This window comes from Chryseobacterium sp. CCNWLW53 (assembly GCF_037083525.1).
Lineage (GTDB): Bacteria > Bacteroidota > Bacteroidia > Flavobacteriales > Weeksellaceae > Chryseobacterium > Chryseobacterium lathyri.
Genome location: NZ_JBAOJR010000002.1, coordinates 519,041 through 575,935, shown reverse-complemented (window position 1 = coordinate 575,935; position 56,895 = coordinate 519,041). Strand labels below are relative to the sequence as shown.

61 protein-coding genes and 1 tRNA gene (1 of these 62 running past the window's edge) are annotated in these 56,895 nt (G+C 37.4%); 23 read left to right on the top strand and 39 right to left on the bottom strand.

Going from position 1 to position 56,895, the window contains the following annotated elements; translation table 11 throughout:
• Positions 1–226, top strand: the 3' portion of a protein-coding gene (locus V6R96_RS07605) for a helix-turn-helix domain-containing protein (protein ID WP_336378552.1). Its footprint begins 596 nt before the window's first position; only the last 226 of its 822 coding nucleotides appear in the window; its start codon lies off the left edge, out of view; its stop codon occupies positions 224–226.
• A gap of 208 nt (positions 227–434) precedes the next feature.
• Here the strand turns inward: V6R96_RS07605 and V6R96_RS07600 are convergent, their stop codons facing one another.
• Complete coding sequence (locus tag V6R96_RS07600) at positions 435–884, bottom strand: Hsp20/alpha crystallin family protein (RefSeq protein WP_111955041.1); 450 nt, start codon at positions 882–884, stop codon at positions 435–437.
• Between the two features lie 286 nt (positions 885–1,170).
• Between V6R96_RS07600 and V6R96_RS07595 the strand changes: the two genes are divergently transcribed.
• Both V6R96_RS07595 and V6R96_RS07590 read left to right on the top strand, forming a co-directional pair.
• The gene (locus V6R96_RS07595) at positions 1,171–1,458 is read left to right on the top strand and encodes a hypothetical protein (RefSeq protein WP_111955039.1); all 288 of its coding nucleotides are present in this window, start codon (positions 1,171–1,173) and stop codon (positions 1,456–1,458) included.
• Positions 1,459–1,800: 342 nt separating this feature from the next.
• Positions 1,801–1,872, top strand: a tRNA-Arg gene (locus tag V6R96_RS07590).
• A 172-nt stretch (positions 1,873–2,044) separates the two neighbouring features.
• Here the strand turns inward: V6R96_RS07590 and V6R96_RS07585 are convergent.
• Both V6R96_RS07585 and V6R96_RS07580 read right to left on the bottom strand, forming a co-directional pair.
• The gene (locus tag V6R96_RS07585; RefSeq protein ID WP_336378551.1) at positions 2,045–3,814 is read right to left on the bottom strand and encodes a TonB-dependent receptor; all 1,770 of its coding nucleotides are present in this window, start codon (positions 3,812–3,814) and stop codon (positions 2,045–2,047) included.
• A gap of 86 nt (positions 3,815–3,900) precedes the next feature.
• On the bottom strand, positions 3,901–6,864 hold the full coding sequence (locus V6R96_RS07580; protein WP_336378550.1) for a tetratricopeptide repeat protein: 2,964 nt from the start codon (positions 6,862–6,864) through the stop codon (positions 3,901–3,903).
• 237 nt (positions 6,865–7,101) lie between these two features.
• Here V6R96_RS07580 and V6R96_RS07575 point away from each other — a divergent pair, with 237 nt between their 5' ends.
• The 3 genes from V6R96_RS07575 to V6R96_RS07565 all read left to right on the top strand — a co-directional run bounded on the left by V6R96_RS07575 (position 7,102) and on the right by V6R96_RS07565 (position 11,610).
• The gene (locus V6R96_RS07575) at positions 7,102–9,342 is read left to right on the top strand and encodes a CocE/NonD family hydrolase (RefSeq protein WP_336378549.1); all 2,241 of its coding nucleotides are present in this window, start codon (positions 7,102–7,104) and stop codon (positions 9,340–9,342) included.
• A 112-nt stretch (positions 9,343–9,454) separates the two neighbouring features.
• Positions 9,455–11,131 carry an APC family permease gene (locus V6R96_RS07570; protein WP_111955029.1) on the top strand — a complete coding sequence of 559 codons (1,677 nt, stop codon included), beginning with the start codon at positions 9,455–9,457 and terminating at the stop codon, positions 11,129–11,131.
• Between the two features lie 125 nt (positions 11,132–11,256).
• Positions 11,257–11,610, top strand: coding sequence for a DUF962 domain-containing protein (locus tag V6R96_RS07565; protein WP_111955027.1), 354 nt, complete (start codon positions 11,257–11,259; stop codon positions 11,608–11,610).
• Between the two features lie 103 nt (positions 11,611–11,713).
• On the opposite strand, the gene V6R96_RS07560 is transcribed toward V6R96_RS07565, so the two are convergent.
• Together V6R96_RS07560 and V6R96_RS07555 are read right to left on the bottom strand one after the other, a co-directional pair.
• The gene (locus V6R96_RS07560; protein ID WP_336378548.1) at positions 11,714–12,169 is read right to left on the bottom strand and encodes a lipocalin family protein; all 456 of its coding nucleotides are present in this window, start codon (positions 12,167–12,169) and stop codon (positions 11,714–11,716) included.
• 143 nt (positions 12,170–12,312) lie between these two features.
• Positions 12,313–14,334, bottom strand: a complete 2,022-nt coding sequence (locus V6R96_RS07555) for a hypothetical protein (protein WP_336378547.1) — start codon at positions 14,332–14,334, stop codon at positions 12,313–12,315.
• Between the two features lie 136 nt (positions 14,335–14,470).
• On the opposite strand from V6R96_RS07555, the gene V6R96_RS07550 reads away from it, so the two are divergent.
• Positions 14,471–14,818: a DUF4377 domain-containing protein gene (locus V6R96_RS07550; RefSeq protein WP_223559234.1), complete on the top strand. Its 348-nt coding sequence runs from the start codon at positions 14,471–14,473 to the stop codon at positions 14,816–14,818.
• A 60-nt stretch (positions 14,819–14,878) separates the two neighbouring features.
• Here the strand turns inward: V6R96_RS07550 and V6R96_RS07545 are convergent, their stop codons facing one another.
• On the bottom strand, positions 14,879–16,234 hold the full coding sequence (locus V6R96_RS07545; RefSeq protein ID WP_111955093.1) for a deoxyguanosinetriphosphate triphosphohydrolase: 1,356 nt from the start codon (positions 16,232–16,234) through the stop codon (positions 14,879–14,881).
• Positions 16,235–16,304: 70 nt separating this feature from the next.
• Here V6R96_RS07545 and V6R96_RS07540 point away from each other — a divergent pair, with 70 nt between their 5' ends.
• Both V6R96_RS07540 and V6R96_RS07535 read left to right on the top strand, forming a co-directional pair.
• Complete coding sequence (locus V6R96_RS07540; RefSeq protein WP_336378546.1) at positions 16,305–17,039, top strand: DNA-formamidopyrimidine glycosylase family protein; 735 nt, start codon at positions 16,305–16,307, stop codon at positions 17,037–17,039.
• A 175-nt stretch (positions 17,040–17,214) separates the two neighbouring features.
• A complete protein-coding gene (locus tag V6R96_RS07535) occupies positions 17,215–17,841 on the top strand; it encodes a class I SAM-dependent methyltransferase (RefSeq protein WP_336378545.1) in 627 nt (208 codons plus the stop codon).
• 1 nt (position 17,842) lies between these two features.
• On the opposite strand, the gene V6R96_RS07530 is transcribed toward V6R96_RS07535, so the two are convergent.
• Positions 17,843–18,568, bottom strand: coding sequence for a LytTR family DNA-binding domain-containing protein (locus V6R96_RS07530; RefSeq protein ID WP_111955017.1), 726 nt, complete (start codon positions 18,566–18,568; stop codon positions 17,843–17,845).
• Positions 18,565–19,641 carry a histidine kinase gene (locus tag V6R96_RS07525; protein WP_336378544.1) on the bottom strand — a complete coding sequence of 359 codons (1,077 nt, stop codon included), beginning with the start codon at positions 19,639–19,641 and terminating at the stop codon, positions 18,565–18,567. Before V6R96_RS07525 ends, V6R96_RS07530 begins: the two co-directional genes overlap by 4 nt.
• A gap of 192 nt (positions 19,642–19,833) precedes the next feature.
• On the opposite strand from V6R96_RS07525, the gene V6R96_RS07520 reads away from it, so the two are divergent.
• Both V6R96_RS07520 and V6R96_RS07515 read left to right on the top strand, forming a co-directional pair.
• The gene (locus V6R96_RS07520; RefSeq protein ID WP_336378543.1) at positions 19,834–20,262 is read left to right on the top strand and encodes a hypothetical protein; all 429 of its coding nucleotides are present in this window, start codon (positions 19,834–19,836) and stop codon (positions 20,260–20,262) included.
• A gap of 3 nt (positions 20,263–20,265) precedes the next feature.
• Positions 20,266–21,237, top strand: coding sequence for a DUF6268 family outer membrane beta-barrel protein (locus tag V6R96_RS07515; protein WP_336378542.1), 972 nt, complete (start codon positions 20,266–20,268; stop codon positions 21,235–21,237).
• 179 nt (positions 21,238–21,416) lie between these two features.
• Here the strand turns inward: V6R96_RS07515 and V6R96_RS07510 are convergent, their stop codons facing one another.
• Positions 21,417–21,752, bottom strand: a complete 336-nt coding sequence (locus V6R96_RS07510; protein ID WP_223559227.1) for a multidrug efflux SMR transporter — start codon at positions 21,750–21,752, stop codon at positions 21,417–21,419.
• Between the two features lie 1,159 nt (positions 21,753–22,911).
• On the opposite strand from V6R96_RS07510, the gene V6R96_RS07505 reads away from it, so the two are divergent.
• The gene (locus V6R96_RS07505) at positions 22,912–23,631 is read left to right on the top strand and encodes an AAA family ATPase (protein ID WP_111955007.1); all 720 of its coding nucleotides are present in this window, start codon (positions 22,912–22,914) and stop codon (positions 23,629–23,631) included.
• Positions 23,632–23,779: 148 nt separating this feature from the next.
• Here the strand turns inward: V6R96_RS07505 and V6R96_RS07500 are convergent, their stop codons facing one another.
• Positions 23,780–24,130, bottom strand: coding sequence for a helix-turn-helix domain-containing protein (locus V6R96_RS07500; protein ID WP_336378541.1), 351 nt, complete (start codon positions 24,128–24,130; stop codon positions 23,780–23,782).
• A gap of 53 nt (positions 24,131–24,183) precedes the next feature.
• Between V6R96_RS07500 and V6R96_RS07495 the strand changes: the two genes are divergently transcribed.
• From V6R96_RS07495 to V6R96_RS07485, 3 genes are all read left to right on the top strand, one after another.
• The gene (locus V6R96_RS07495; protein WP_336378540.1) at positions 24,184–24,480 is read left to right on the top strand and encodes an SDR family oxidoreductase; all 297 of its coding nucleotides are present in this window, start codon (positions 24,184–24,186) and stop codon (positions 24,478–24,480) included.
• Between the two features lie 8 nt (positions 24,481–24,488).
• A complete protein-coding gene (locus V6R96_RS07490) occupies positions 24,489–24,572 on the top strand; it encodes a hypothetical protein (RefSeq protein ID WP_336378703.1) in 84 nt (27 codons plus the stop codon).
• Positions 24,573–24,758: 186 nt separating this feature from the next.
• Positions 24,759–24,908: a hypothetical protein gene (locus tag V6R96_RS07485; RefSeq protein ID WP_223559225.1), complete on the top strand. Its 150-nt coding sequence runs from the start codon at positions 24,759–24,761 to the stop codon at positions 24,906–24,908.
• Positions 24,909–24,978: 70 nt separating this feature from the next.
• Here V6R96_RS07485 and gcvP read toward each other — a convergent pair whose 3' ends face one another.
• The 25 genes from gcvP to tpx form a co-directional block, all read right to left on the bottom strand.
• Positions 24,979–27,837, bottom strand: coding sequence for an aminomethyl-transferring glycine dehydrogenase (gene gcvP, locus V6R96_RS07480; protein ID WP_336378539.1), 2,859 nt, complete (start codon positions 27,835–27,837; stop codon positions 24,979–24,981).
• Positions 27,838–28,420: 583 nt separating this feature from the next.
• On the bottom strand, positions 28,421–29,068 hold the full coding sequence (locus V6R96_RS07475; protein WP_111954999.1) for a J domain-containing protein: 648 nt from the start codon (positions 29,066–29,068) through the stop codon (positions 28,421–28,423).
• A gap of 377 nt (positions 29,069–29,445) precedes the next feature.
• Positions 29,446–29,712 (bottom strand): hypothetical protein, encoded by a 267-nt coding sequence (locus V6R96_RS07470; protein ID WP_223559223.1) that lies wholly within the window; start codon positions 29,710–29,712, stop codon positions 29,446–29,448.
• Positions 29,713–29,800: 88 nt separating this feature from the next.
• The gene (locus V6R96_RS07465; protein WP_111954995.1) at positions 29,801–30,133 is read right to left on the bottom strand and encodes a hypothetical protein; all 333 of its coding nucleotides are present in this window, start codon (positions 30,131–30,133) and stop codon (positions 29,801–29,803) included.
• Positions 30,134–30,147: 14 nt separating this feature from the next.
• Positions 30,148–30,726 carry an RNA polymerase sigma factor gene (locus tag V6R96_RS07460; RefSeq protein ID WP_040994467.1) on the bottom strand — a complete coding sequence of 193 codons (579 nt, stop codon included), beginning with the start codon at positions 30,724–30,726 and terminating at the stop codon, positions 30,148–30,150.
• A 356-nt stretch (positions 30,727–31,082) separates the two neighbouring features.
• Positions 31,083–33,089 (bottom strand): S9 family peptidase, encoded by a 2,007-nt coding sequence (locus V6R96_RS07455; protein WP_336378538.1) that lies wholly within the window; start codon positions 33,087–33,089, stop codon positions 31,083–31,085.
• A gap of 144 nt (positions 33,090–33,233) precedes the next feature.
• Positions 33,234–33,692 (bottom strand): DoxX family protein, encoded by a 459-nt coding sequence (locus V6R96_RS07450; protein WP_336378537.1) that lies wholly within the window; start codon positions 33,690–33,692, stop codon positions 33,234–33,236.
• Positions 33,693–33,814: 122 nt separating this feature from the next.
• Positions 33,815–34,258, bottom strand: coding sequence for an SRPBCC domain-containing protein (locus V6R96_RS07445; RefSeq protein WP_223559221.1), 444 nt, complete (start codon positions 34,256–34,258; stop codon positions 33,815–33,817).
• Positions 34,259–34,281: 23 nt separating this feature from the next.
• Positions 34,282–34,710 carry an SRPBCC domain-containing protein gene (locus V6R96_RS07440; RefSeq protein ID WP_336378536.1) on the bottom strand — a complete coding sequence of 143 codons (429 nt, stop codon included), beginning with the start codon at positions 34,708–34,710 and terminating at the stop codon, positions 34,282–34,284.
• Positions 34,711–34,840: 130 nt separating this feature from the next.
• Positions 34,841–35,674, bottom strand: coding sequence for an SDR family oxidoreductase (locus V6R96_RS07435; RefSeq protein WP_336378535.1), 834 nt, complete (start codon positions 35,672–35,674; stop codon positions 34,841–34,843).
• 85 nt (positions 35,675–35,759) lie between these two features.
• Positions 35,760–36,626 (bottom strand): VOC family protein, encoded by an 867-nt coding sequence (locus V6R96_RS07430; protein WP_336378534.1) that lies wholly within the window; start codon positions 36,624–36,626, stop codon positions 35,760–35,762.
• 85 nt (positions 36,627–36,711) lie between these two features.
• Positions 36,712–36,951 (bottom strand): hypothetical protein, encoded by a 240-nt coding sequence (locus tag V6R96_RS07425; protein ID WP_223559217.1) that lies wholly within the window; start codon positions 36,949–36,951, stop codon positions 36,712–36,714.
• Between the two features lie 35 nt (positions 36,952–36,986).
• Entirely contained in the window at positions 36,987–37,400 is a 414-nt protein-coding gene (locus tag V6R96_RS07420) for an SRPBCC family protein (protein ID WP_111954981.1), read from the bottom strand.
• A 76-nt stretch (positions 37,401–37,476) separates the two neighbouring features.
• Positions 37,477–37,908, bottom strand: a complete 432-nt coding sequence (locus V6R96_RS07415) for a VOC family protein (RefSeq protein WP_111954979.1) — start codon at positions 37,906–37,908, stop codon at positions 37,477–37,479.
• A gap of 103 nt (positions 37,909–38,011) precedes the next feature.
• On the bottom strand, positions 38,012–38,788 hold the full coding sequence (locus V6R96_RS07410; RefSeq protein WP_336378533.1) for an alpha/beta hydrolase: 777 nt from the start codon (positions 38,786–38,788) through the stop codon (positions 38,012–38,014).
• A gap of 4 nt (positions 38,789–38,792) precedes the next feature.
• The gene (locus V6R96_RS07405) at positions 38,793–39,317 is read right to left on the bottom strand and encodes a DinB family protein (protein ID WP_336378532.1); all 525 of its coding nucleotides are present in this window, start codon (positions 39,315–39,317) and stop codon (positions 38,793–38,795) included.
• A gap of 77 nt (positions 39,318–39,394) precedes the next feature.
• Positions 39,395–39,856: a DinB family protein gene (locus tag V6R96_RS07400; protein WP_111954973.1), complete on the bottom strand. Its 462-nt coding sequence runs from the start codon at positions 39,854–39,856 to the stop codon at positions 39,395–39,397.
• Between the two features lie 35 nt (positions 39,857–39,891).
• The gene (locus tag V6R96_RS07395; RefSeq protein ID WP_336378531.1) at positions 39,892–40,302 is read right to left on the bottom strand and encodes a VOC family protein; all 411 of its coding nucleotides are present in this window, start codon (positions 40,300–40,302) and stop codon (positions 39,892–39,894) included.
• A gap of 76 nt (positions 40,303–40,378) precedes the next feature.
• A complete protein-coding gene (locus V6R96_RS07390; RefSeq protein WP_111954969.1) occupies positions 40,379–40,969 on the bottom strand; it encodes a Crp/Fnr family transcriptional regulator in 591 nt (196 codons plus the stop codon).
• Positions 40,970–41,149: 180 nt separating this feature from the next.
• Complete coding sequence (locus V6R96_RS07385) at positions 41,150–42,361, bottom strand: DUF763 domain-containing protein (RefSeq protein WP_336378530.1); 1,212 nt, start codon at positions 42,359–42,361, stop codon at positions 41,150–41,152.
• Between the two features lie 141 nt (positions 42,362–42,502).
• A complete protein-coding gene (locus V6R96_RS07380) occupies positions 42,503–42,778 on the bottom strand; it encodes a glyoxalase superfamily protein (RefSeq protein ID WP_336378529.1) in 276 nt (91 codons plus the stop codon).
• Between the two features lie 38 nt (positions 42,779–42,816).
• On the bottom strand, positions 42,817–42,906 hold the full coding sequence (locus V6R96_RS07375) for a glyoxalase superfamily protein (protein WP_336378528.1): 90 nt from the start codon (positions 42,904–42,906) through the stop codon (positions 42,817–42,819).
• A 46-nt stretch (positions 42,907–42,952) separates the two neighbouring features.
• Positions 42,953–43,300: a VOC family protein gene (locus V6R96_RS07370; protein WP_336378527.1), complete on the bottom strand. Its 348-nt coding sequence runs from the start codon at positions 43,298–43,300 to the stop codon at positions 42,953–42,955.
• A 36-nt stretch (positions 43,301–43,336) separates the two neighbouring features.
• Positions 43,337–44,044, bottom strand: coding sequence for a hypothetical protein (locus V6R96_RS07365; protein ID WP_223559210.1), 708 nt, complete (start codon positions 44,042–44,044; stop codon positions 43,337–43,339).
• Between the two features lie 153 nt (positions 44,045–44,197).
• Positions 44,198–44,695, bottom strand: a complete 498-nt coding sequence (gene tpx, locus V6R96_RS07360; protein ID WP_111954959.1) for a thiol peroxidase — start codon at positions 44,693–44,695, stop codon at positions 44,198–44,200.
• 332 nt (positions 44,696–45,027) lie between these two features.
• Here tpx and V6R96_RS07355 point away from each other — a divergent pair, with 332 nt between their 5' ends.
• Positions 45,028–47,247 (top strand): NADP-dependent isocitrate dehydrogenase, encoded by a 2,220-nt coding sequence (locus tag V6R96_RS07355; protein WP_336378526.1) that lies wholly within the window; start codon positions 45,028–45,030, stop codon positions 47,245–47,247.
• 107 nt (positions 47,248–47,354) lie between these two features.
• Here the strand turns inward: V6R96_RS07355 and V6R96_RS07350 are convergent, their stop codons facing one another.
• Positions 47,355–47,693: a helix-turn-helix domain-containing protein gene (locus V6R96_RS07350; protein ID WP_040994435.1), complete on the bottom strand. Its 339-nt coding sequence runs from the start codon at positions 47,691–47,693 to the stop codon at positions 47,355–47,357.
• A 101-nt stretch (positions 47,694–47,794) separates the two neighbouring features.
• Here V6R96_RS07350 and V6R96_RS07345 point away from each other — a divergent pair, with 101 nt between their 5' ends.
• The 7 genes from V6R96_RS07345 to V6R96_RS07315 all read left to right on the top strand — a co-directional run bounded on the left by V6R96_RS07345 (position 47,795) and on the right by V6R96_RS07315 (position 53,450).
• Positions 47,795–48,541, top strand: a complete 747-nt coding sequence (locus V6R96_RS07345; protein WP_336378525.1) for an SDR family oxidoreductase — start codon at positions 47,795–47,797, stop codon at positions 48,539–48,541.
• 180 nt (positions 48,542–48,721) lie between these two features.
• A complete protein-coding gene (locus V6R96_RS07340; protein ID WP_336378524.1) occupies positions 48,722–49,702 on the top strand; it encodes a heme-binding domain-containing protein in 981 nt (326 codons plus the stop codon).
• Positions 49,702–50,148, top strand: a complete 447-nt coding sequence (locus tag V6R96_RS07335; protein ID WP_336378523.1) for a hypothetical protein — start codon at positions 49,702–49,704, stop codon at positions 50,146–50,148. Before V6R96_RS07340 ends, V6R96_RS07335 begins: the two co-directional genes overlap by 1 nt.
• A gap of 206 nt (positions 50,149–50,354) precedes the next feature.
• The gene (locus tag V6R96_RS07330; RefSeq protein WP_111954951.1) at positions 50,355–51,371 is read left to right on the top strand and encodes a sensor histidine kinase; all 1,017 of its coding nucleotides are present in this window, start codon (positions 50,355–50,357) and stop codon (positions 51,369–51,371) included.
• Entirely contained in the window at positions 51,352–52,113 is a 762-nt protein-coding gene (locus V6R96_RS07325; protein ID WP_336378522.1) for a LytTR family DNA-binding domain-containing protein, read from the top strand. The genes V6R96_RS07330 and V6R96_RS07325 overlap by 20 nt, the downstream gene beginning before the upstream one ends.
• 116 nt (positions 52,114–52,229) lie before the next feature.
• Complete coding sequence (locus V6R96_RS07320; RefSeq protein WP_336378521.1) at positions 52,230–53,003, top strand: DUF1223 domain-containing protein; 774 nt, start codon at positions 52,230–52,232, stop codon at positions 53,001–53,003.
• Positions 53,004–53,057: 54 nt separating this feature from the next.
• Complete coding sequence (locus V6R96_RS07315; RefSeq protein WP_223559200.1) at positions 53,058–53,450, top strand: DoxX family protein; 393 nt, start codon at positions 53,058–53,060, stop codon at positions 53,448–53,450.
• A 306-nt stretch (positions 53,451–53,756) separates the two neighbouring features.
• Here V6R96_RS07315 and V6R96_RS07310 read toward each other — a convergent pair whose 3' ends face one another.
• From V6R96_RS07310 to V6R96_RS07300, 3 genes are all read right to left on the bottom strand, one after another.
• On the bottom strand, positions 53,757–54,749 hold the full coding sequence (locus V6R96_RS07310) for an MBL fold metallo-hydrolase (RefSeq protein WP_336378520.1): 993 nt from the start codon (positions 54,747–54,749) through the stop codon (positions 53,757–53,759).
• Between the two features lie 64 nt (positions 54,750–54,813).
• Positions 54,814–55,815: an aldo/keto reductase gene (locus V6R96_RS07305; RefSeq protein ID WP_111954941.1), complete on the bottom strand. Its 1,002-nt coding sequence runs from the start codon at positions 55,813–55,815 to the stop codon at positions 54,814–54,816.
• 87 nt (positions 55,816–55,902) lie between these two features.
• Positions 55,903–56,808, bottom strand: coding sequence for a helix-turn-helix transcriptional regulator (locus V6R96_RS07300; RefSeq protein ID WP_336378519.1), 906 nt, complete (start codon positions 56,806–56,808; stop codon positions 55,903–55,905).
• Between the last annotated feature and the right edge of the window lie 87 nt (positions 56,809–56,895).

Here is a 56,895-nt window from a genome sequence, read left to right as displayed (position 1 = left end):
AACCCCAAAATATCTAAACCAGATTTGCAAAACCAATACCGGCATCACTACATCGGAGTGGATACAACGTTATACGAAAGACCGACTTATTTTCCTACTGGGTAACAAAACCCTGAATATTTCTGAAATTGCTGACCAAATGGGATTTTCCAGCCATTCATTTTTTACGAGATATGTGAAAAATATGTTGGGAATCAGCCCTAGCGAATTTAGAAACCGGCTATAATATGTATGTTATTTGAGCACTCACCGCAATCTCTTTTCCGTGAAATTAATTTCTAAGATACGAAGAAGACTGGTACTGCTTTTAGAGACATCTACCTATTATCTGCCGGGCAGAAAAAGGATTAGAAGCAACCGGAAAACTGTTAAATAAACAAAAGAAGGCCTGTTTCAGACCTTCTTTCTTAGTTTCATGACAATTGGAATTTATCTTAAGATATTTCAATCAATCGCGGTGGCTTCTGTTTGGCATCTTCTTTCTTCGGAATGGTCAGCAAAAGCAATCCATTTTCATATTTTGCATTGATATTATCCTGATCGACAACATCTTTTGGAAGTTCCAGGCTTCTTTGGAACGATTGATAGCTGAACTCCCTTCGGGTAAAATTGTCCTGCTCCCTTTCGCTGCTATCCTGTTTAGAGGACGAAATAGTCAGAAGGTTTCCGTCAAGTTTCACTTCAAAATCTTTCTTGTTCATACCCGGCGCAGCAATCTGCACCTCATAAGCATCTTCATTTTCTCTGATATTAACCGAAGGAACCGTTGTACTGGTCGATGAATAATTGTTGTTTCCCCAGTTAAAAAGTTCACGATTAAAAAAATCATCGAAAAGACCTGGAAAGGCTAAATAGCCATTCGGGTTTCTTTTAATAAGACTCATAATAATCTTTTTAAATTAAGTTAAACAATCATTTTATACATAAATCAGCTGGCCAGCTGTACGTTATGAAAACATCAAAAAAAATACCATGTTGAAAAGTGTGTTTTTTTTGCAGAAAAACTGACAAAATTTCACTTTTTACTTCAAAAATTATTTCTGCAGGGAACCATAGTAATCCACTCCGAATAATGTATTATGATCTCACTCATAGACGTATTGATGAGTAATATATAATTTTGAATAATTAAAGCATTTAATAACACTAACCATCATTATAATATAACTTATGAAAAATTTATTCTTATCAATCATGGCCATAAGCTTCCTTGTAGCTTGTAAAAAAAATAACGAAAAAAATACCGTTTCTACTGATTCAGCCAATACCCAAAATGTTTATTCCGAGACTGATACAGGTGCCTCATCGCCCCGCATCTCCGCAGATAGCACGTCAGGTCGGGACAGTATCAATACAAAGACTCATATAGGCGGCAGAAAAACAAGCAATAATAATACAGGCAACGCCACTGGTAATATTAATGCAGCAGTATCAGACAGCGCACGTCCCAGCAGGTAAATTAAACAACTTTTATCGGGTTCCTACGGCCTAATTCCATATAAGATTTACGTATTAGTTTTAGACAAGACCTAATGATTTAATCGAACTATCCCTTGACGCAAAATATTGCTTCAATAGTTTATTTTATGGTTCTAAATTGAAGATCTTATTTTAAATAACTGAGCTTTAATCACTTGTCTCTACATCAATTGGTACCTGTTGTCAAAAGATAATTTTATCTTACAATGATTTTGGAATTAAACTTTTGCAGGCTTCATAAATTGTAAAAAAATCAGTATTTTCGCAGTCGGAAATCATACGTGATAAGTCTTTTTGAATTTATTCACTGCTGATGAACATGGCTGCATAGTTTAATGGATAGAACTTCGGATTTCGGCTCCGACAGTGAGGGTTCGAATCCTTCTGCGGTCACTTGATAAAAGAGAATTTGTATATTATTAAAAATTAAATAATTACACTTTCTCTTTTTTTTGTTTTGAACTTCCAACGGTTACGGACAAAAAATAAAGCATTATAGCCATAAAAACAAACCCCTTACATTTGGAATGTAAAGGGTTTTATTGTCTTGAAAATTTCTTTAGGCTTAAAAGGTAATCTTCACTCCTCCCAGAATCTGTGCACCTAAGACTTTATAGCCTTTGTAGGTCTGGTAATTGGAGTTTAGAAGATTGTTTCCGATGGCAAAAACACTGAAGTTTTTATGAAATTTGTACTCTGCAGAAAGGTTTAAATCTGCATAGCCTCCTACTTTATCATCTCTGTTTTCCGTAGACTGGTAAACCATATCCGGGTTTGCCACTCCTTCAAGAGCAAAAGAATTAGTTGTTCTGTCGCTGGCAAAGATTCCTTTGAATCCTAACAGTAACTTTTTATCCAACATGGTATATTTTGCTCCGATGCTGGCGTTCACTAAAGGAACGTTGTAAATATCCTCGTAATTCTTCAGATCATATTTGGTAAATCTTACTTCCCCATCTAAAATCAGGTTCTCAAGCGGGAAATACTGTACACTTCCTTTGATATCACTTACATTTCCGTCGTCATAAACTGCAGAGAACGTATTGGCAAAATTATAAGCAGAACGATTCAAAGTATAGACATTGTCGAAAAGGTTGTTTCCCTGGAAAAACATAATATCTTTCATCTTTCCATAACCGGCAGAGAAGTCATATTTGAATGTTTCATCGATGTCTCCTCTCAGTCCTACATAAAAATGATATTTCGTCTCTGTTGGCTTTAAAAACTGGTCAGAAACAATAAATGGATTTGCCTGTAAAAGATCTCCAAAAGTATTAAGCTTTAAGCCTCCGTCTACCCCGCCATAAAATTTGAATTCTTTAGCGGCAGCAACCTGAAACTCGGCCTGTGGAAACCAGTATGTTTTATTATTTTTGACTTCACCACCAAGCACATCGTTTGAGTTCTTGGAATTTAAGAAAGAAAATGTAGATCCCAGCATTAAATAAGAGTCTCCTTTTCTGAATGTCACTTTAGGATCTAAAGTTGTATTAAAGAAATTGGATGAATTTTTGTCTACGATGGCAAATTCTGTTTTCACAGCCTCCAGTCCTACTCCTAAGTCCGCATTTAAATTGATTCCTGATTTTCCGATCTCAACAGCATGCTTGGAAAGATTTGCCAAAATGGAAACCTGGTTTTCCTGTGCATCAAAATGATCTTTCAGGAAAGATGATTTTACCCTTACATCATTTAGAATTTCGTTGGAATAAAAATCGTAATATCCGTTCACTTTAAACTGGCTTACTCTCTGCTTCAAATCAACATCTGCAGCCGGCTCCAAAGCATAGATCCCGTAATATCTGTTATTATCCAATCCATACTGGGCATTCAGGTTGAATTTTCCTTTTTCGCCATATGAATTCAGGTAAGCTCCGATCGCTGTAGAACTCTGTTTGGAGTCCCAGGCATATTCTTTTTTCAGACCTAAAGTAGAAAGGAAATGGAAATCTGCCCCTACTTCCAGCTTATTATCAAGCGTCTTGGAAATATTGGCATCTGCAAGAATCTTCCCGAAGTTACCCATTCCGAACTGTACATAATTATTCTGAGCCGTCCCTTCGAATTTCGGAGTCACATCCTGTCCCTGAATGGTAGAAGTTTTGAAATCTGAAACCGCAGGCACATCTGTAATGGTATATTTTACAGGGTTCTGAGATTTCTCTTCCGGCGGATAATTCTTGATCGTTTCCACAGAGGTCTTCTTCTTCTCGATCTTTTTCACCTCCGGTTCCCGCTTCTTATTAAGAATCAGTTTCTCCTCCTTGATCTGGGAAAACGCAAACTGCGAAAACCCTAAAAATAATATGGATAATAATTGAATTTTTCTGTTCATTGTTCAATATTTGTATTAATGTATAATGTCGGATGTATAATGTATTTACTGGACTTTGTACATTTTTACATTATACTTTATACACTTTACTTTTTAATCTGCTTTTTAACCTCTTTTGCTTCTGCCACGACCTCCGGGAAATCTTTATAGTTCTCAATGATCTGATCGCATGTATAGCTCGCCTGATAATTATCTTTCAGCCCAACGTAGTTCTTAGCCATCAGTACCAAAGCTTTTGCTCCCCAATAGTCTTCGGATGCATAATTATTGGCCAGCTTAAAGATGGTCTCGTTTGAAGATTTGAATGCTTTTCCTTTATTCTGATAGTACGCTTTTGCATACAATGCTTCAGCCGCTACCGAGGTATTGGATGATTTTTCAAGAGTACTATAAGCTGACTGTGCATCTTTATCTTTTCCTGAATTCATTAAGCTTCTCGCTTTGATTACTTTCGCAGTTTCAATAACTGCAGCAGAGTTTTTCGTATTGGCAATCACTGCATCTGCCAGTTTTTCAGCCTGAGAGAAGTTTTTCTCATCCGCGTACATCTTCATGAGCTCTACATTCGCATAGTTCTTAATGCTGATATCTGAAGAGTTTTTGAGATTCTCAAGGTATTTTTTGGCTTCTGCCGTGTTCCCCTGAGCGATGGAGATCTGTGCCAGACGGGTCTGTGCATCATCCTGGTAATCATTCTGAACCGATGCCACTTCCTGAAGAACAAGAAGCGCTTTAGTAGAATTATTGGTTTGATAATAGCTTTCACCCAGCTCGTATTTAGCCTGGTAAAGGCCTTCCCCGGTAGGATTCTGCGTTAAATATTTTTCGTAGTAAGAAATAGCATTTTTGTAATCCTTCTTAGTGAAATACTGTTTTCCGGTAGACAAATTAATTTCATCTATCTCAGAAGCATCTACATTCACGCCGATACTTTTTGCAAAGCTTTCATATCCTGAAACGTCTCCGTTTTTCGTGAAAACAGGTTTTGCTGTCTGAACAATCTTCTCGGCATACGCTGTATTTTTGTACTGCTCTCCTAAAGATTTAAGCTCAGAAAGCGCTTTATCATTTTGGTTCTGGTCAATATAGTTCTGCGCTCTGTAAATAGAGGCGTTTGCAATAAGGTCTTTATCCGAAGATGTTTTGATCACTTTGGCAAAAGCATCATTGGAGTTGGCAAAATCATCCTGGGCAGCATAAGCCGTTCCCATTTCATACTGAGCATCATCATAATATTCAGAATCCGGATATTTGGATAAAAGATTCTTTAAATTGGTGATTTTTGCCTGTGTGTCCCCTTTAAATCCTAAAGCCATTGCTTTTTGATATAAAGTATAGTCCGTAGCATCTTCATTCTTATCGTAAATCGCAATTGCCTCGTTCAGGTCATTGTTCGCATAATGAATATCTGCCAGGCGGAGCTCCGCATCATTTTTAAATTCAGGTTTCGGATTGCTCAGATACTGCTTGAAATAAGTCTGCGCCTGGTCGAATTTTTTAGCTTTGAAATAGGCATAGCCTAAATCATAAGGCAGCTGCTGCTTTTCAGGGAAGTTTTCGGTCAGGAGTTTCTCATAGCGGGTAATGGCGGACGGATAATTCCCTTTCTGGTAATACACCTGTCCTAACCAATATAATGCTCTGTTGTAAAATTCTTTATTGATATTAAACCCTAAGCTCCTCAGGAAATATTTTTCGGCATCATCATAATTTCCTTTGTTGAATTCTTCCGTCCCCAACAAATAGGAAACCTCCTGATCTACTTTATTGATTTCCGGAGTAGAATCCTGAAGTCTGTCAATTGCATTCAGGGTTTCTTTATAGTTTCCGGAATATAAATAGGATTTCACAAGAAGCGATCTCATTTCAGGAGCATTCGCATCATTCTGATTGTTGTTGATATAATTTTGGATTACAGCAGAAGGACTTTCAAACGGGTTCCCGATATCGTAGCTTAGTTTTGCGTACTGTTCGTGAGCTAATTTCTTCACCTTGGCATCGTAATCCATCTGGTAAGAAGAACGGAAGGCCGAAAGGGCTTCCTGCTTTTTATCAACTGCCAGATAAGCATTTCCTAACTGATAGTAAGCATTCTGTGCAAGCGCCGAATTGCTGTTGATAAGCTGGTTGTAATACGAAACCGCTTCATCATATTTTTTAAGCTGAGCGGCTACAAATCCCATTTCGTAAAGGTCATTTTCAGAAGGATTCTGCTGTACGCTCAAATAATCTTTAAGATGCGGATATGCCGAAGTGTAGTCATTTTTCATGAAATAACTTTCCCCGATGATCTTATGAACCTCAGCTTTGTAAGATTCAGAAATGTCCTCGTTCAGGAGGGCGGTTCCTTCGGTAATTGCCTGGTCATAATTCTTATCATTATAATACATCTGTACATAATAAGGACGCACCAGTTTAGAAAACTTAGGCTGGTCTTTTACAGAATCAAAGTATTGAAACGCTTTATCGCTCTGTCTGTTGGAATAATACAGGTGACCCAGCATATAAGCAATATCTCCTTTTTGGGATTCATCAGCTGTTTTATAGGCTTCCTCCAGAGCATCTGTAGCCCCTTTGGTATCGCCCATCATGAATTTAGCATAGCCCAGCTTCAGAATATACTGTGTATTCTCTTCTTTTGAAAGTTGGTACTGATTTACTTTTTTCAGGGTCTCTAACGCTTTTTCAAAATCTTTTTTAGCCAGATAATAATCGGCCAGCGGTAAATTAGCCTGAGCAAAATAGGCTGAATTAGGATATTCTTTCATGAAGGCCGTTAACCCTTCCTCCGCATGGTTTTTCTGCAGAATCACCCCGATCACGTTATCAAAAAACTGCGCTGCTTCCTTTCTCGATTTGGACAAATTCTGATTATAGAAGTATTGTCTGGCATATTCGAACTGGGAAGCATTGTATATTTTGGTCTGATAAAGATTTTCTGCGAGGTTGAATCTGTAATTGTCTTTCTGTGTAAAGTACTGTGACTGTTGCGCTTCGGAAGTTCCGAAATAAAGCACGGCAGCTGAGAGAAGGATTTTTTTTGAATTCATTCTTTTTCTGAATAAAAAGATTAGTCTATATAAGTTAACGAAAATATTAAAAACTTATTGTTTAAGCAAGTTTTAAAAGGTTTAATAATCCAAAATATCTATTGAATGCATTTCACTATTTGATGATAAAAAATGATTACTTTAGTATCATAAAAGTTAAATAGATATCAATATAGAATTATCATAAAATATTTTGATTTAATCCTCATTCTACAGCAGCTAAAAACATACCATATTATGAAAATTAAGATACTTTTAGCATTAATATTTGTCAATCTGATGCATGCTCAGAAGTTTTACTTCCCCAAAACGGCAGTTACAGACTCCGTGGTTCTGGAAAAACAAATGCCCCAGCTAGCATCAAAACTGATCACTCAGGCTCCAATGCTGAAGCTAAAAAAAACCAATAGACTTGCTTATTTGGATAACCTGCTACGCCTGCAGATGGTCGCCAAAGACTATAAAACATCTGTCACAACATTAGCAGATTACCGTAAGGAATTTGCAGATCATAATATGGCAGGAAATAAATTCATTGCCTACGAATTTTACAGCCTGGCAAAACTGATTGAGGAGAAGAAAAAAATAAGTTTTCCTGATGCGCTTCAAAAAGCGTTCAATAAAAAGTATGAAGGCCTTCCTGATCAACTGATCACTAAAGTGGGTATTGCTGTTGATGGAGATGTTCCTGCTTCCAGGAAATTATTAAAAGAAGCGTTGAACAAGCAGAAAGATAAGGATAGCATAGATTATACCTCGGCTCTGGCGTTATGTAAAAGCTATTTAAACTATAAGACTTTTTCCAGCACCAAGCCTCAGATTGTACAGTTAGTGAAGTTAAAAGACCAGGAAAAATTCATTACCGAAACAAAGGATCTGAAAACCAAAAACGGAAATACCCTGACGATCACTATTGTCAGAAAAAAGGAAAACCCGGCTCCACTTCCTGTTATTCTTACCAATAATATCTATGCCGGACCTTTTGATTCATATTTTGGAAAAAGAGCTGCCGTTTACAATTATGTAGGAGCTGTTATAAATACCCGTGGCAAAAGAAACAGCAATGATGAAAACAATCCTTTTGAGCATGAATCACAGGACATTTATGAAGTTATAGATTGGGTAAGCAAACAACCCTGGAGCAATGGTAAAGTCGGAATGATCGGCGGAAGTTACTTAGGTTTCAGCCAGTGGGCAGCGGTGAAGAAATTGCACCCTGCCTTAAAAACAATTGTCCCACAGGTCGCTGTAGGAATTGGAATAGACTACCCTGCCCAAAACAATATATTCATGAGCTATATGCTACAGTGGATTAATTATGTGACCAACAATAAACTTACTGACGAAGCGGATTTTAATAATTTTACAAAATGGGATTCTATCAATACGGCATGGTACAAAAGCGGAAGATCGTTCAGAGCTTTGGATACTATCAGTGGTAAGCCTAACAGGATATTTCAAAGATGGCTGGATCACCCGGGTTACGATCAATATTGGCAGAAAATGGTTCCTTATAAGGAAGATTTTGCAAATATCAATATTCCTATCTTAACGACTACAGGATATTATGATGATGATCAAATTGGTGCAATGTCCTACTTTAAGGCCCATCATCAATATAATAAGAATGCCAATCATTATCTGGTTATGGGCCCATATGATCATGGCGGTGCACAAAGTTTTGGATTTACTTTCGTTAATGGCAGACCAATAGATCCTGCAGCCAGAATAAGCATTGACGACCTGGCTTTTTCATGGTTTGATTATATTCTGAAAAACGGCAAAAAACCAGCTCTTCTAAAAGACAGAATCAACTTTCAGGTAATGAATACCAATACATGGAAACATACTCCTACTCTTGAAAAAATGCACACTTCAACACTTAAGTTTTATCTTCAGGACCGTAAAGGCAGTTCATCTGTTTTTAATCCGCCGGCAGAGAAAAGCTTCACTAAACAGACCGTTGATTTTAAAAACCGGGATCAAAAAGATACTTATCATCCAGTAAGTAAAACAGACAGTATAAAAACCACAAATTCGATGTATTTTGAAAGCGAAGTGTTGGACAAAGATCTTATTATCAGTGGAAACCCGGCCGGATTCTTTAATGTTTCCATTAACAAAAAAGACTTTGATACGGATACATATCTGTACCAGATACAGCCGGATGGCAAAGCTTTCCTGTTATCAACCCATATTGTAAGAGCGAGCTATGCAAAAAACAATGCTTTACGCCAGCTACTTGAACCCGGTAGAATAGAACAGATCCCTATAAAAAATTCAATATTCATCAGCAAAAAAATAGAAAAAGGAAGCAGACTTGCCCTATTGGTTGGCGTCAATAAAAGCCCAAGCTGGCAGATCAATTATGGAACGGGCAAAGATGTAAGCGATGAAACGATAAAAGATTCCGGTGAGCCACTGGAAATAAAATGGTACAACGACAGCTATGTGGAAATACCTATTTATCAAGAATAAAGGCCATTAACGCTTATAGTCTCAGTCTTTTTAACGAAATATTATGATTACAGCCAGCACCAAAATAAAAAATCATTACATTTGCTTTTTTTCAAACTCAAATAAATATTGAATGAATCAACTTTTTAGAAGGAAAAACTATTCAGAAACAGATACTTCTACAAGCCTTTTAAGGGTTTTAGGTGTTTGGGATATTGTTTTTTTTGGTATTGCGGCCATTATTGGAGCAGGAAGTTTCAGCAGTTTAGGTGAAGCGGTTTTCAGAGGCGGCCCCGGAGTGATTCTATTGTATTTGATTTGTGGTTTTGCCTGTGGTTTTACGGCATTATGCTACGCTGAATTTGCGAGCAGAATTCCTACGGCCGGTTCTGCCTATACGTATGCTTATGCCAGTTTCGGAGAACTGATCGCATGGGTGATAGGATGGGCCCTGATCATGGAGTATTCTTTTGGTAATATTTATGTGGCTTTTTCATGGTCCGACTATTTCACCAGCTTCCTGGAACGTCTGGGAATGCATATTCCCGATTATCTTACCTGCAGCTATACGGAAGCAAGAAAAGCTTTTCAGAACGGTTCTGAGAATAAAGAGCTTTTAAGCGCATGGAAATCTGCCCCATTGATCGGCAGTTTGAAATTCATCGTTGATGTGCCTGCATTAGTGATCAACGGTCTCATTACGTGGCTTTGTTATGTTGGGGTGAAAGAAAGTAAAAACTTCAATAATTCTTTAGTCATTTTAAAACTGGCGGTCATTGTTTTAGTGATCCTGGTAGGTTTTGCTTATATCAATACGGATAACTGGACGCCGGTAAATCCGGAAACACAGGTCGCTTCTTTCATGCCAAATGGTTTTGCGGGGGTGATGAGTGCTGTATCAGGAGTTTTCTTTGCCTACATAGGTTTTGATGCATTAAGTGTGCTTTCCGAAGAAACCAAAGATCCTCAGAAGACCCTTCCGAAAGGAATGATCATCTCTCTTGTACTTTGTACGGTAATTTATATTGCTCTAACACTGGTTTTAACAGGAATGGTGGATTACAGGAAATTTGACGGTATTGGAGATCCGCTTTCATTCATATTCGAAAAATCGAACGCCAATGTGGCTTGGATGGAACTTGTGGTTTCCTTCGTAGCTATTGTTGCCATTACCACTGTATTATTGGTGTTCCAGATGGGGCAGCCGAGGATCTGGTATGCGATGAGCCGCGACGGGCTGATGCCTGAAAAATTCAAAACTGTACACCCAAAGTATAAAACACCTTCATTTGCAACTATTGTTACGGGTATTGCGGTAGGGGTTCCTATTCTTTTTACAGATAAAACATTCATCCTCGATTTCACAAGTATCGGAACGATCTTCGCTTTCGTACTGGTATGCGCCGGAGTTTTAATGCTTCCTGCAAAACAGAAGATCAAAGGCAGATTCCACCTTCCTTATATTAACGGTAAATTCATATTCCCGGTTATTTTTATCGGTGGGTTAATAGGTTTCTATTTCTGGCAACCGGAATTCTTTAGCAACCTGATGGACTGGAGCAATCCTAAAGAAGGTGAATTCAAAGCTTCTATCTTTGTTTTCATTCTGATCAACCTGGTACTGTGTATCTTTACCTTTATCAAGAACTTCTCTTTAATTCCGTTAATTGGTTTAAGCTCCTGTTTATACCTCCTTACCGGAATGAGCCATGAGAACTGGTTTTGGTTTGGACTCTGGTTCGCTTTAGGTCTGGTGATCTATTTCTGCTACGGTTATAAAAACAGTAAGCTCAGAAAAGAAGCAGCGTAAAAAAACAATATAAAAGACATATAATAAAAGGCAAATTCGCAGATCAGCAAATTTGCCTTTTATTTTTTCATCAAATCGGCAGAATTATTGCATAGATTTTATCTGAAACTATAACTAATATTGCCATGTCAGGAAGAATAAAAACTTACGGGGAATTTTATCAGTTCTATCTTACCGAGCACAGTAAAACAGGAACAAGGATCTTTCATTTCATTGGAACACTTCTGGTATTTCTTGTGATCTGGTATGTCATCAGTTCAGGAAAGGAGCGGTTTCTATGGTATATTCCGATCTTTGGTTATGGCTTTGCCTGGTTCAGTCACGCAGTCATAGAAAAAAATAAACCTGCTACTTTCAAATATCCGCTCTGGTCATTGATCTCTGATTTCAGGTTGTTTTTCGAGCTATTAATAGGTAAACAGAAATTCAGAGGGATAGCTCCTGTACCAAAGGAAACAGAGGATTCCGGGAATTTGTAGGGGTCTTTATTTTTAATAACAAAAGTCACCGCCTGAATCTAATACTTAGGGTTAGTTAAATTACCTTTAAGTTTTAAAAAATGTCCTGTTTTTTAGCGTTGAGTTAATATTGTTTTTCCAGAATATCATAATGAACGGTATTCATTATTTTCTCTGCTAAAGCATCTCCATCCACCTTGATATGTTCCGGTCTGTATGTTGAAAATGTAACCGTTTCGTCTTTATTAAATGTAACAGTTACTTCTTCAAGAATCTGACCTTCAACATAGAATTGAAGCCTGTCATCCACTATCTTCCAAAACGAAAGCCTGGGTTCAGAAGGCATACAATCTCCCGAGCTTCCTTCTACATAATTATAAATGGCAAAACCGTCTTCTCTTATGGAATAGTTTCTCATCAGGCGGCAATTGTCAAAATCCTTAATTACTTTTTCCTTATTTTCATAAAAGCCGGATTCTTTCAGTTTCCAGAATCCTGTGATATCCTCTTTCTTTAATTGTTGGGCGCTGAGAAAGGAACTGACCGTTAAAAACAGTATTCCTATGTATATTTTATTCATTATTAATACAATTGTACTTCTTTTATTTGAGACATTTTGAGAGAGAAAGTTTTTTATTTTCGGCGGCCTCCGGCCGCCGAAAATAAAAAATCAATCTTAAATATAAACTTTAAGTATAAAAATTTAAAATACTAAATATCAATCTATTTAAACTTTTTCTTAAAGTTAAACTTGATCATATTCATCAGGCCAGGTTCGATAATGTCAATTCCTAATCCAAAATTACTGTCTGCTATTGTATGATGATCTTCACGGAATTTTTCAAACTGATCCTGCGGAATTTCAAGATTCACCAGAGGATTGTATTCTATAAAAACCGTAGCCCCATTTTTAGTAATTTTCTTTCGGCTTTTGTATTCAAAATAAGGATTGCTTATCGTACTTTCCTGGACGGTATATTTTTCCTGGGTATCAATCTTTTGATCTGTATTCAGACTTATCTCATACTTTTCACTATCAAAGTTATGCCAGAAAGGAAGATCTTTATGTATAAAATCCCTTGCGCTTGTTTTAATGACATTACGATCAAAATACATTAAGAACCGGTTTTTCTGGGGATCTGTGTAATATGGATTTTCTACTGTCGCGGTATACTGGATCTTGAATTCATTCAGTTTTTTATCATCGCTCACAATATCAATGGTGGCATCTTTAAAAATATCTCTAATATCTGTTCCGTTTCTGTCGCCAGAGTAATTAAGACCATAAAACAGAAAACTGTTCCAGCTGTCTACGATTTCCCTTTTGTTGGTAGTCTTGAAATACCTTCTCATCGCATTGGCTCGGTTTCCTTTATATGTTGTGGTCAATTTCAGACGACCCGTTGTATTCTGAGCGTTAAACTCAACTTTTTCATCAATACAGTAATACGGAAATTTATATGATTTTCTTTCCTGAAGTACCTGATCCGGTTTCACTTCGAGATAATGCATAAAGTAGATAAAGCCACGGTTTTCTATCAGTCCGAATTCATCACGAACCGTAGCATCCACAAAATATTCCTGGCCTTTATAGTCAATCTTTACCACCACATGATTAAAGCTAAGCAGTGAAGGCAGATAATATTTAATATAATAGTCGGTATGAAAATTCACAAGGACTACCGAAGAATCAACGCCGATATAATTTAAAATAACCTTCAGTAAAACACATTTCGCTTTACAGTCGCCCTGCTTATTCTCGTACGTGACAGAGGGTTCCTGAGGCTTATGCCCATTCATCTCATCGGCATTGAAAATATAATAAATATGATTCTGGACGTATTCTATGGCAAACTGCAGCTTTTCATCCAGGCTAGCAATCGCATCCAGCTTCTCAGCAAGATGGGGCGCAAAATCCTTTAAGGAATAGGTGCTGAACATTTCTTCATAAATCGGAGCAATATAATTGGACAACTCTTTCCAGCTGTTTTCGGTTGCAAAATCTATAAACGGAAAAATTTCACGACTCGCATCTACTGAATTAGTGTAATTATCCTCTTCTATAACGAACCTCTCCCCTTTTTTCAGATAATGGATTTCCGGCTGCAAAACATTGCCTTGTTCATCTCTGAAAAAAGTCTTTTTATAAGCAATATTCTCTTCCCGGTCATTGATAAATGTAAACTTAAAGTTTCCGTATGCCCAGTAATTATCCGGACTTACCCAGACATATTTTGAAAATTCTTTTCTCAGAAAATCTCGTTCTGTAAATGCTTTAAACCGCGAATCTTCGAGAATCAGTACATCGTAAAGCCTCAGATCCTTAATGGTAATATTGATCTTTTTATTACTGCTTAAAACTCCGCCGCTGCTCTGGTTCTCGCTGTCCAATACTTTTATTTTGGTATCCGGAATCTTATCGATCAGTACGCCGTCTCTCAAAACACTGATCCTGTGAATACTGTAGACTTCATTTTCTTCCACAATAACCTCCGAAACAGAAGCCCGCTCCAGATTCACCGGCTCATTAAGGGTATAGGCCATACAGACATATTCGCTGTTTTCAGTATTGCTTGTATAATATTTTTTATCAAGAAAATAACAGTAATCTCTTCCTTCATCAATCTGTTTTCTGGAAAATTCAGAGTCTTTTATTTTATCAATCAGTTCATGATCTTCTATATTTCCAGCCCATGCTTCAGGTTTCTGAATTTTGTAGTTTTCAATGTGAATTGGATTATTCATAGTATATTCTGGTAATTGTCTTTGGTTAAATTTTTAGAAGTGCTCAAATTAAATAATTAAAAAATAAAAAACAATAGAAGAACTGCGTCAAAAACTTCGGCACAGTAATTGGAACCAAGATGTAAAATAAAGTTTTATGAAAATTATCGCAAACATTCTAAAAAGCGCTGTTCCTGCAGTAGCACTATTCGCAATGACACAATGTACCACGACAGCCAACACTGCCGGAGCAGATGAAAAAACTTTCATCGTAGGACCTGAAACTGCAGACTGTACAGGAGTAGCCCCAATGAAATGCCTGCAGGTAAAAGAAAAAGCATCGGAAAGCTGGACGAATTTCTATACAAATATTGAAGGATTTACTTATGAGCCGGGATACGAATACGTTTTGAGAGTAAAGACCGAGAAAATCGCCAATCCTCCAGCCGACGGATCTTCTATAAAATACACCCTGATCAAAGAGGTTTCCAAAACCAAGAAATAATACACAAAACTCCCGGAAAATTCCGGGAGTTTTTATTTTGAATGTTTATTGTTGCTCAGATTAAACTGTCATTCCTATATCAATCCCTTTGATCTTTCTGTAAAGATCGGTTGCAAAGTTATCGGTCATTCCTGAAACGAAATCTACCACACCAAGTACTTTCTGATAATCCGTTCCTTCTTCGTAAACGAATTGTCTCGGAAGCAGTTTCAATGCTTTTTTATCGTAAGATTTTCTTTCATCCTCAGGTTTCAGAATAGAGGGAATAAAATGATCCAGAAGTTCATACATTACATTGTAACCGGCATTTTCAATTTCTACTACGGCTTTATGATTGTAAATCTTTTCAATGGAGAACGCCTCGATGTCCTGCAGGGCGCGGTTCTCTGATTTATAAATATCCAGGAGCCCGTTATCCAGATTTCCCTGAAGGATGTTCTCGAAATTATGTTTGTAAATTTCAAGGGATTTATTGATCAGGGCATTAATCGTTTTTGCTCTCAGGTAAGAGATCTTTTCATTTTCATTGGAAATGGAAGCCAGCTTATTTTTCACCCTGTCCGTATCATTGCTTTCAGATTTGATCAGTTCAAAAAACAGATTCTCACAGTCTGCAGTGGATACAATTCCCAATCGGTGTGCATCTTCCATATCAATAATATTGTAACAGATATCATCTGCTGCTTCTACAAGCCATACGAAAGGATGTCTTTTGAATATATAAGGTTCTTCATTCTCCAAAATCAGATTCGTTGCTTTTGCTATTTCAAGGAAAATATCTTTCTCATTCTGGAAAAATCCGAATTTCTTTCTGTGAATGATCCCTTTTTTCCTGGCAACGGCTTCACACGGATATTTTGCAATACTCGCTAAAGTAGAAAAAGTAAGCTGGATTCCTCCATCATCTTTTCCCTGCTGACGTTGGGCCAGAACTCTTATAGCATTGGCATTTCCTTCAAAATTAACAAGATCTGCCCATTCTTTTTCATTAAATTTCAGCTTCAGATCCTTTTCATTCCTCTCAAAATAGCTCGCAATTGCATCTTCCCCGGAATGTCCGAAAGCCGGATTTCCGACATCATGACACAGACATGCCGCAGCAATTACATTTCCTAAATTATGAAGATAAAAATTTTTAGAATCTTCCGTAAGGTCATTTTTATAGGTTTCAAAGATAAATTCCCCGATAATGCTTCCTAAACTTCTGCCTACTGACGAAACTTCCAGTGAGTGTGTCAGCCTGTTATGCACAAAAACACTCCCGGGAAGAGGAAAAACCTGAGTCTTATTCTGCAGCCTTCTGAAAGCAGAAGAAAAGATAATTCTATCAAAATCTCTCTGAAAATCAGTTCTTGAAGCTTTAGTATGCGGATTGTTTCCTGTACGCTGATTCGTGAAAATCTGGTTTAAATTCATCATTTTTCAAAATTACTCCAAATTTTATTTTTACGGAATAGTATTTGAACTTTTGTTGAAAAGTAAAGCCATGCCTGAAGGACCATCCATTATTTTAATGAAAGAAAGCCTGCAGCCGTTTACCGGACATCAAGTAACGGAAGCTTCAGGCAATGCCAAATTCGAGAAAGAACCATTGATTGGCCAAACACTTCGCGAAATCCGCACATTCGGAAAACAGACATATCTTGTTTTAAACAATACAGCTATTCGAATTCATTTGCTGATGTTCGGATCATACAGTATGGATGAACAGACCAAACCGGATAAAAGCCTGCGCCTGTCAATTCATTTCAAAACCGGAAGCATCTATTTCTACACTTGTTCCGTCAAATCTGTAGAGTTAGAATTTTTATCCGGGATAGACTGGGAAGCCGACGTCATGAGTGATATATGGAACCCTGAAAAAGCAGAAAAGAAACTGAAATCCAAACCGGAAATGATGGTCTGTGATGCTCTGATGGATCAGGATATTTTTTCAGGTGTGGGAAATATTATCAAAAACGAGGTTCTGTTCATAATTGGCGTTCAGCCGGAAAGCAAAATAGGGAATCTGCCTGCAAAAAAACTTAAGGAACTTATCGCTGAAGCCCGAAATTACAGTTTTGAATTCCTGGAATGGAAGCGGGAATTTGTTTTAAAGAAACACTGGCTCGTCCATACCAAAACAACATGTCCGAAATGCGGGCAGAAACTCGTGAAGAAACAGACGGGACTGGGAAAAAGGCGAAGCTTCTACTGCGAAAAGGATCAGAAGCTCTATTAAAAAATTTACGGCAGCCTTCATTTCAAAAACCTATTTACAAAATCTATTTTCACCAGTGCTTTTTCCATTCACGGAAACGGCTGGAAACATCCTATATTTGGGTCTTCAATGAAAACTATGATTCATCAGTGACTGATGAGCAACAAATAACCAAATAACACTTACATTCTTACAAATGACAGATAATACATGGCTTGACAGATGGAATGACAGGTACAGCAGTGAAGAATTCGCTTACGGAACAGAGCCCAATAATTATTTAAAAGAACAGTTAGAAAAATTAGACCCCGGCACTATCCTGTTTCCCGCGGAAGGTGAAGGCCGGAATGCTGTTTTTACAGCAACAAAAGGATGGAAGGTTTCCGCTTTTGATATCAGCAACGAAGGTAAAAATAAAGCGATACGGCTTGCTGATAGTCAAAACGTAGTGATTGACTATCAGATTGGTGAGCTTGAGGCCCTGAACTTTCAGACGGACCAGTTTGATACCATTGCTCTTATTTATGCACACTTTCCGGCTGAAATCAAATCTTCCATTCATCAGATGCTGGACCGGTATCTGCGTAAAGGAGGAGTTATTATTTTTGAAGCATTCAGCAAAAATCACCTGGATTATGTAACCAAAAATGAGAAGGTTGGCGGCCCCAAAGATATTGGGTCGTTATTCTCAATGGATGAGATCAAAGCTGATTTTCCCAATTATGATATTATAGAGCTGGAAGAAAAAGAAATAGAACTCAGTGAAGGCTTATTTCATAACGGAACAGGTTCTGTGATCCGTTTTACAGGACGAAAGCGGTAATCTATCCCTCAGAATTCAGAAATCCACCGGCATATTTTGTGAAAAAATCGGATCTGTAGACTTCACCCAGGGGAATCTCAGATTCATCAATATAGATATTATGATTATCAAATGAATCAATAAAATCAAAATTGACTACATAAGATTTGCTTACGCGAAGAAAGGTTTCCCACGAAATTTTCTGGTGGATGGTTTTCAGGTTCATGGCTGTAATGAGTTTCTGCTGCCTGGTGTGGATGACAACATAGTCTTTCAAACCTTCTATAAATTTAATATCTGAAAAGCTGATCTTATAGAATCTCCGGTCTGCTTTGATGAATAAAAAATCTGCCGTATTGGACTCTACTGTATTTTTTACGGTGTCTTTGGATAAAAGCTCTGTGTAAAGAACAGCCTTTTCTATAGCCTTATCCAGTCTTTTGGCATCTATCGGCTTCAGCAGATAATCTACAGCTTCCAGTTCATAGCTTTTCAAGGCATACTGGGCATAGGCTGTGGTGAAAATAATCAGGGACTTTTTGGGAAGCATTTCAGCAAATTCCAACCCGGTTACCATTGGCATTTCGATATCCAGGAAGATAAGATCTACATCATTTGTTTTAAGGAAATCCAGAGCTGAAGGAGCATTTGAAAATTCTCCCAGGATTTCAGCTTTTGATGTTTCATTAATCAGCGAACGCATTTCTGTTCTTGCCAAAGGTTCGTCATCTACTATAATACAGTTCATACAGGAATTTTTAAGTTAACGGTGTATTCTTTTTCTCCGGAAATGATTTCCAGGCTGAAGGTGTTTCCGTAGAGGAGCTCGAGCCTTCTTTTAATATTGGCAAGTCCCAGACCGCTGTAATTTGTACTGGATATAGTCAGGCTTGGATTCATTGAATTGGTGCAGGTGAAATGGAGACTTCTGTTTTCAACACTTATATGTATTGTCACATACGATGTTTTACTGCTGATATCTACACTGTGCTTTACAGCATTTTCAACAAAAGTGGTAAATAAGTTGGGAGGAATAAAAGTACTTTTTAAAGTTCTGCCTTCTGTTTCTGCATTAATATCAAAGGAAAAATTTTCTCTTCTTATTTTTTCAAGATTAAGGAAATTGGACAGAAAATCTATTTCCGAAGTCAGGAGGGTTTTTTCTTCTCCATTTTCATACAACTGGTACCTTAAAAACTCTGAAAGTTTAACAATTACTGCGGATGCTTTTTCAGGATCTGTTCTGGTCAATGCTTTTACATTATTCAGCATATTAAAGAGAAAATGCGGGTTGATCTGGTTGCGGAGTTCATTCAGCTCCATCTGTAGGGTAAGATTGTTGAGCTCGGTTATTCTTTTGGTATCATTGATCCATTTCTGAAGCAGCTTCACTGTAGTTGTGGTCAAAATAATCGGGATGCACATTAATATCCCTTCATAGATGCTGCCTTTCTCCCCTTCCTTCTTAATATTTTCCACTCTGAAATCTTCAAAAAAAAATTTAAAACCATTGCCTATCATATTCAATCCGATCACTCCCATAAGCACCAGAAGAATCAGATAAGTAATATATTTTGTTTTAAAGAAAAATTTTGGCACCAGAACATAGATATTAATATATACCATTACAATCAGTATAGCATATACAAACAATAAAACATAATACTGATAAATTCCGGAATACCAATGCCAGAATCTTGCGCTGTACAGCAGGAAGAAAAAGAAAATAAGGAACAGCAGGTGCCTGCGGAACTTAAACCGGTCTTCAACCAGAAAGTCCATGACAAGTGTTTCCTTAAATTTTAGTGCGCTGTATTTCATAGTATTCTGCCGGGTTTAATACGGAACAAAAATAGAGAATAACGCAAGAAGTCTCTATAATATTATACAAACCCTGCATTTTTTTATACGAATTATAAAGTATAAGGATTTCGTATAAAATAGAAGCGGTTTGGTATAAAAAAAAATTCCTGCTCTATTATTCTGTCTTCCTTTGCCCTGAATTTTATGCTTATGGAATTAGCCGTTTTTCAGGAACTCACAGAAGAAATAACCTCAGAATGCTTTTATATGACAGAATCCCAGCAAGAAGAGAAGATCATACAGATGATCGACCTGCATCATTTCGCAGAATGCTATCATTCGGAAATCAGGATTTTAAACTACATTAAACATCCTATTAATACCGTAGAAGAAAATGGTATCAGAAAAGGAATTTTATTTTATAATCTTAAACATTCTGCCCCGTTCGACTGGAATGCCTTTGAGGAGTACAAAAGACGGAACCTGCTTAAAGAAGTCTGGTTTGTCTTCGTGGAGGAAGATGCTGTTTCCGATACGTTCCGTCATACTGATTTTATTATTGAGAATAGTCTAGAGATATTTTATGACAAAATATTCGTATTCCATTTTTTCCAATCTGTCATCCATACTTTAAAATAAACTATGAAAACACTGAGAAAAGTTTTTGTTCCACTTGCCATGCTTCCTTTAAAGAATATTGCTTCGGCCCAAAAAAGAGACAGCATTCCGCTGAAAGTAAGAGCATTTTTTGCTGATAAATTTCCACAGACCCGCGATCTTAATATTGATTATACCGTAACTACACCTTATCAATTCTCTTCGAAACTTCAGGGGGCGGATTTACCTGACAACAAGGTGAAAAGCTTCCAGCAGCTAAAAGCCAATGCCAATATTTATTTCATCAAAAAGAAAAACCTGCTGTTAAGTACTACCCTGAATTACCGTTATACAGCATTCAATATGGAAGCACCGGTTTTATCCGAAACAGATAAAAAGAATGATTATCATTATCATTCCGAAGCGGTCAACCTGAGTTATTTTACAAAATTATTCAATAAAACAGCAATATATACCGCCACTGCTTCAGTGGATGGAAGCGACCAGCATTTTGAAAGAATCAGAGGGATGCTGACTGCTTCTGTTGTTTTAAAAGCTACTCCAAAGACAAAAATGCTGGTGGGCCTGGCCGGGTTTATTGATCCCAGCGCGCAGATTCCTTTACTTCCGATATTTACTTATGAAAACAGATTCAACAACGGTTGGGTACTGGATATTCTTCTTCCTAAAAAGTTACTGATCAGAAAGGATATTTTTGCCAACGGCAGGATTTCCCTGGGAACAGAAATGGAGAATACATCATTTTATATTTACCGGAATACCAGAACTTATGAATTTCGGCAGCTGGAAATCAATTCCGGGGCTATTTATGAACATAATCTCGGCAGTAATTTTATAGGAACTTTAAAAACCGGGATCAGGGCAGTTCCGCAGGCAAGAGTGTTTGATAAGGAGGAATCTTTTAAAGATTATATTTTTGAAGCCAGCTACAAACCTTCATTCTATTTCAATATCGGGGTATCTTATAATCCGTTTGGAAAGCCGAGAGCAAAATAATTTCAAATTTCTGAAAACCATTCAAGAGTTCCTGGAAAAGCAAAACCAGAATTTTTGAATTGGTTTTAAACTAAACCCTTAAATGACTATGCTGAACTTTATCCTAAGCTCAGCTTTAAAACCCATTTTAAACCCATACTCAATTTAATGTCTGAAATCTTTAAATCTTAATTAAAAAATCAATGCGTTCCCATTTTTGAAAATACATTAATAACAATCACACCAATCACGATCAGTGCAATTCCTATGATAGCAGGCAGATCCGGCACCTGCTTAAAAGCAATAATACCAATGAGTGTAATAAAGACAATCCCCACTCCGGACCAAATTGCATAGGTTATTCCGACAGGGATCTGGCGTAGGGTCAGGCTCAGAAAATAAAATGCAGTAGCATATCCAATAACCGTAATTACAGAAGGCCAAAGCTTTGAAAACTCTTCAGATTTTTTAAGAAAAGTTGTTGCTATGATCTCAAATATGATCGCTAATGCAAGGAATATATAACTGCGTCCCATACAGGCTTGTTTTTTACAAAAATAAGGAAAAGCTGTTTCTTTACGTTGAAAACTGACCAATAAAATCAACATTATTGTTCCGTATTACTAATGTTATCTAACTTCTTCTATTTCATTTTTATTATATCCCTGGTTAATGAGTATGAAGGAAAAAATACTCTAAGAAAATACTTTTATTAATATCCCTTGCTGGTGAATATCCATCAGGGTGTTTATTATTAACAATTTACAAAAATAAAACTTATCCTCTTTAAAAATGTCTGACAGTAATTGTTTCAATCGGTCATTATTTCCAATACATGTGACAAAATTTACAAACGTCTGTCATAAAATTAGTCAGGCTTTAAAAATTTAAGCACAAAATTCACTCCTGAAAAATAAATTTTCTTAACATAATAATTCATCCATTCCCCAAAATCTGACGTTCAAAACCCAAATGAAAAGTGAATGCTATGCACAGCATTTTTAATTTTTTGTTTTATCAAGTCCAATATAGAAGCATTGAAACAGTTGCCAATTTTTTAATTTTTTACAGATAAGACAATAAATATAGTAATAATTTCATAAAAATATATTAATTTCTTATAAACAAAAAGCCTGTTAAAATTAACAATCATTACACTTAACATACTGATATACATCATAATTATTTGCTTTGGCACGTGATTTGAAAACTGTAATATTGCAATTATAAAATTGATAAAATAAAGTCAAATAATTAAATAAAACAAAAAATGATAACTTACATCGGTATCGCAACATGTGTAGTAGTATTTGCTTCTTACTTTATGACAGTAAAAAGAGAGGAAAGAAACTAAGTTCTATTTAAGGAAAGCCTATAGAACATCTATATTAATTGTATTGTTTATGTTTTTTAATCTGAATAGTCAGATTTGCTCTTTTACTCACTGGAGTAAAAGAGCCCAAAAAACATATCCCTTCAACTGAATTCATAGCAAATTTTATATATCCCAAATAGTCAAGCCGAACCAATAGTCCGGCTTTTCTTGTAACATCTGGCCAACAGGCTTTAGCCCGTTCCTATTCAATATTCTACTCTTCCCTGCTCTGGACTACCTGCTAATTCTGATTCAGACTTCACTCATCATTCCATAAAGCTTTATCTTTGTACAGATAAGAATTATTTTTAAATTATAACATGAATCTGTATAATCTCATCATTCAGGATAAAGAGGAGGTAACCCTCAATGACGTATTTCTCGGTAACGACAACAGAGCTCAGCTGGTACAGCTCATTAAAGAACATACTTATGTAAAAGAGCTGCAGGAATATGGTCTTCCGGTAAATAATAAAATCCTCCTGCAGGGGAATTCCGGATGCGGAAAAACCATGACTGCCAAGGCCGTTGCCAATGCTTTGGGTAAAAATATCCTGATTTTAAACCTGAGCAATATCGTTTCGTCCCGAATCGGGGAAACTTCCCAGAATATTAAAATGATCTTTGATAAAGCGGCGAGGGAAAGATCTGTCCTTTTTCTGGACGAACTGGACCAAATTGGGAAAGCAAGAGGGAGCGACGATAAGGATGTAGGCGAAATGAGAAGACTGGTGAACACGTTGATCCAGCTGATCGATTATTATCCTGAAAATGCTCTTTTAATCTGTGCTACAAATCACGCAGAAATCATTGATACTGCCTTACTGAGGCGCTTTCAGCTGAAAATCAGCTATGAAATGCCTTCCGCTGAATTTCTCGATACTTTTTATGATGATCTCCTGTCAAAATTCCCGGAAGACCTGAAAAATATACACCGTAAGTACAATATTTCTTTTGCTGAAGCGAAAGATCATGCTTTGACATCGGTAAAATCAGCTTTAATTAAAAAACTGGAAGCCAGAGAAATCACACAGCCATGAAAGAAGACATCCTCTACAATCTTAGGATCATCAATGAGAGAATAAAAAAAGCCTGTGAAAAAGCGGGCAGAAATAATGAAGAAAAACAGTAAGCTAACATAGTTTAGCAACCTTGGTTCAATTTCCACGGTAAATCATTACCACTCACCTATCTCTTCAAAATAACCTCCCGTAGCCGCTCTTCATGCTGATCTCCCCAATTTCCCAGTGCAGAAATAACAGGAATCAGTGTCTTTCCAAAGTCCGTAAGATAATACTCTACTTTGGGCGGAAGCTGGGCGTAAATGATTTTTGAAACCAGTTCGTGTTCTTCCAGTTCTTTCAGCTGAATATTCAGCACCCGCCTTGAAGCATCGGGAATTTTGCGTTGCAGTTCACTCGGGCGTTGATAACCTTCATTAATAAACCAAAGCAAACGGATCTTCCATTTTCCGTACAGCACTTCACCGATCAGGTCAAGGCCGCAATTTAAGTTCAAAGGAATTTTTCTTTCATACATACTGTAAATTTAGCCCAATGTTCTAAAATGTACAATAGGGGAAATTAATCCCCATGCAATTCGATTTTCCCTTATTGCCTGATATGAAGATACTTCGGAAATTTACGCTACCCTATGCCACTGCAAAGGCAGGCTTACTGAATTACAGCAAAAGTTCATCCAACGAAGTTACTCCAAAAGGAGTCCGGGTATTAACTGTTTCACCCGGCTGGATCATGACTACAGCTTCTACAAGAATGATGGAACGGATTGCTGAAAGTAACAAAAGTACCGTAGAACAGGCTGCACAGAGTGTAATGGATGCACTGGGAGGAATTCCTTACGGAAGACCGCAAAACCTGAAGAAGTAGTTGAACTCATAGGATTCCTGGTCTCACCAAGAGCTGGTTATCTCACAGGAACCGAATATATTATTGACGGAGGAACAACACCCACGATTTAAATCAATAGTATAATTATCCGCATTTCTCCCGTTTTATATTGATACAATACAATCTAATATTTACTATTTATCACATACAGAATTATTATCCAAATAGGTTAATTGGTATCTTTTTTGATCATAAAATCTTTAAAACCAAACAAATACACCTATATGATTAAAAAATTATTCTCGGGCTGTCTATTCATGACAGTAGTATTCTTGTCTTCGTGTGATAAAGATCATAGTACATCACAGGTAAACGATAGTGAAGCATCAATTAAAACAGTTTCAATGGTAACTTTTGGCACCATGGCTGTAGCACTTCTTGTAGCCTACAGCTCCCGAAGAAGGTAGCAGATAAATAATAAAAAAAGCACCCGTTTGAAAATCAAACGGGTGCTTTTATCTTTATTATAATAATTAATTACATATAAGCTTCAATCGGCTCACAAGTACATACTAAGTTTCTGTCTCCATAAGCTTCATCCACTCTGGATACGGAAGCAAAGAATTTGTGGTCTCTTACCCATTCCAGCGGATAAGCTGCCTTTTCTCTGCTGTATGGTTTATCCCAAGAATCTGAGATAACCAATTGTTCTGTATGAGGAGCATTTTTAAGCACGTTATTTGCCTGATCTGCTTCTCCGTTGGCAATCTCATCAATCTCTTTTTTGATTGAGATTAATGCCTCTGCAAAACGGTCGATTTCAGATTTGCTTTCAGATTCTGTAGGCTCTATCATTAATGTTCCTGCTACAGGGAAAGAAACGGTAGGTGCATGGAATCCATAATCCATCAGTCTCTTCGCCACATCAGCTACTTCAATTCCTAAAGATTTGAACTGACGAAAATCTACGATACATTCGTGAGCCACTCTTCCATTCTCGTTTGAATATAAGATTGGGAAATGCTCTGCTAATATCTCTTTCAGATAATTCGCATTCATGATGGCATGGCCTGTTGCTTTTTTCAGTCCATCCGTCCCTAACATCTTAATGTAAGAATAAGAAATGTTAAGAATAAGACCTGAACCGTAAGGTGCTGCAGAAATACCGTCGATCGCATCTTTAGAACCGATTTTGATATTGGCATTGGAAGGAAGGAAAGGAACCAGGTGCTTGGCCACACAGATCGGACCTACTCCAGGACCTCCGCCACCGTGAGGAATTGCGAAAGTTTTGTGTAAGTTCAGGTGACAAACATCTGCTCCAATGTTTCCAGGACTTGTGAATCCTACCTGAGCGTTCATATTGGCACCATCCATATATACCTGTCCGCCATGTTCGTGGATCAGGCTTGTAATTTCTTTAATATTGTCATCAAAGAATCCGTATGTTGACGGATAAGTGATCATTACACAAGATAAGTTCTCAGAATGCTGTTCTGTTTTAGCTTTTAAATCTTCAAAATCAATTTGTCCGCTTTCAAGATTTTTAACGACAACAATTTTCATTCCCGCCATTGCTGCAGAAGCCGGGTTTGTTCCGTGTGCAGACTGAGGGATCAGTACTACATTTCTGTGGCCTTCACCTCTTGAAATGTGATATTCTCTGATCACCATTAATCCCGCATACTCTCCCTGAGCTCCGGAGTTCGGCTGTAATGAAGTTCCTGCGAAACCAGTAATTTCAGCAAGATCTTTTTCAAGTTCTTTGATCATTTCCTGGTAACCTCCGGCCTGATCTACCGGTACAAACGGGTGAACACTTCCCCAATCTGCCCAGGAAAGCGGAAGCATCTGAGTTGCTGCGTTCAGTTTCATGGTACAAGATCCAAGAGAGATCATTGAATGCGTTAATGACAGGTCTTTTCTTTCAAGACGTTTGATGTAACGCATTAGTTCTGTTTCCGTATGATATTTATTGAATACCTGTTCTGTAAGAATTTCATCTTTTCTCAAAATTTCTTCAGGAATGCTGTATCCTTCTTTAATTTCTAATTTGAAAGTCTGCTTGTCTTTAAACTGAGCGAAAGAAGCCATCAGATAATTTAATTTCTCCAATGTTGTACTTTCATTGATCGCAATACTTACCACTCCTTCTGTGAAATAGTTCAGATTAAGTCTGTGATCAAGCATCATTCTCATTAACCTTCCTTTTTCATCTTCGCTCATTGTGATTTTCACAGTATCGAAGATTGGCTCTTCAACGGTTTGGTATCCTAACGCTTTAAGACCGTTCTTCAAAGCATTGGCTTTAAAGTGGATCTGATCAGCAATGTAGTTTAATCCTTTCGGACCGTGATAAACTGCATACATTCCTGCCATTACTGCAAGAAGTACCTGTGCTGTACAGATATTGGAAGTGGCTCTTTCTCTTTTGATGTGCTGCTCTCTGGTCTGAAGCGCCATTCTCAGTGCACGTTTTCCATACATATCCTGAGAAACCCCGATGATTCTTCCCGGAATATCTCTTTTATAATCTTCTCTGCAAGAGAAAAATGCTGCGTGAGGACCTCCGTACCCTAATGGAATACCAAATCTCTGTGAAGTTCCAACCGCACAGTCAGCTCCCATAGAAGCCGGTGACTTTAATTTAACCAAAGCCATCGGATCACAAGCTACCACTACCTGCAGATCTAATTTTTTATAGTCTACGATATCTTCTGTGTAATCCAGAACGATTCCGTTTTTACCAGGATACTGTAATAAAACACCATAATAAGTTTCATCAAACTGGTGAGTTTTATGATCACCTTCCACGATTTCGATGGCTAAACCTTCTGCTTTGGTTTTTAAAACAGAAACGGTTTGAGGTAAAACAAGATCGGAAACGAAGAATTTGTTGGCATTCGCTTTTTTCTGGTCCTTCGTTCTGTTGTTAAAGAACATGTGCATCGCCTCTGCAGCTGCTGTAGACTCATCTAAAAGAGAGGCATTAGCCAGTTCAAAGCCTGTAAGATCGCACACTACGGTCTGGAAATTCAGAAGCGCTTCCAGTCTTCCCTGGGCGATTTCCGCCTGATAAGGAGTATACGCCGTGTACCAGCTTGGGTTTTCAAAGATATTTCTCTGAATAGCTGATGGTAAAAGGGTATTGTGATATCCAAAACCAATGTAGCTCGTATAATCAGTATTCTTCGATGCCAAATCTTTCGAATGGTTCAGCATTTCGTATTCTGAAAGCGGTGCCGAGATCTCAAGATCTTTCTCTAAACGGATAGAAGAAGGAATGGTCTGAGAAATTAGTTCTTCAATACTTGAAACGCCCAATTTTTCCAACATCGCCTGTTTATCGGCTTCATTAAGGGAAATGTGACGGCTCACAAACTGTTCTGTATTCATTTTTATTTATTAGATTTTGTTCGTAAAAAAGATTCGTAAAATTACAATTTTTTAAACGATTGTACAAGAGTCTGAAATTGCCGAAACAATAGGGAAAATTCCGGATCAGTTAAAAAAAGAAACGATATAAAAACTATTTATTACATAAAATTTAAAAGCTCAACTTTTTAAGTTTCAATATAAGGTTTTGTTAAACTGACCGTGCAAAAAATAGATCAGTTTAAAACTTGTATTTAAATTTTATTCAGTCTAAATTTTAGTTTTTTGTTTAGACTGATTATTATTCTCAGGTAATTTTTTGGGCCTAAAAACTATGCTTTCATTCTAAAATCCGGTATTGGATACCTCATAAACACACTGATAAACAGGGATGATAAGATTTATAAAATTTTATTAATTATATTTATTCTAAATTAATATATTTGCAGTATGAATATGATTATCCCATTTAAAGTACCGCCTTTATCGCCAGTATACTCATTCAATAATGAAGACATGTTCTGTGAAAAGAAATCATGTTGTAAGAAATTTAAAAAGGGAAAAAGATGTAAAAAGTGCCCGGGAAGGAAAAAGATGGCTTAAACTAGCCAAAATTTCTGAACAGGAAATATATTGCTGCCGCCAAAATAAGAATTCCCCAGATCAGCATCATGATCTTTGGCTGGCCTGTTCTGTTGATTGGTGTTCTTGGCTGAGGCTTAAACATTTCTTCAACACTGTTTTTAAACTGAGCAGCATCATTCTCAAAGACTTCAGTAATCGTAATTCCCTGTACCGCAGTTTTGTGAAGCAAAGAATTTGTCGCATGAAGCAAAAGCTGGAATTTTCCGTCTTTAAATTCCGTAATCTTAAAAATCCGTTCTCCAAAAGGTTTTTCCAGGCCGAAAGGCAGTATTTTTACCACATCGGCATTATTCGTCTGCCAGTTAATGATAATCTCCTCCCCTTTTTTTGCATGAATTTTATTGGACGTAAAAGTTTTGATAGAAGGCGGAGTATTGTATCTGAAACTCTTCTGATGACTCTCTAAATTCTGATCATAGGTACGTCTCTTTCCTGAATCACTCAATATTTCATACGCTTCCTGAATTTCACGGAAACGCCCGGCAAAGAAATCATCATTATCATTCTTGTCCGGATGATATTTCAAAGATAATTTTCTATAAGCCTTTTTGATGTCTTCTTCTGAAGCATCCGGAGAAATTCCGAGAAAATAGTAGTAGTCTTTCATTGAGCTACACAAAAATAAGAATTTATTTTTTTCCTTATTGAAAATACAGAGGGCTATTTGATGAAAAATAATGATGTAAGGTCTCGTTTTGTTTCCATAATAAAATTTCGCAGTGTCATTGCGAGCGAAGCGAAGCAATCTCTTTTAATGCAAAGACCACAAAGATTTTTTGAACATTTGATGTTTTTAAGCTCGCAAAGGCGTCTCAATTAGCAAAAGATTCTAAATATGCTGTGCTTTTCTGGTGGCTGAAGCCCTTGAAGTCATCTGTATTTTGAGATTGCTTCGCTTCGCTCGCAATGACAATAAAAAATTCCGGCGCGGGAAGCAAAGCTTCCCGCGCCGGAATTAACAATTTCAATTTAGTTATGTACTGCTTAAGCTTCTGCAGTATTGTCCTTATGTCCTGTTTTGCAGCATCTTGAAGCGAATTCTTTTTTGAATTTCCCTTTCAGTTCCTGATACTGCTCTTCGTTCATTTCTCTGATCTTATCAGCCAAGCCGAAAGGCGATTTTTCTTTGATTCCGTATTCGCTGAAAATACCTTTTATAAATCTTTTTCTTTGTATTGCTTTTTTGGCAACTAATGCCACTCCTACAACGGCTAATGCTCCCAGAGCTCCTTTTAATGCTGAATTTTTCATTTTTTCAAAATTTTAAATTTTACTACTTCTTGTTTTTTATAGAGACGGATGAATTTCAATTTTACTTTACTACTTCTTAAATTTTAAATTATCCGTTATTTCTGTTGAAGAATCCTCCTGAACATCTGTTTTTCCATACTTCTTTAAATTTTTCCCGTTCTTCAGGAGATAGTCCAGCCATTTTCTCTCTCATTTTCCTTTCTTTAAAATCTCTCACTCCTTTTCCGAAATGAAATCCTCCAAAAAGAATCTTACTTAAGATAAGAATCCCCATTGCCTGCCAGAACGTAATGGATTTTACCCCCAGGATCTCAGGAAGCAGACAGTTCCAAAGCCACATCACAATAAATGTAACGGTAATTAAGATCAATGGCGGACATAAGAGTAAAAAAATCCAGCCTTTTTTGTGTTTATGATTCATAATTTTCTTCTTTACTAACTATTTAAATCTTCGTATAATTTTCTCAGTCTGTTTCTTAAATGCTTCACAGCATAGTTTTTCCTACTGATAATGGTTTTAATATTTTCGCCCTGTTCATCGGCTATCTGCTGGAGGGTTTTGTCGTTCAGTTCGTTTTCTACGTAAACCAACCGTTGTTTCTCGGGAAGCTCGTCCAATGCTTCGAAAAGCTTTTTCCAGATTTCGTCCTGGAACATTTTAACTTCGGGGCCTGCACTCTCGTCCAGCAATAAGATATCTTTGATAGAAAAACTTCCGTCTTCATCTTCATAGACAAAATCTTCAAGATTTTCAGTTTTCTTTTTGCGGTAACGGTCGGTGATTTTATTAGCAGTCACCCTATACAGCCAGCCGCCTACATTCACAATCTCGGAAAGATTGGTCAGACTGCTGAACTGAAACCACACTTCCTGCAGAATATCTTCTGCATCTTCTGTGTTTTTCACTTTCGGACGAATATAAGACATCAGTTTTCCTCCGTACTTTGAAACGGTTTGTGAGATGATGCTTGCTTTCTCCTCTTGTGGCATTGTTATTTCTTCGACAACCTCCATATTGCTATGACGATCTGCCTTTTGATTTTACTTTAATAAATTTAAAAAAAATTATTGACTGTTGGGATTTTGTTTCTGGATGCGGGTTTGTGAGTTTGGGGTAAGAGAGTTTTAGAGTAGAAGATGAAAGGAATATGATCCGCGATTTCAGTTGCGAGTTGATGGATTAAGACTTTTGAGTATTTGAATTGTAAATAATCACTCTTTAATCTTAACCTCAATCTCATATCTGACATCTAGCATCTTGACTCTTGACTCTTGGCTCTTGGCTCTTGGCTCTTGGCTCTTCTTGAGTCTATCTAAAAAAAAACGGAAAGTATTATACTCTCCGTCTCTATCATTATAAAAATGAAATTTTATTTCTTGTTGAAATTCTCTGCAAAGAAACCCAGCATATATTTATACAGCTCGAGTCTGTTTGGTTCTTTTCCAAATCCGTGCCCTTCATCATATTTTACCAGGTATGGAACTTCAAAGCCTTTTGCACGCATTGCTTTTACAATTTGGTCAGATTCATTGATGTTGACTCTTGGGTCATTGGCTCCCTGTACCACAAATAAAGGTTTTTTAATTTTATCGATCTGGAAAACCGGAGAAACTTCTTTGGCAATTTTTGCTTCTTCAGGGTTATCAAGATCATACCAGATCTGTTTTACCATTTCTTTGTAAGGTTTCCAGTATTCCGGGAAGGAGTCGAAGAAGGTAAAAATATTGGATACTCCTACGTAATCCACACCACAGGCATACAGGTCCGGAGTTTTGATAAGCCCCATCAGCGTAGCGTAACCACCATGACTTCCTCCGTAGATCGCAATCTTATCTTTATCTACCCAACCCTGCTCAATGACATAATTCACTCCATCCTCCACATCATCCATTGCCTTTCTTCCGATCTGCTTGTATCCTGCTTTCTGAAATTCTTTTCCGTAGCCTCCGGAAATTCTAAAGTTCACCTGGAGCGTTGCATATCCTCTGCTGGCAAAAAGCTGTGTTTCGGGGTTGAATCCCCATTCATCACGGATTCCCTGCGGACCGCCGTGAGGATTGACAATTAGAGGCACTTTTTTACCTTCAAGAGCAGCTTTTGGAAGGGTTATATATCCACGAATCGTTAATCCGTCCCTGCTTTTGAATTCGATAGGCCTCATTTCTGCCATATCTTCTTCTTTCAGCTGGGGCATCAGGTTATAAAGAAGATTTATCTTTTTACTTTTTGTATCGTATTCGTAATAGGCTCCATAGAATTTGTCGCTTCCTACATATACCAAAAGTTTATCATTATTATCATCTGAAGAAACGATAGAAAACTGTTTGTCTTTAAATTCAGATTTCAGCTTAGCATCAATTTCTTTATAAAACTGGCTTACCGGAACGGTTTCACTTTTGATCCCGTCATAGCTTACGTAATCGAGTTCATAATTCCTGTTTTTGCCGGCAACGCTTATGGAGCTTACATCAAAGACAGGATTGGAATATACTTCTCTGATCACTGCATTCTTCTTAAGGTCATACAGTACAATCCTGGACTTATCACTGTCCAGATTAGTCACAACATAAGCTTCATCCTTATTTTTGGAATTATCATTAAGTCCTATGATGCTGAAAGTATCCTTCCAGTCTGTGGATTTAAGCAGGTTAAATTTCCCAGTCTGCAAATCTTTATAGTAAGTCTTGGTCGTTAGCCCATTTTCAAGGACAGTATATCCTCTGAGGTTACCGTCTTTATCAAAAATATAATCATCAATAGGACTGTTGACATCTTTATTTTCATACAGCTGGGTCATTTCTCCCGTGTTGAAATTGATCTTATAGGGTTCAAAGATCTGTTTGTTGTTTTTATTCATAGTCACCACAACAAATTCCGTATCCTTTATCAGCTTAACAGTTCCCAGCGTAATCCCCTCGAAAGGAGTCAGGTCTTTAAGGTTTTTTCCGTCAATATCTGCTGCGTAAAGATGGATATTTTCATTCCCTCCTTTATCCTGGGTAAAGAAAAGGCGTTTTTTATCCAGCCAGCCATAGCTCTTGATAAGGTCATCTTTTTCAACAATCGCTTTAGTGATTTTGCCTGTTTTCAATTCTTTTACATAGACATGGTTCTTCTTGTCCTTATCTTTTTCTTTATAAGAGAGATACTGTCCATCCGGAGATATTTTAAACTGTGAAGCACTGGGTCTTGCAAAGTAATCTTCTACTTTATATTTGAAGTTTCCCTTATCATAAGAAATCAGTTTCTCAAGATTTGCTTTAGTAGATGGAAGCGTAGGATCGCCCGGCAGTTTTGCCGTTGAGGTCTGTGCATTAATCATAATTGCTGACAGTACGACTTGAGCCGCACCAAAAATTTTAGTATTAATATTCATAATTCATATTTTGGATGTTAAATTGCCTAGCCAGATCTTAAATTAATAAAAATCTTATATATAATATGACAGTATTACCCGCAAAATGTTACATACATTACGAAATTTTATGAAAAAAGATTTAAAAACAATAATAGTTCGCTTCTAATGTAGGTAAATTCCAAAATACCAGGTCCAAGCAATCAGGATAAGCTGCATTGGGATTCTTTGGGTGTAAAGGTATTTCATGCCCGGCCCGGTATAGTCCGCTTTGAAAATATTGATTTTTTTTCTTGAAGAATTGATATTAGCGATAAAAACCAAAATATAAAAGATAATCAGCAGTATAGCCGTTATTTCTCTTATTGAAGGAATCATCAGACCAATTCCCGCAGCAATTTCAAGGACTCCTGTAAAATACACCCAAAACATTTTACCGGAAACAAAATCGGGAATCATCATAGCCATTCCTTTCTGGAATTTAAAATGCGAAAATCCTGTGAAGAGAATAAATACAGCCATACCCAGATTCCCGGAGAATAAAAAATCCGGCTTTCCCTGAAATATATAAGTTCCTACCAAAGCAAGAATAAATGTTGCGAAAAGGATCGTTAATAATTTCATGTTTTTTTATTTTATTTACTGTACTAAAAGATAGAAGAAATTTTACAATACTGTACCGTCATGCATGAATAAAACCACATAGATGAAAACTATGTGGTTTTTCTTTTTATACCAGGAACAAATTATTTGTTTTCAGCAAGATTTTTTACAACTTCCAGCCCCTGCGTGAATCCTTTGTCCATATCATCTTTCCATTCTTTTTCAACCTGTACTTCAACATGAAGCTTCGTTTTCCCTTCCAGATCAATAAGAATGTATTTTTCAAAACAGCCGCTCCACTCCATTACTTCTTTGCTTTGGGTGTCTTCATTTCCTTCTTTATCTACCATTCCCAGATGTTTAAAAACAATCTGGTTAGGCTCATCCAGGCTATCAATGGTTGATACCATTCCTGCACCTTCTGCATTCACGAAGTAGGTTTTTCCGCCTACTTTCCAGTCAGATTTCATTTTGGATCCGGAACCGAAAAATTTTGTCCATTCGGTATAAGTATCCGGATTCCAAAGAACGTCCCAGACTTTCTGTGATGGAGCGTCGATTATAATTTCGTAGGATAAGGTTTCCATATTTTATATTTTTGTGGTTGATATTACAATTGATTTTCTGAAAGATTTTTCACAATTCCCAAAGCATTTGGAAATTTTTCTTCAAAAAAGCTTTTAAATTCCTCGGGTGTCTGAATTTCAATTTTCAGTATTGTCCCTGTTGGGGTTTCTTCTAAAATATAGCCTTCTGTGGCTTCACCCCAATCCTGTTCAGTTTCCACACCGCCATAAATTTCTCCAAGGTGCAGAAATTTCATTTCTTTATTGGGTATATTTTTTTCAACCCGGCTGAACATTCCGTTATTATCCGGATCAAAAAATTTAATAATACTTCCTTCTTCAAAGGTTCCCATATAGAAAGAACCTTCTGTAAATGCTGTTGTCCATTGCCTGTATGTCATATCACTCCAAAGCACGTCCCAAACTTTTTCAGGGGGCGCATCGATTTGAATCTCAAAAAATAATTTCTGCATTGTTTTTTTATTAGATGTTAGATGGTTAGAAATTAGAAGTTAGTTTTTTAAACATTAGATTTTAGATCGTAGATGTCGCATTTTTCTAACTTCTAACTTCTAACTTCTAACTTCTTGTTTCTATTTTCAATCAGCCTCCCACAAAATCACCGCCATTGATATGGATAACTTCTCCTGTAATATAATCTGCATCTTTGGAGGCAAGAAAAACGTAAGCCGGAGCTACTTCTGATGGCTGTCCTGCCCGTTTCAGAGGTGTGTCTTTTCCAAATGTTGACAGATCATCAAAGGTTTCTTTTACAAGAGGTGTCCATATTGGCCCGGGAGCAATTCCGTTTACTAAGATTTTTTTTTCAGCAAGATTGGTTGAAAGGGAGCGTATAAAGGATAAAATAGCTCCTTTTGTAGCCGCATAATCAATCAGATGATCACTACCCCTGTATGCTGTAACCGACGTAGTACAAATAATACGACCTCCTTCACCAATTAACGGTAGAAAATCTCTTGTAAAAGAAATCATGGAGATGATATTGGTATTAAAAGTTTCCTGGATCTGCTCATCGGAGATTTTTTCAAGACTGTTTTTTGAGGTATGAATTCCTGCATTATTAACGAGGATATCCAGATCTTTCCAGTCCTTTTTTATCTTTTCCACGCATTTTGTTCTGAAAGCTTTTTTGGTAAGATCTCCCTTGATAAGGATGCATTGCTGTCCTTCTTTTTCAACAAGCTTTCTTGTTTCTTTGGCATCGTCATCGCTTTCTTTATAAATAATTGCGACGTCTGCACCTTCTCTCGCAAAATGAACGGCTACAGCCTGTCCTATCCCACTATCTCCGCCTGAAATAACAGCTTTTTTTCCTTGAAGTTTACGGCTTCCCTGGTAATCATTCCGGATGATCTCCGGAAAGATTCCTTCTTTGGGAACTTTTGATTTAGATTGTGATCTGTTCTGTGTTTTCATAAGCAAATCTTTTTGTAAAACCACATCAAACGGCAAGCCGAAAGCTGAAATTCAAATGGAGAAACAGAGAAATCCGTCGTTTCTTTTACGAATTATAAGCCTCTTCCAGGTCTTTTATAACAATCTTCTGCATCTTCATCATGGCCTGTACTACTTTTTGTGATTTTGACTGATCGGAGTCGTTCATCAGCTGAATGAGCTTTTTCGGAACAATCTGCCAGCTGAGGCCATATCTGTCTTTCAGCCACCCACACATGCTTTCTCTTCCGCCGTCTGAAATAAGGGTATTCCACAGATGGTCTGTCTGTTCCTGGTCATCCGTCATGATTACAATAGAAATTCCTTCATTAAAATCAAACTGATGATCATAAGAATTATCCATACAGAAGAAGCTGTAACCGTCAATAATAAAATGGGCATGCTGTACATTTTCTGCCGGTTCGGATATAGGATGTCCTTCTCCACCATCACCATATTTCAGGATATTTCCAATGCTCGAATTAGGGAATGTTTTGGTGTAAAACTCCATTGCTTCTTTTGCCTTTCCGTTATTTTGATGGATAAACATCAGCGTAGGGATAATTTTCTGATCTTCCGGCTTATCTCCTAAAAACAGCTGCCAGGTAACGCCGTATTTGTCCTGCACCCAGCCGTATTTCTTACTCCAGGAATAGGAATCGAGTGCCATGAGAGCAATTCCCTCTTCTACAAGTTTGTCCCAATATTGCTGTACTTCGTTTTCTGTTTTACAAATTACCATGAAGGAAACTGAAGGATTCTTTTTAAAATGAGGCCCACCGTTCAGCAGCATCAATTTCTGCCCGAAGAGATCGATATTCATGACTACGGGAGTATCAGCGGTGATTTTTCCGTCAAATACTTCACAATAAAATTCTGCTGCTTCCTTTGATTCTGCGTCGAACCAGAGACATGGAAAAATATCGTTATTCATACTATTAAATTTAGGAGTGAAAATATAGTTTATTGATCATCGCTGGCAAAGGCTGCAATGAAAGATCCGGTATTTTTTTTAATAATCAGTTCCTGAAAGAAATCTGATGTTCTTCCATATGGTTTTTCAGTCTTTCCATAGCATTTCTTCCGAAACCATGAAGATTCATGATCTCTTCTTCAGAATAGCCCGAAAGTTTTTCGAGAGAATCGATTTTTTCTCTTTCCAAAGCTCTTCTTGCCGGTACTGCAATAATGCCAGACAGGAAATTATTATTTTTAACAACATGATTAACAGCACAAATGGAGCTTAAACATTTTGCCATTATGACCAGATTTATCATGACTGAAATTAAGTGTTTTAGTGATTTTCAACATACTTGTGAAAATTATTGAGAATAGCATACCAGCCATTCCGCTGCATTTCCACAGAATTCTGTTTTTCGGGGTCAAAAATTTCGGTAACTTTTGTAGTATTTTCGTCTATCTTATCAAAAATAACCTCAACTTTCCGGCCGTCTTCCAAATGATATTTAATCGTGGAATTCGTAACCACTTCATCATAGATTCCTTCAAACTCAAAACCGAAACTTTTGTCTTTTGCTTCCATTCTGGTTTTAAATTTCCCTCCTACTCTTAAGTCATTTTCGGAACTGGGACACTGCCAGGATTCATCGGCAAAATTCCATTTCGTAATATGTTGTGGCTCATTAAAATAATTCCAGACTTTTTCTACCGGGGCTAAAATTGTGATATCTATCTTAATAGGATCCATTGTTTTATTTTTTTAAATTAAATAAAAAGGCAGTCCGGGTTTGAACTGCCCTCAATAAATTTAGTTAAATATAAGACTATTTTGCAGATTCTTCATTATAGTTCACCATCCAATGAACTCCATATTTGTCCTGAAAACTACCGAAATAGTCTCCCCAAAACTGGTCTTCAATCGGCATTTCTATATTTCCACCTTCAGAAAGACCTTTGAACAGTCTGTCAGCTTCTTCTTTGGATTCCGGGAAAATGGATACATAATTATTATTTCCTACGTTAAGGCTCTGCCCGAAGCTTGGAACAATATCCGAAGCCATAAGAAGGTCATCTCCGATAGGCAACGCAATATGCATCACCCTGTTTTTTTCTTCGTCTGATAAGTTTTCGGTTCCCGGGGCATTGCCCATTTTGAAAACCTCTCCACGGAATTCTCCTCCGAAAACAGATTTGTAAAAGTTGAAAGCTTCTTCTGCTTTCCCGTCAAAATTTAAGTACGGATTTAATTTAGCCATGATTTCTGATTTTTAAATGTTATTGTTAATTAAATTAAGTTTTAAGTTAAACCATTAAGTTTGATTAAGCTTTTAAGAATATTAAGAACTATATTCATATGCCTTAATGGTTTAAAAATTTTGTTACCTCACTTACTATAAAGTTTATAAGATTGGAATCTGTGTTTCCTTCGAAGTCTGCCATCATGTAGGATCCGTGGCCTGCCGGAAGGATCATCAGTTGGGATTCGGGGACCAGACGCCACATTTCCACTACATGTTCAGGTTTCATCACATCTTTGTCTCCACTTATGAATAAGGCAGGAACTTTTATAGATGTCAGGACTTTCTCATCCCAATCCTCAAAAGTCTGCATCCTTTTGCTGTCTTTCTCAAACAGGTTTTCAAGTTTTGAAAAATCAGGATTCAGGTTAAGGAAATTGATCTTAAGAGGTTCCGGCATAGATTCGAGAGTAGCTTCTGCCATGCTTTCGAAAAAACCGTCCATCATACCGCCTCTTTTGTAGAATGCAGATGCAATAATGATCTTTTCGGTTATTTCAGGATAAAGATGCGCAATCTGCATCACCGTGCTTCCACCGTTGCTGAACCCCCAGAATGAAGCTTTTCCGATATGAAGTTCCTTTAAAAGAGCTGCTACATCATGGGCATCCTGTTCAAAGGTTTCGGGAATGTCACGATGATCGGTCATTCCGTGATTCTGCAGATCAATACCTATGAGCTGAAACTGGGTTTCAAGCCTGAAAATTATTTCTTTAAAATCAAACAGAATGGAAGATCCTCCGCCATGAATGAGTACCAAAGGTTTTCCGGAACCATAAACCTCGTAGTACATACGGATTCCGTTGACCTGTTTATAGCCTTTTTCATTAGGTTCCATTTGATTAATACTTTAGATTTTCATCTACCTCGTATTTCATGCCCGGATAATCCAGAATTTTTCTCATAAGACCTATCTGCCCACATAAATAGTCTTCACGGCCGATACACATTCCTACGAAATTGAGTTTGGTTTCACGGATAAAAGGAATATTCATCCCGATCTCAAAGATTTCATCCAGCTCTTCATCCGTAACTTCCCAAAGCTTCTGGTATACTTTTGGTGAAATATCGTGAAAATTTTTCTCCAGTTCATCCAAGCTCGGATAGTTGTAATGTTCATCCAGAGCCTTTCCCTGAAAGAAAAGATCACTGTGAGGATCTTCGTCCCTGAGTCCTAAAACCCAACCCAGGCCATAGCGCATATTGACAAAGTTTCCTGCCATCCAGACGATATGGTTGGTTTTTCCTTCAATTCTTTTCAAAGCATCTTCTTCCGAAATGCCGTCCAAAACATTGAGAAAGTTTTGAGAGTGCATTCTGTAAGCCGGAATAACGAGCTCCATTTTTTTTGATTTTGGTGTGTCCATTTTTTAATTTTTAGTGATTGGTGTCTTTTGTAGGAATATAGAGTTCTTCTACAGTTTTTTTAAAATTCTAAGCGTGGCTATTTTACAGCACCGGGTTTTCCTAAGATTCTTCTGAGATACCCCAACTGTCCGCTATGATAAATTTCGTGAAGACAAAAGATAGCAATATCATTAATTGTTTCAGGATTAAACTTTTCAATACTGATGAGTTTTGCTTCAAGCTTGTCCTGGGATTTTTGCAGATAGGATTTTAATTCTTCAAAACCTACTAGCTCATCTTTTCTTTCGAGCGGTATCTCTCCCCTGTTGTAGCAGGAAAATTTATTGTTGTCCCAGACAGATTCTTCTCCAAGGGTATTCAGAAATGCATTCCTTATGTAAATTAAATGCCCCAGAACCCAGTTCAGGCAGTTGGCTTCACCATTTGGGAAGATCATAGCTTCTTCATGGGTAATGCCTTCGGTATTCATTGAAATGACTTTGTAATTGCTGAATACCTGGACTTTCACTATTTCAATGTCGTTTGATTTTGTTTCCATAGCGGCAAGATTTTACTGTGAATAATCTTTGATCTTTATTCAGTTGGCATCTGGGAAACATCGGCAAACGTTATATTCCAGCCATGACCATTTAAGTCCCAAAAGGAGTTTTGATACATCCATCCGTAATCCTGGGGTTCTTCGTGCTGCGAAGCTCCATTTTCCAGGGCTGTATTCACTACCTGATCAACTTCTTCACGGCTGTCCAGAGCAATGGCAACAAGAACCTGTGTTGTATCGCCTTTCGGAACCGGTCTTTCGGAAAAAGTCTGGAAGTATTCCTCTGTCAGGAACATGACGTAAATGTTATCTTCCTTCATCACTACGCAGACTGCTTTGTCATCTGAAAACTGTTCATTAATTGAAAATCCGAGCCTGGTCCAGAATTCTTTTGTTTTCTGTACATCTTTTACCGGAAGGTTGACATAAATTTGATTGGCTTTCATAATAGTAATTTTTGTGTTAATCTTTTAACCAAAATTACCAAGCCTTGATGAAAATCAACTTGCCATAAGACAAGATTTAATTTTTCTTCGAATGGGATACAATTTCTTTGCGGATACGGCTTAAGGAAGTGTCTGTTACGCCCAGATAGGATGCAATTTGTTTGAGAGGAGCAAACTGTACCACCTGGGGTTTCTGCTCCAAAAGATTAAGATAACGCCTGGTAGCGGAAAGAGTAAACATTTCTACAGAGCGCTGTTTATAGACAAAAAGCTCTTTTGACATCCATGCTCTTCCCCATTCTCTGAGATTGGGTATTTTATGGAAAAGCTCTTGAAATGTCTCATAATCAAATTTCCAGCATTCACAGTCTGTAATACAAATGATATTTTCCTGGGTTGGAATTCTCTGAAAAATCGACAATACCTCAATAATGATCTCGTTATCAGCAAAAAAATGTGTGGTTACTTCATTCCCGCTAAAGTCGTTCACGTAGGAACGAGCTAAGCCTTTTTCCAGGATATAATATTCATTAGCCGTCTTTCCTTCTTCAAGAATACTATCTCCTTTCTGGAACGAAACTTTTTCATGAGCCTGGAATATTTCGTCAAGCTCTTCCTGAAGAAAAAACGGGAAATCGTAACAGATCTCTAAGGCTTTGCTGATCATAGAGTTATTGCTTTTTTAAAGCTTTAAAAATATAATTTTTAATTGAATCCTGAATATAAAAAATTAAACAAATTGATGGAATGCATAAAAAGAACCCCATTTTACTGTATTGTTATCAATTGTTTTTATTCTTTCTAAATAATTAAACAGTTTTTTAATTACCTCTGCTAACCTATAATATCAGAACAAAGAAAGCTGGATCGGTTTTGGGTTTTTAGGTGGTTGTGCGTCCCCGAATACTGTTTTCCCTCCAAAGCGCCATGAATTCTGTCTTTCTTCTTCTATCACCTGCTGGATATCAAAATCGGGAGTAAAATCTTTTTCAGTGGCTGCAACAATCTGATGCAGTTTGTTTAAAGTATTCAGCTTGTCGGAATTTCCAAGTTTTGATTTTTCAATTCCTTTTCTGAGAATACTGATGCTTTCGTCATAAGTTTTGGTAGGAACCGGGAAAGGATGTCCGTCTTTTCCGCCATGAGCAAAAGAAAACCTCGCCGGATCGGCAAATCTTGAAGGTGCACCGTGAATAACTTCACTCACTAATGCTAAAGACTGCATAGTTCTGGGTCCTACTCCTTCCAGCATTAAAAGGTCTTCAAAATTCTGAGGCTGCTGCTCACGGGTCACATATAAGAGTGCTCCAAGGCGTTTTAAATCAACATCTGAAGCCTGCACATCATGATGAGCCGGAAGAATTAACCCTGAAAAATCTTTCATTACATCAATAGAATCAGTCTGGGAAATATCCAGAATTCCCTGGCGATTTTCTGAGGCATGGGCATCCGTAAGATTGAGGATTCTTCCTCGTGAGATACCATTGATTCCTGTGTGCGGCTCTTCTATAAATGATTTGATATTCCCTGAATGCCAGTGATACCGCCTTGCAGTACCATCAGTTTCATGCATTCCCTGCTGCACTACACTCCAGCTTCCGTTGTCTGCCAAAATAAAATTATGGAGATAAAGCTGGTAACCATCCTGAATGGCCGTATTGTCTACTTTTGCAGAAAGTTTACTGGCTCTTACAAGTTCATGCCCATTCAGGCCTGTTTTATCAGCAATCTGAAGGAGCTCTGACGGAGTTTCTCGTGAGAATTTACCCTTTCCACCACAGATATAAAGTCCCAGTGATTTTGAATTGGGATTAATGGACCGTTTCAAAGCGCCCATGACAGAAGTTGTAATCCCTGAGGAATGCCAGTCCATGCCCATCACAGCTCCAAAACTCTGGAACCAGAACGGATCTGCAAGCCTACGGAGAACCTCATCTTTTCCGTAATCCATCAGGATCACTTCAATCATGGAAAGCCCGAGCACAGACATACGTTCGTAAAGCCACGGCGGGACTTTTCCGTAATGTAATGGCAGATCTGCAGTTCCTGAACGTTTCATTGTATTTAAAATGTAAAGATAGCTATTGTACGGTTTATTTTTGATGATTTGAATCATCAGTTCTTAGATAATAGGTCTGAACCAGAACCCTTTTATTGTTGCCTTTCATTAACAGATGAAAGTTTGTTCCTATTAAATGAATTAATGGATAGAAGAAAATTCAAGATCTTTATGTTTTTCTTCAACATATTCCTCATTGAAGATAATAGTGTTTCCGAATGGATCATTTACCGTGAAGGATACGGCACCATAAAATGTTTTCTCAAGCCCCGGACGGTTGTATTTATACTTCTTCTCTATTAATTCACTGCGGTATTCAGAAATTCCCTCGCCCCAAATCATCACTCTGGTTCCGGGTGTTCCGTCTCCGTGATGTTCACTTAAGTGAAAAACTATATCTCCTTTTTCCACTTCCATGTAAACAGGGGTATTTTCTTCAAAATAATGTTCCCATACTATTTAAATCCTAACCAGTCCACATAAAACTCTACGGCTTTTTGATAGTCAAAGATTCTGAGAATAGGAATAATCCGTGTTGCTTTCATAATAAAAATTCTATAGTGAAAATGATAATTTCTGCTGACAAACAAACTATTGATGCGAGAGTATATTGATTAAATTTCCAAACGGATCTTTTACAAAAAACCTTCGTACTCCCCAATCTTCATTGGTGATCCCGTAAGTGATTTCAAAACCGGCCTGCTGCATTTTTTCGTAGAGTTCATCTACATGATCAACTTCCATCGAAAGTAGCGGAACCTCCGTATCATTTCCGCCCTGGGTGGCAAAACTTACCTGAACCTGCGCTTCTTCATGGTTTCCGAAAGTCTTGATCCAGCCATGATCCATCAGGATTTCGAGACCCAAAATATCTTTATAAAAGCGATCTGCGTCAGCTAAATGATCTGTTTTTATATTGGCTACAATTCTCTTTACCATTTTATACAAATTAAGAGCTTACAATATAGATTACTGTTAATAATAAGTGATTGTTCTTACAATTTTCTGTATAATTTCTTTATCATCCGGAGTTTCTGAATCATAAAACTCTTCAGATAAAATACGCTCTACCCAGTTGCCTTTTTCATCATATTTATATGCAAATTTAAAATATCTCGGGGCTTCATCTTTTCCGGCAGTAATGATATAGTCCTGCAAGTCACCATATTTATTATAGTAATATTTAATATATTTATTTTCAGCAATAAGCTTATTGGTCCCGGGATCTACCTTTGATGAATAAGCCAGATAGTCAATACTTATGTCCTCAATAGATGAAGATGTTAAAAGGATTACAGGTTCTTTCTCATATACTATATTTTCTATTTTATTATCACGGGGCTGCTGATAGGCTTTTATAGATTTACTTACAAGTTTCACCAAAAAGGGTTCTCCTTCTTTATTGAAATTTAAATCAATCTGGTCAGTATATCCCTTATAATAATATGTATTCGTATTTCCTGAAGTATCATAGTTGAAAATTTCCCATTGGGTCGTTTTAACATTACCAATCAGATCATAATTTTCATATTTCTTGTTTTGAAATTTTTTGGGTGTACTGGTTTCTGAACGGAATTCTGTCTTCTTTTTCTCCTGCCCGCTGCAGGCAATAAAGAAAAGTAAAAGCAGAAGCGTTGAAAAGCGTAAGTAGTAAACTCTCCTGTTAAATTTAATTATTTTCATGGTATTAATTTTTATTGTGGTTAATAAGATAACTCGAAGCTCAATTATTTAACCATGGGTTGAGTTGTTGTAACTCGTTTATTATTCTCCAGAGTCAAAAAAAGCCTTGTGAACGGGTTTTCCACAAGGCTTTATACAATCTTACTATTATAATTACTTCAATGCATCAATTGCTGCGCTGTAATTAGGTTCGGTCGTAATTTCCGGAACCTGCTCTGTATAGACAACCTTGTTGTTTTCGTCTGTAACAATTACGGCGCGGCTCAGCAGTCCTTTCATAGGTGAATCTGTAATAGTTACTTCATAATCATCTCCAAAACTGCTTCTGAAATCTGAAAGTGTTTCTACATTGTTTAAGCCTTCAGCTGCACAGAATCTTCCCAATGCAAAAGGAAGATCTTTGGAAACATTAATCACTACCGTATTATCAAGTTTTGAAGCTTCTTCATTGAATTTTCTTGCAGATGCGGCACAAATCCCTGTATCAATACTCGGGAAGATATTGAATACTTTCTTTTTTCCATCAAAATCTGAAAGAAGTTTCACGTTCAGACCGGAATCCACCAACGCAAAATCTCTTACGGTGGTTCCTACTGATGGAAGGGTTCCTATTGTATTTACTTCGTTTCCTTTAAGGGTAATCGTTGACATAATTTTATTTTTTTAGTTTTTCAAATTTACTTAAAATAGAAAGTCTTCTGAGTCAAATAAAGGTTAAATAATTCTTAAAGTGAAAAATAAACATCCTAGACTTAGAAGCATTATTTAAGTTCCTATTCCGGAATTATGAAGCTGATTGGAAACACTATTACATTTTTATTCTCTGTTTAAAGGTAGTATTTCGATTACAAAGTAAAATTAGAGATAAACAATTGTTTAAAAAGAGATGCTGGCCTCTTTTTTTATTTAAAATACCTTCATAAAACAATCATATTTAGTAAATTTGTGATTCTTAAAAATCAAATAATAAATACACAAGTATAATGTCAGACAAATCAAAAATCTATTACACTCTTACGGATGAGGCTCCAATGTTGGCAACCCACTCGTTTTTACCTATTGTAAAAGCTTTTACAAAATCGGCAAACATTGAAATTGCTGTCCCGGATATTTCTTTGGCAGGAAGAATTTTGGCCAACTTCCCTGAGTTTTTGAAAGATGACCAGAAAATCGGTGATGCATTGGCTGAATTAGGTCAATTGGCAACTCAACCCGATGCAAACATTATCAAATTACCCAATATTTCAGCTTCAGCTCCTCAGCTTGATGAGGCTATTGCTGAATTACAGTCTAAAGGTTTCGCAGTTCCAAACTATCCTGCAGAGCCTAAAAATGACGAAGAAAAAGCCATTAAAGCCAAATATGCCAAAGTTTTAGGAAGTGCCGTAAACCCTGTGCTAAGAGAAGGAAATTCTGACAGACGTGCTCCAAAAGCTGTTAAAAACTATGCAAAAGCCAACCCTCACAGAATGGGTGACTGGGCTTCTGACAGCAAAACTGATGTTGCTCACATGGAGGGAGGAGATTTCTACGGAACTGAAACTTCAACCACTGTAGAAAACGCTACAAAATTCAAAATTACGTTCAAAGGTAATGATGGTGCTGAAACTTTATTAAAAGATTTCGCAGGTCTTCAGGCCGGAGAAGTAATTGATTCTTCTGTAATGAATTTAAACTCTTTGAAAGCATTTGTTCAAAAAGCGATTGATGAGGCTAAAAACAAAAACGTACTTCTTTCTGCTCACCTGAAAGCGACGATGATGAAGATCTCTGATCCTATTATTTTCGGGGCTATCGTAGAAACTTATTTCAAAGATGTTTTCACTAAATACGCTGAAACGTTCAAGTCATTAGATGTTAACCCAAATAACGGTCTTGCCGATCTTTTCGAAAAAATTAAAGGCAATGCTCAGGAAGCTGAAATCAAAGCTGATATTGAAGCGGCTTTAGCTAACGGACCAAGAGTCGCTATGGTAAATTCCGATAAAGGTATTACCAACTTCCATGTTCCTTCTGACATCATTGTTGACGCATCTATGGCTGCTTTGGTAAGAGGAGGCGGTAAAATGTGGAACAAAGACGGAAACGAAGAAGATACAGTTTGTATTATTCCGGACCGTTCTTACGCAGGTTTCTATCAGTCTGTTATTGATGATATGAAAGCTCACGGAAAACTGGATCCTACGACTATGGGTTCTGTTCCAAACGTAGGTTTAATGGCTCAAAAAGCTGAAGAATATGGTTCTCACGACAAAACTTTCCAGGCAACAGCAGACGGAACTATCGAGGTTCAGGATGAAGCCGGAAACGTTCTTCTTTCTCAAAAAGTAGAAAAGGGAGATATCTTCAGAATGTGTCAGACTAAAGATGCTCCCATCCAGGACTGGGTAAAACTGGCAGTAAACAGATCAAGATTATCCGATACACCTGCTATTTTCTGGTTAGACAAAGGAAGAGCACATGACAGAGAGATTATCAAAAAAGTAGAAAAATACCTTAAGGATCACGATACGGCAGGTCTTGACATCAGAATTCTTGATGTAAAAGATGCCATGACTGAAACGCTGAAAAGAGCAAGAGAAGGAAAAGACACCATTTCTGTTTCAGGAAATGTATTGAGAGATTATTTAACGGATCTTTTCCCTATCCTTGAATTAGGAACTTCTGCTAAAATGCTTTCTATCGTTCCATTGATGAACGGAGGAGGTTTATTTGAAACAGGTGCAGGGGGTTCTGCTCCAAAACACATTGAGCAGTTCCTGGAAGAAGGTTATCTGAGATGGGATTCTCTAGGGGAATTCCTTGCACTTCAGGCTTCTTTAGAACATTTGGCTCAGACACAGGGAAATACAAAATCTCAGGTTTTAGCTGATGCACTGGATGAAGCTAATGCTAAATTCTTAGCTACCGATAAATCTCCTGCAAGAAAAGTAGGCCAGATCGACAACAGAGGCTCTCACTTCTATTTAGCAATGTACTGGGCAGAAGCTTTAGCTAACCAGACAACAGACGCTGAATTGGCAGCTCATTTTGCTCCGGTTGCAGCAGCATTACAGGAAAGTGAAGCTGTTATTAACGAAGAATTAATCAGCGCTCAGGGTAAACCTCAGAATATTGACGGTTACTACAAAACGGATACCTACAAAACGTATGCAGCCATGAGACCAAGCACTGTTTTAAATGAAATTATTGACGGAATTTAATTTCTGAATTGATATAAATAAAAGCTCCTTTCTATAAGGAGCTTTTTTTATTTTAAACACTTTTCAATACAAGTAGCATGAATTTTTTAAGGTTGAATATCTATTTTTTAAATTTTATCCTCCACAATCACCCTCCTGTGCTCTCTTCCCCAATTGATCATTTCTGCAATGATTTTTCCAAATGTTCTGCAGTATTCTGTAGGTTCATATTCTATTAAAACCGGAGTATCGGGGTAAACATTTCGTTTGACCAATTTATTCAGCTCCATGTCTTTTAACTCTTTTGAAAGCATTCTTGTGGTAATTCCCGGTATACTACGTTCGATCTCGCGAAAACGTCTGTGTCCGTTACAGATTGAGTTGATCACAGGAATTCTCCATTTTCCTCCAATAAAATAGAGGGTATCCTGCAGGGCTCTTAGTTCTTCGGTTTGGTCTCTTTCCATAAATGCAAAGTTAAATGATATCATTAATGATACTGATATACTCTGTGATACTGATTACAAAAGTATATCAATTTGAAATAACTTTGTCAAAAATTTTAGAAATGAATACATTTAATAACAAGCTAGCTATTGTGACCGGAGGAAACAGTGGAATTGGCTATGCAACTGCAAAGGAATTAATAGCAGAAGGTGCAACAGTGATTATTACCGGAAGAAGAAAAGAAGCTATTGAAAAAGCAGCTGAAGAATTGGGAGCCATCCCGTTTGTAGCAGATCAGGGAAAATTAGAAGATATTGAATCTTTAAAATCAAAAATCGAAAGTCAGTTTGAAAAAGTTGATATCTTGTTTATTAATGCAGGAATCACAGGAACATTAGGCTCAATTGAAAATATGAGCTCAGAGAATTTCGACCAGGTAATGGATATCAATTTTCGGGGAGCTTATTTCACATTAAGCAAATTCATTCCTTTATTAAATACCGGTGCTTCGGTTGTTTTTTTATCATCGGTTGTCGCATCCACTTACAAACCCAACAGTTCGGTTTACCAGGCAAGTAAAGCAGCTTTAAATTCAATTGCAAAAACAGCTGCTGCAGAACTAGCACCAAGAAAGATTCGTGTCAATATGGTAAGCCCGGGACCTACGAAAACAAACATCATGACCAAAGCAGGTCTGGATAAAAAGACATTGGAAGGACTTGATGAATGGCTGATTGATCAAATTCCTTTGAAAAAAATGGGAACTGTGGAAGATATTGCAAAAGCCGTACTGTATTTATCAGACAATAATTTGGCAAGCTTTATAACAGGTACGGAAATTATCATTGACGGAGGAATGGCGCTGTAGTTGGAAGTAAGGAGGCTGGGAGTTAGTATCAGAACATCATAAACTTTCAGCTTCCATCATCCAACTTTCTTTTTACCCTTAAAAATTCCATTTTCACCTTTTGATTTGTCCGGTTCACCCAGCTTTATATTTCGATTCTTTTTTTAAGCGTATACTTTTGAGCCATAAAAATAAATCATTATGGACTCAGTACATAAAAAAAGGAATGTAAAACCTATTGCCATAGTATTTCTGGCAGTTTTAGGAATCTTTGCAGGATTGCAGTTTTCCAATCAGCCTTTGAAAGGACAGCCTGTTTCTAAAAAGATTGAGGCTCCGCGCGAAGTTCTTGCCATTTTGGAAAACTCTTGTTTTAATTGTCATTCCAATCAGCAGAATTTAAGCTGGTACGACAAAATTGCTCCGATTTCCTGGGCGGTAAACAAAGATATAGAAAGAGCCAGAGAAGTTTTAAACTTTTCAGAGTGGAATTATTCGCCGGCTGAACATCAGGGAAAGATGTATGCCATTTTGAATATGATGCAAAGCGGAAAAATGCCTCTTCATGAATATACACTGCTCCATCCAACAGCCAAAATCACGAAAAAAGATATTGAAACGGTTAAGAAATACACCCTTTCCTTATCCGGATTGTCTCCTGTAAAACAAGAAAAAGATCTTCATCAAAACATTCAGACTAATCACAGCCCTGATCCGGCAAAATTTCCGGTTTCTCCCAATGGAATACGATATACAGACGAGTTTAAAAACTGGAAAGTGATCAGCATGAGTACTCTTTTTGACAAATCAATTCGTGTAATTTACGGAAATGATATTGCAGTAAAAGCCATTGAAACAGAGAATTTTCATCCGTGGCCGGATGGAAGCATCGTTGTAAAGTCAGTTTGGAAGCAGGAAAATTTTGCAGACGGAGAAGTGAGAGCCGGAGAGTTTATCAATGCTCAGTTTATGGTCAAAGATTCTAAAAAATATACAGATACAGAAGGTTGGGGATTTGCCAAATTTTCAGGAAACGATCTTCATCCCACAGGAAAAACAGCTTCTTTCGCGAAAGAATCCTGTATCGCCTGCCACCGTCAGTTAGCCGAAAAAACCGGCTATTTATTTGATATCCCAATGAAAGTCAACACAGAAAGATTAATTAAAAACCTTGAGAAATAATGAAAAAAATACTGTTTATGATCCTGTCAGTCTGTGCCTTATTCACTGCCTGTAAAATTGATGAACCGGACAAAGATCTAAAACGTCTTGTTTTCGATCCTGGAGATTTAAAATTTATTTCCACATCACTCAATACAAAAAAAGAAACTTCATCTGCTTTGTATGGAAACCGGGAAGCCTTAATCTCTCTGTCAGGTGAAAATAATCAACTTCAGAATGGCTCTGTTATAAAATTAGTCACGTGGAAATACCATGATAATCCACAATACATAGGAGGAACCATTACAGGTGAACTATTAAGTATAGAAACCATTCAGACTGATCATAACGGAAATGTTTCCTATCAGATAAAAAACGCTTCAGAAAATCAAAACATTAACATCAATAAAAATAAAGAAGAAAGAATACAGTATATCATGAGCTATAAACCTGTAAAAAGACCTTAAAAAAACACTCAGAAGCTGATTTTCAGTTTCTGAGTATTTTTTGTGAATGATCCATTTTGCTACGCAGAGTCAATAGTCAATTTATAGGAAAAATTCACCGGCAAAGCAAATTCACAATTGACGATTCACCTTTTCACTATTCATCACCAATACCATTCTTTTTACAAATAAAAAACCTAATTTCACTTCTCAAAACCACTGTTCCCATGCAACAGCAAAAAATAAAAATTTCACAGGCCACCATCTGGATAAGCTCTCTTTTTCTGGGTATTTTATCTTCTGTACCTCAACTCGCCTCCCATGAATTCAACTGGAAAGAGGCCACTGTAAATTCAGCAATAACAGCCGCATTTTCCGTGATCATGTGGTACCTCAACATTTATTTGCTTAACCGCAGTGCAGGAAAGCGGAAACAGAATATCTCATATTCAAGATTATTAACTGCTCTGGCATTCGGAATGGTGATTATGTTCGGACTGGCCTGGATCCAGCAGCTCATTTTATCTCACATCAATTTCGGTCCGGTTATGCTGATGGTGGAAGTCCGGGGAATCCTGATCAACCTCGTTTGTTATATGTTCCTGACATTACTTCAGAATAATTATGCAGGACAGCAGGTACAGTTGGAACTGGAAAAGGTAAAAAGTGATAATCTGGGGGCTCAATACGAATTATTAAAACAACAGGTGAATCCCCATTTTCTTTTCAACAGCCTGAATACTTTAAAATCGATGGCGGAAACCAACGATTCTGAAACGGTTGATTTCATTATCAAACTTTCTGACTTTTACAGATTTACACTTGAAAGCAGAAAACTAGACCTCATTTCAGTTCAGGAAGAAATGAAGATTATTGATGCTTATCTTTTTCTTCAAAAAGCCCGTTTCGGCGAAGGAATTACATTTACCAACGAACTCAAAAGTGAAGATCTTAAAACACTTATTCCACCTTTTACCATTCAGCTTCTGGTAGAAAACTGTATCAAGCACAATATTGTATCCCGCAGTAAGCCCCTGCATATCAGAATTTACAGTTCTGAAGACAGGATCATTATAGAAAACCCTGTCCAGCGAAAAATTGCCACGGAAGAATCCCTTGGCGTAGGCCTTGACAATATTAAAATGCGGTTCAGGCATCTGTTGGAACAGGAAATAGAAATGTATTCAGACGAAAAAATTTTTCAAATAAAACTACCTTTAATCCATGAATATCATCATCATTGAAGACGAATTCAGAGCAGCAAAGTCTCTTCAAAACCTTATTTTAGAGTTAAGACCCGAGTCCAAAATCATGGGCGTCTATGACAGTATTGAAACCAGTGTTGAAGCTTTATCAAAAGAAATAATGCCGGATCTTATTTTTATGGATATCCAGCTTTCGGACGGGCTGTCGTTCGAGATTTTCAAAGCAATAGATATCACTTGCCCTATCATTTTCTGTACAGCTTTTGATCAGTATATGCTGGATGCATTCAAAAGCAAGGGAATCGATTATATTCTGAAGCCTTTTTCGCGAGATGATATTTCCGAAGCGCTGAAAAAAGTGGATGAACTAAGAAAATTCTTCCGTAAAAATGAGCTTCCTGATATCGAATCTCTTTTGCAAAAGATCAGCCAGCCTGACGGAAAAACCAGTTTTTTAGTCTTTAAAAATCAGAAATATACCACGATCCCTACAGAAAGTATCGCTTATTTTTATATCCACAATGAAATCACGCATCTGGTTACTTTTGATAAGGAACAATTTCAGCTTTCACAGTCACTTGGACAGGTTGCAGAACAAGTTTCCGGGAAACAGTTTTTCAGGATCAACAGACAGTACCTGGTGAGTTTTAAGGCTGTCAAGGAGATGGAGCATTATTTCCAGCGGAAAATTCTGGTTAAGCTTGTTATTGAAACTCCTGAAAAACTGTTGATCAACAAAGATAAAACGCACAGTTTCTTCTCCTGGCTGGAAGACCGTTAATATATAAATTTTCAACCTTTATATTTTCCGGGTTCACCTTTCAATTTGTCCGGCTAACCCTTTTTTATCTTCTTTTGCGCTTACGAGGTTCCTACTTTTGAATCAAAATTAAAGACATGATTCTAAAAAATCTAACCATCGTAAGTGCCTTCACGGCTTTAATATTTGCAGCATCTGCATTTATGCAGAAAGACAGGATAAACACAAGAAACACTGCTGTTTTCCCTGACAATGGTTTTGCTGTTCTGGAACTGTTCACTTCAGAAGGTTGCTCAAGCTGCCCACCTGCAGATGAACTGATGGGACAGATTGAAAAAGAGTACAAAGACCAACCGGTTTACATCCTCTCCTACCATGTAGATTACTGGAACCGGCTCGGGTGGAAAGACAGATTCAGCAGTGCTGAAAACTCCCGGCGGCAGCAGATGTACAGCAGTCTGCTCAGATCACAAACCTATACTCCACAATTGGTGATCAATGGGAAAACAGAATTGGTAGGTTCTGACAGAAATGCCATAGAAAATGCCATTCAGAATGTTATTCTCAGTTCTAAAACCGCCCCTGTAAGCCTTTCAGCTGTAGCTTCACAAAAAACAATCACCATCAGTTATAAAACGGCTGAAACTGCTCCTCAAAATCAGCTGTTTATCAGCTTAGTGGAAAAGAAATCATCTACTCAGGTAGCAGGAGGTGAAAATGAGGGTCACCATTTGCAGCACTGGCAGATTGTGCATAAGCAGAAACAAATCTCACTGAAAGATCATTCGGAAGGAACTGAAGATTTTAAACTCCCGGACAATTTCACCAAGGACAATTGGGAGGTCATTGGATTTATTCAGAACTCAAAGACAGGAAAGATGTACGGGGTCTCTAAAGCTGTCATTCAATAACATTTAGAGGAATAGCTTATAAAAAATTCAACAAAACTTTAAATAATAAAAACAATGAAAACAAAAACAACAAAAATCATCTATTGGTCAGGAATCATTTTTATGTCATTATGGTTCGGAGCGAGCGGCTTCTTTGAACTTACTAAAAATCCAGTGGTATGGGACATTACCCAACAGCTTGGTTATCCTCCTCACTTTATTTACATTTTAGGTGTTTTTAAATTATCCGGAATTCTGGTACTTCTTCTTCCCAACCGTTTATTACGATTAAAAGAATGGGTGTTTGCAGGAATGTTTTTTGATATCATCTTCGCCTTCTTCTCAAAAATTGCAGTACTGGGCTTCGCTGCCACTATAGATGCAGTGATCGCATTTACGATTCTTTCTGTAACGTATATCATGTTCAGGAAGCTGTATTCTTCTGAACTTATTTTTGGAAAAGCGTAGGCAGGAACCGGCTTTGGAATGTTTAATTGGAGGTTCGAAATTCTGAATCCCTTACATGTTCTGTTTCTAATTCAGTAAAAATATAATCACCTTTGCAAAAAAAAAAATTCAGACGATCAATTTTTATGATCTGATCCTATTTAAAAATTCTATTTATGTTTCCCCCAATCAGGTAATATTATTTTTCATTTTCTACGATTGTATTCCTTTGATTGGGGATTTTAATAATAAATCCTCCCGAAAATGAGAGGATTTATTATTGAAACTATGTCGTAGAAAATTTAAGGTGTATCCGTTAGCAAACCGTTAATTCATAAAACTTTCCGGAATCCATTCATAGGCAGCATCTTTTTTCCTTGTAAAGCCAAGGCCCGGCCATGGAAGATGATAAGCAAAAGCTTTAGCCTTGGTTTCTGCCAGCTGATTAAGTAATTTCTTACGGGATTCTGTAGCAATATCCAGATCCGTATCGCCTGAAAATCCCCATTCGGGGTGTGGAAAGAGAATAACATCGGAATGGATCAGATCTGCAATATACATGAGTTTCTCGTTGCCCGATGAAATTGTCGTGACGGTAAGACCTGGCGTATGTCCCGGAGCCAGCTGAAAACTGAAATGATCAAAAAGAGGTTTTTTAAAATCATAAAATTTCAGTTTCGGGCGGATTGTTTTCAGAATATTCTGGATAGGTGGAATGATCTGGTTAAGAAATTCCGGTTGGTTCTTCAGAAAGCTGTTTTTAAAATCTTTGATGGAAGCCTGCAGCCAGAAGTCATGCTCGATCTTTGAAATATAAATATCCGCATTGGGGAAAACCAGGTTATTCTGTTTGTCGACTACCCCACCAATATGATCCGGATGGGCATGAGAAATGAAAACATCTGTGATATCTTTTGGAGAGAATCCTGCTTTCTGTAAGCTTTTCAGAATAAATCCCGTTCTTTCATCTGCAAAAATCCCCATTCCGGCATCCAGTAAAACAAGCCTGCTTTTGGTCTTGACAAGCATCAGGTTCATTGCCATATCAACATAATCATCAGGACGGAAATTGTCTCTGAGAAGAGCCTTTAATTGAGTGATGTCCGCTCTCGGAGCAAATGTATCGATGTTTTTCTCATGAATATATCCGTCCGTAAGAATGAACAGCTCCAGTTCTCCAAGTTTTATCTTTTTGAACCCTGCAAGGTCTTCTTCAGAACGCAGTGAAAATGTTTTGGCACCGGCAAAAACATCAGTAAACGGAACGAAGCTTAATGCTCCGGCCATGAGTCCGCTTTTTAAAAGCTCTCTTCTGTTCATAATCAATATGTGTTTTTTATACTCCGGATTCCTACTGACTATTCGGGATCCGGAATATGATTTTTTAATTGTTTACTAATTTCATAGAACCTTCAGTATACCTTTCGCCTACGTTGGGGTACTTTTTAAGAAGCGAATCTATTGTTTCCAGATCAGAAGGCGAAAGATCAATATTCACGGCAGCAATATTCTCTTCCAGATACTTAATACGTTTAGTGCCCGGAATAGGGATGATATCGTCCCCCTGGTTCAATACCCAGGCTAATGCTAGCTGAGTTCCTTTTACGCCTTTAGACTGTGCAAATTCATTAATTTCTCTCGCCAGGTTTTTGTTATTTTCCAGATATTCTGCCTGGTAACGCGGCAATGTTTTTCTAAAATCTTCATCCCCAAAATTCTGCACTTCATTGATATTGGCAAAAAGTCCTCTTGCCAGTGGAGAATAAGGCACCAGGGTAATCCCCAGCTCTCTGATGGTTGGAAGTATTTCTTTCTCTACATCTTTAGTTAAAATAGAATATTCTGACTGCAATGCTGTAATGGGATGAATTTTATTCGCTTTTCTGATGGACTCGGCAGAAGCTTCTGATAATCCAAGGTATTTTACTTTTCCTTCTTTTACCAGTTCTGCCATTGCGCCAACTGTTTCTTCTACGGGAATATTTGGATCTACCCTGTGGGCATAATAGAGATCAATTGTATCGATCTTAAGTCTCTGAAGACTCAGATCGACAGCCTGTCTGATCCACTCCGGTGAACCGTCAAAATAAGTTCCGGGAGCCCCGCTGTGACTTGGTTTTCCATCTTTAAACCTGAATCCGAATTTGGTGGCAATAAAGATTTTGTCCCTGTTCGGAACCAGAACTTTAGAGATCAGCTTTTCATTTTCTCCGGCAGCATACATATCTGCGGTATCCCAGAAGTTAACTCCCAAGTCCAATGCTCTATGTAAAGTATTGATGCTTTCCTGTTCGTCGGCCGGACCGTATGCAAAGCTCATCCCCATACATCCTAAACCTACTGCAGATAACTGCTCTCCTGTGTTTCCTAATTGTCTGAATTTCATAATTGCTGTGATTTTTAATTGATAGAACAAAATTAGAACAAGAATTGGCCGGATACTCTATAGAATTCAAACTAAGAATTATAAAATTCAAACAATTTCTGTTCTGACTGCATTGGGAGCTAAACCGGTCTGTTTTTTAAAGAAATTGGTAAAATAAGCAGGTTCTTCAAATCCTAATCCGTAGGCAATCTCAGAAATATTCCAGTCCGTATGTTTCAGTAAAGCATTGGCTTCCTGAATGATCCTGGAAGTGATCTGCTGACTTGTTGTTTTTCCGGTCATTTCTTTCACTGCACGGTTTAAAGAATTTACATGGATAGAAAGATTCTGTGCATAGTCATTAGGTGTTTTTAATTTCAGGAATGCTTCGGGGCTGTCGATGGGAAACTGCCTTTCCAATAGCTCCATAAACAGCGATGCTACCCTCTGAGAGGCGTTCTGATAAGGCTCAAAGCTTTCTGCAGGCTGCATTTTCATCGTTTCATGAATCAGAAGATGGAGACATGCCCGAAGCATATCATATTTATGCATATATTCCGTTCCAATCTCTGTCATCATCTTGGTAAAGAGGTCCGAAATGGTTTTTTGCTGTTCTTCGTCCACAAAGAAAACAGGGGTTCCGCCAATTTTAAAAAGCTGGGAATCCTGAAGGTTTCCAAGGCGTATCCCGTTTTGAAGGAACTGGTCTGTAAAAAGGCAGAACCAGCCTTTTTGGTCTTCATCATCCGTTTCCCAGGAATAAGGAACAACAGGATTGGAGAATAACAGTGCAGGACGGTCTACATAAATCCATTTGTCTGCATAATGAAGCTTTCCTTTTCCTATAATGAGTGAAATTTTATAATAGTCTCTTCTGCTGTAAGGTGATATCAGTGCACAATTTTCGCGTGAAAAAACATTGAAATGTCCCACGCCGGGAGCTGTCACAACATCCTGTCTTTCCATAGATGCATTCCGCAGATAAAATCCGTTTATTGTTTCTTTAGATTCCATATAGCTAAGTTATAAAATTCAAACAAATAAAAATAATCTGATTATTGATAAAATAAAAATGGCCGGCAAATGCCGGCCATTTAAAAT

Excerpts from the sequence above, each read along its gene's own strand:
- V6R96_RS07600 (WP_111955041.1), bottom strand. The coding sequence starts at position 884 with ATGAGTCTTATTAAAAGAAACCCGAATGGCTATTTAGCCTTTCCAGGT.
- V6R96_RS07595 (WP_111955039.1), top strand. The coding sequence starts at position 1,171 with ATGAAAAATTTATTCTTATCAATCATGGCCATAAGCTTCCTTGTAGCT.
- V6R96_RS07585 (WP_336378551.1), bottom strand. The coding sequence starts at position 3,814 with ATGAACAGAAAAATTCAATTATTATCCATATTATTTTTAGGGTTTTCG.
- V6R96_RS07580 (WP_336378550.1), bottom strand. The coding sequence starts at position 6,864 with ATGAATTCAAAAAAAATCCTTCTCTCAGCTGCCGTGCTTTATTTCGGA.
- V6R96_RS07575 (WP_336378549.1), top strand. The coding sequence starts at position 7,102 with ATGAAAATTAAGATACTTTTAGCATTAATATTTGTCAATCTGATGCAT.
- V6R96_RS07570 (WP_111955029.1), top strand. The coding sequence starts at position 9,455 with ATGAATCAACTTTTTAGAAGGAAAAACTATTCAGAAACAGATACTTCT.
- V6R96_RS07565 (WP_111955027.1), top strand. The coding sequence starts at position 11,257 with ATGTCAGGAAGAATAAAAACTTACGGGGAATTTTATCAGTTCTATCTT.
- V6R96_RS07560 (WP_336378548.1), bottom strand. The coding sequence starts at position 12,169 with ATGAATAAAATATACATAGGAATACTGTTTTTAACGGTCAGTTCCTTT.
- V6R96_RS07555 (WP_336378547.1), bottom strand. The coding sequence starts at position 14,334 with ATGAATAATCCAATTCACATTGAAAACTACAAAATTCAGAAACCTGAA.
- V6R96_RS07550 (WP_223559234.1), top strand. The coding sequence starts at position 14,471 with ATGAAAATTATCGCAAACATTCTAAAAAGCGCTGTTCCTGCAGTAGCA.
- V6R96_RS07545 (WP_111955093.1), bottom strand. The coding sequence starts at position 16,234 with ATGAATTTAAACCAGATTTTCACGAATCAGCGTACAGGAAACAATCCG.
- V6R96_RS07540 (WP_336378546.1), top strand. The coding sequence starts at position 16,305 with ATGCCTGAAGGACCATCCATTATTTTAATGAAAGAAAGCCTGCAGCCG.
- V6R96_RS07535 (WP_336378545.1), top strand. The coding sequence starts at position 17,215 with ATGACAGATAATACATGGCTTGACAGATGGAATGACAGGTACAGCAGT.
- V6R96_RS07530 (WP_111955017.1), bottom strand. The coding sequence starts at position 18,568 with ATGAACTGTATTATAGTAGATGACGAACCTTTGGCAAGAACAGAAATG.
- V6R96_RS07525 (WP_336378544.1), bottom strand. The coding sequence starts at position 19,641 with ATGAAATACAGCGCACTAAAATTTAAGGAAACACTTGTCATGGACTTT.
- V6R96_RS07520 (WP_336378543.1), top strand. The coding sequence starts at position 19,834 with ATGGAATTAGCCGTTTTTCAGGAACTCACAGAAGAAATAACCTCAGAA.
- V6R96_RS07515 (WP_336378542.1), top strand. The coding sequence starts at position 20,266 with ATGAAAACACTGAGAAAAGTTTTTGTTCCACTTGCCATGCTTCCTTTA.
- V6R96_RS07510 (WP_223559227.1), bottom strand. The coding sequence starts at position 21,752 with ATGGGACGCAGTTATATATTCCTTGCATTAGCGATCATATTTGAGATC.
- V6R96_RS07505 (WP_111955007.1), top strand. The coding sequence starts at position 22,912 with ATGAATCTGTATAATCTCATCATTCAGGATAAAGAGGAGGTAACCCTC.
- V6R96_RS07500 (WP_336378541.1), bottom strand. The coding sequence starts at position 24,130 with ATGTATGAAAGAAAAATTCCTTTGAACTTAAATTGCGGCCTTGACCTG.
- V6R96_RS07495 (WP_336378540.1), top strand. The coding sequence starts at position 24,184 with ATGCAATTCGATTTTCCCTTATTGCCTGATATGAAGATACTTCGGAAA.
- V6R96_RS07485 (WP_223559225.1), top strand. The coding sequence starts at position 24,759 with ATGACAGTAGTATTCTTGTCTTCGTGTGATAAAGATCATAGTACATCA.
- gcvP (WP_336378539.1), bottom strand. The coding sequence starts at position 27,837 with ATGAATACAGAACAGTTTGTGAGCCGTCACATTTCCCTTAATGAAGCC.
- V6R96_RS07475 (WP_111954999.1), bottom strand. The coding sequence starts at position 29,068 with ATGAAAGACTACTACTATTTTCTCGGAATTTCTCCGGATGCTTCAGAA.
- V6R96_RS07470 (WP_223559223.1), bottom strand. The coding sequence starts at position 29,712 with ATGAAAAATTCAGCATTAAAAGGAGCTCTGGGAGCATTAGCCGTTGTA.
- V6R96_RS07465 (WP_111954995.1), bottom strand. The coding sequence starts at position 30,133 with ATGAATCATAAACACAAAAAAGGCTGGATTTTTTTACTCTTATGTCCG.
- V6R96_RS07460 (WP_040994467.1), bottom strand. The coding sequence starts at position 30,726 with ATGGAGGTTGTCGAAGAAATAACAATGCCACAAGAGGAGAAAGCAAGC.
- V6R96_RS07455 (WP_336378538.1), bottom strand. The coding sequence starts at position 33,089 with ATGAATATTAATACTAAAATTTTTGGTGCGGCTCAAGTCGTACTGTCA.
- V6R96_RS07450 (WP_336378537.1), bottom strand. The coding sequence starts at position 33,692 with ATGAAATTATTAACGATCCTTTTCGCAACATTTATTCTTGCTTTGGTA.
- V6R96_RS07445 (WP_223559221.1), bottom strand. The coding sequence starts at position 34,258 with ATGGAAACCTTATCCTACGAAATTATAATCGACGCTCCATCACAGAAA.
- V6R96_RS07440 (WP_336378536.1), bottom strand. The coding sequence starts at position 34,710 with ATGCAGAAATTATTTTTTGAGATTCAAATCGATGCGCCCCCTGAAAAA.
- V6R96_RS07435 (WP_336378535.1), bottom strand. The coding sequence starts at position 35,674 with ATGAAAACACAGAACAGATCACAATCTAAATCAAAAGTTCCCAAAGAA.
- V6R96_RS07430 (WP_336378534.1), bottom strand. The coding sequence starts at position 36,626 with ATGAATAACGATATTTTTCCATGTCTCTGGTTCGACGCAGAATCAAAG.
- V6R96_RS07425 (WP_223559217.1), bottom strand. The coding sequence starts at position 36,951 with ATGGCAAAATGTTTAAGCTCCATTTGTGCTGTTAATCATGTTGTTAAA.
- V6R96_RS07420 (WP_111954981.1), bottom strand. The coding sequence starts at position 37,400 with ATGGATCCTATTAAGATAGATATCACAATTTTAGCCCCGGTAGAAAAA.
- V6R96_RS07415 (WP_111954979.1), bottom strand. The coding sequence starts at position 37,908 with ATGGCTAAATTAAATCCGTACTTAAATTTTGACGGGAAAGCAGAAGAA.
- V6R96_RS07410 (WP_336378533.1), bottom strand. The coding sequence starts at position 38,788 with ATGGAACCTAATGAAAAAGGCTATAAACAGGTCAACGGAATCCGTATG.
- V6R96_RS07405 (WP_336378532.1), bottom strand. The coding sequence starts at position 39,317 with ATGGACACACCAAAATCAAAAAAAATGGAGCTCGTTATTCCGGCTTAC.
- V6R96_RS07400 (WP_111954973.1), bottom strand. The coding sequence starts at position 39,856 with ATGGAAACAAAATCAAACGACATTGAAATAGTGAAAGTCCAGGTATTC.
- V6R96_RS07395 (WP_336378531.1), bottom strand. The coding sequence starts at position 40,302 with ATGAAAGCCAATCAAATTTATGTCAACCTTCCGGTAAAAGATGTACAG.
- V6R96_RS07390 (WP_111954969.1), bottom strand. The coding sequence starts at position 40,969 with ATGATCAGCAAAGCCTTAGAGATCTGTTACGATTTCCCGTTTTTTCTT.
- V6R96_RS07385 (WP_336378530.1), bottom strand. The coding sequence starts at position 42,361 with ATGAAACGTTCAGGAACTGCAGATCTGCCATTACATTACGGAAAAGTC.
- V6R96_RS07380 (WP_336378529.1), bottom strand. The coding sequence starts at position 42,778 with ATGGAAGTGGAAAAAGGAGATATAGTTTTTCACTTAAGTGAACATCAC.
- V6R96_RS07375 (WP_336378528.1), bottom strand. The coding sequence starts at position 42,906 with ATGAAAGCAACACGGATTATTCCTATTCTCAGAATCTTTGACTATCAA.
- V6R96_RS07370 (WP_336378527.1), bottom strand. The coding sequence starts at position 43,300 with ATGGTAAAGAGAATTGTAGCCAATATAAAAACAGATCATTTAGCTGAC.
- V6R96_RS07365 (WP_223559210.1), bottom strand. The coding sequence starts at position 44,044 with ATGAAAATAATTAAATTTAACAGGAGAGTTTACTACTTACGCTTTTCA.
- tpx (WP_111954959.1), bottom strand. The coding sequence starts at position 44,695 with ATGTCAACGATTACCCTTAAAGGAAACGAAGTAAATACAATAGGAACC.
- V6R96_RS07355 (WP_336378526.1), top strand. The coding sequence starts at position 45,028 with ATGTCAGACAAATCAAAAATCTATTACACTCTTACGGATGAGGCTCCA.
- V6R96_RS07350 (WP_040994435.1), bottom strand. The coding sequence starts at position 47,693 with ATGGAAAGAGACCAAACCGAAGAACTAAGAGCCCTGCAGGATACCCTC.
- V6R96_RS07345 (WP_336378525.1), top strand. The coding sequence starts at position 47,795 with ATGAATACATTTAATAACAAGCTAGCTATTGTGACCGGAGGAAACAGT.
- V6R96_RS07340 (WP_336378524.1), top strand. The coding sequence starts at position 48,722 with ATGGACTCAGTACATAAAAAAAGGAATGTAAAACCTATTGCCATAGTA.
- V6R96_RS07335 (WP_336378523.1), top strand. The coding sequence starts at position 49,702 with ATGAAAAAAATACTGTTTATGATCCTGTCAGTCTGTGCCTTATTCACT.
- V6R96_RS07330 (WP_111954951.1), top strand. The coding sequence starts at position 50,355 with ATGCAACAGCAAAAAATAAAAATTTCACAGGCCACCATCTGGATAAGC.
- V6R96_RS07325 (WP_336378522.1), top strand. The coding sequence starts at position 51,352 with ATGAATATCATCATCATTGAAGACGAATTCAGAGCAGCAAAGTCTCTT.
- V6R96_RS07320 (WP_336378521.1), top strand. The coding sequence starts at position 52,230 with ATGATTCTAAAAAATCTAACCATCGTAAGTGCCTTCACGGCTTTAATA.
- V6R96_RS07315 (WP_223559200.1), top strand. The coding sequence starts at position 53,058 with ATGAAAACAAAAACAACAAAAATCATCTATTGGTCAGGAATCATTTTT.
- V6R96_RS07310 (WP_336378520.1), bottom strand. The coding sequence starts at position 54,749 with ATGAACAGAAGAGAGCTTTTAAAAAGCGGACTCATGGCCGGAGCATTA.
- V6R96_RS07305 (WP_111954941.1), bottom strand. The coding sequence starts at position 55,815 with ATGAAATTCAGACAATTAGGAAACACAGGAGAGCAGTTATCTGCAGTA.
- V6R96_RS07300 (WP_336378519.1), bottom strand. The coding sequence starts at position 56,808 with ATGGAATCTAAAGAAACAATAAACGGATTTTATCTGCGGAATGCATCT.